Annotated in this window: 43 protein-coding genes, 8 tRNA genes and 1 riboswitch (1 of these 52 running past the window's edge); of the genes, 6 read left to right on the forward strand and 45 right to left on the reverse strand. The window is 45.5% G+C overall.

Translation table 11 applies throughout. The features are described from left to right. Positions 1 to 451: 451 nt before the first annotated feature. The 5 genes from hisA to G589_RS0114285 form a co-directional block, all read right to left on the reverse strand. Positions 452 to 1,225 carry a phosphoribosylformimino-5-aminoimidazole carboxamide ribotide isomerase gene (gene hisA / locus G589_RS0114260; protein WP_026522597.1) on the reverse strand — a complete coding sequence of 258 codons (774 nt, stop codon included), beginning with the start codon at positions 1,223 to 1,225 and terminating at the stop codon, positions 452 to 454. Between the two features lie 12 nt (positions 1,226 to 1,237). Then, complete coding sequence (dapB, locus tag G589_RS0114265) at positions 1,238 to 1,993, reverse strand: 4-hydroxy-tetrahydrodipicolinate reductase (protein ID WP_026522598.1); 756 nt, start codon at positions 1,991 to 1,993, stop codon at positions 1,238 to 1,240. Further along, positions 1,993 to 2,883, reverse strand: coding sequence for a 4-hydroxy-tetrahydrodipicolinate synthase (gene dapA, locus G589_RS0114270; RefSeq protein ID WP_026522599.1), 891 nt, complete (start codon positions 2,881 to 2,883; stop codon positions 1,993 to 1,995). Before dapA ends, dapB begins: the two co-directional genes overlap by 1 nt. 98 nt (positions 2,884 to 2,981) lie before the next feature. Further along, a riboswitch (Lysine riboswitch) is annotated at positions 2,982 to 3,154 on the reverse strand. Between the two features lie 91 nt (positions 3,155 to 3,245). Beyond that, a complete protein-coding gene (locus tag G589_RS0114280) occupies positions 3,246 to 4,517 on the reverse strand; it encodes a metallopeptidase TldD-related protein (protein WP_026522600.1) in 1,272 nt (423 codons plus the stop codon). A 14-nt stretch (positions 4,518 to 4,531) separates the two neighbouring features. Beyond that, entirely contained in the window at positions 4,532 to 5,965 is a 1,434-nt protein-coding gene (locus tag G589_RS0114285; protein WP_026522601.1) for a TldD/PmbA family protein, read from the reverse strand. A gap of 174 nt (positions 5,966 to 6,139) precedes the next feature. Between G589_RS0114285 and typA the strand changes: the two genes are divergently transcribed. Continuing rightward, positions 6,140 to 7,975, forward strand: a complete 1,836-nt coding sequence (gene typA, locus G589_RS0114290) for a translational GTPase TypA (RefSeq protein ID WP_022769623.1) — start codon at positions 6,140 to 6,142, stop codon at positions 7,973 to 7,975. Positions 7,976 to 8,022: 47 nt separating this feature from the next. Here the strand turns inward: typA and G589_RS0114295 are convergent, their stop codons facing one another. Next, entirely contained in the window at positions 8,023 to 8,652 is a 630-nt protein-coding gene (locus tag G589_RS0114295; protein WP_026522602.1) for a YigZ family protein, read from the reverse strand. A 190-nt stretch (positions 8,653 to 8,842) separates the two neighbouring features. Between G589_RS0114295 and G589_RS20090 the strand changes: the two genes are divergently transcribed. Next, on the forward strand, positions 8,843 to 11,569 hold the full coding sequence (locus G589_RS20090) for a transglycosylase domain-containing protein (protein ID WP_035776196.1): 2,727 nt from the start codon (positions 8,843 to 8,845) through the stop codon (positions 11,567 to 11,569). A gap of 186 nt (positions 11,570 to 11,755) precedes the next feature. Here the strand turns inward: G589_RS20090 and G589_RS0114305 are convergent, their stop codons facing one another. Then, on the reverse strand, positions 11,756 to 13,114 hold the full coding sequence (locus tag G589_RS0114305) for an MATE family efflux transporter (protein ID WP_081669064.1): 1,359 nt from the start codon (positions 13,112 to 13,114) through the stop codon (positions 11,756 to 11,758). Positions 13,115 to 13,226: 112 nt separating this feature from the next. Between G589_RS0114305 and G589_RS0114310 the strand changes: the two genes are divergently transcribed. The 3 genes from G589_RS0114310 to G589_RS0114320 all read left to right on the forward strand — a co-directional run bounded on the left by G589_RS0114310 (position 13,227) and on the right by G589_RS0114320 (position 16,397). After that, positions 13,227 to 13,778: an ECF-type riboflavin transporter substrate-binding protein gene (locus G589_RS0114310; protein WP_026522604.1), complete on the forward strand. Its 552-nt coding sequence runs from the start codon at positions 13,227 to 13,229 to the stop codon at positions 13,776 to 13,778. Then, positions 13,775 to 15,481, forward strand: a complete 1,707-nt coding sequence (locus G589_RS0114315) for an ABC transporter ATP-binding protein (RefSeq protein WP_026522605.1) — start codon at positions 13,775 to 13,777, stop codon at positions 15,479 to 15,481. The genes G589_RS0114310 and G589_RS0114315 overlap by 4 nt, the downstream gene beginning before the upstream one ends. 88 nt (positions 15,482 to 15,569) lie before the next feature. After that, positions 15,570 to 16,397 (forward strand): energy-coupling factor transporter transmembrane component T family protein, encoded by an 828-nt coding sequence (locus G589_RS0114320; RefSeq protein ID WP_026522606.1) that lies wholly within the window; start codon positions 15,570 to 15,572, stop codon positions 16,395 to 16,397. 57 nt (positions 16,398 to 16,454) lie between these two features. Here G589_RS0114320 and G589_RS0114325 read toward each other — a convergent pair. The 34 genes from G589_RS0114325 to G589_RS0114495 all read right to left on the reverse strand — a co-directional run bounded on the left by G589_RS0114325 (position 16,455) and on the right by G589_RS0114495 (position 50,938). Then, positions 16,455 to 16,534 (reverse strand) — tRNA-Leu (locus G589_RS0114325). A 56-nt stretch (positions 16,535 to 16,590) separates the two neighbouring features. Continuing rightward, a tRNA-Lys gene (locus G589_RS0114330) sits at positions 16,591 to 16,663 on the reverse strand. 36 nt (positions 16,664 to 16,699) lie between these two features. Continuing rightward, positions 16,700 to 16,771 (reverse strand) — tRNA-Gln (locus G589_RS0114335). 28 nt (positions 16,772 to 16,799) lie between these two features. Continuing rightward, positions 16,800 to 16,873 (reverse strand) — tRNA-His (locus G589_RS0114340). Positions 16,874 to 16,883: 10 nt separating this feature from the next. Further along, a tRNA-Arg gene (locus tag G589_RS0114345) sits at positions 16,884 to 16,957 on the reverse strand. Positions 16,958 to 16,980: 23 nt separating this feature from the next. Beyond that, positions 16,981 to 17,051: transfer RNA gene (locus tag G589_RS0114350), tRNA-Gly, on the reverse strand. A gap of 33 nt (positions 17,052 to 17,084) precedes the next feature. Continuing rightward, positions 17,085 to 17,159, reverse strand: a tRNA-Pro gene (locus G589_RS0114355). An 82-nt stretch (positions 17,160 to 17,241) separates the two neighbouring features. After that, a complete protein-coding gene (locus tag G589_RS0114360) occupies positions 17,242 to 17,724 on the reverse strand; it encodes a metallophosphoesterase (RefSeq protein ID WP_026519789.1) in 483 nt (160 codons plus the stop codon). 16 nt (positions 17,725 to 17,740) lie between these two features. Continuing rightward, positions 17,741 to 18,364, reverse strand: a complete 624-nt coding sequence (gene rdgB, locus G589_RS0114365; RefSeq protein WP_026522607.1) for an RdgB/HAM1 family non-canonical purine NTP pyrophosphatase — start codon at positions 18,362 to 18,364, stop codon at positions 17,741 to 17,743. Continuing rightward, the gene (locus tag G589_RS0114370; protein WP_026522608.1) at positions 18,361 to 19,359 is read right to left on the reverse strand and encodes an N-acetylmuramoyl-L-alanine amidase; all 999 of its coding nucleotides are present in this window, start codon (positions 19,357 to 19,359) and stop codon (positions 18,361 to 18,363) included. Before G589_RS0114370 ends, rdgB begins: the two co-directional genes overlap by 4 nt. Before the next feature lie 2 nt (positions 19,360 to 19,361). Next, the gene (locus G589_RS0114375; RefSeq protein WP_026522609.1) at positions 19,362 to 20,510 is read right to left on the reverse strand and encodes a THUMP domain-containing class I SAM-dependent RNA methyltransferase; all 1,149 of its coding nucleotides are present in this window, start codon (positions 20,508 to 20,510) and stop codon (positions 19,362 to 19,364) included. A gap of 111 nt (positions 20,511 to 20,621) precedes the next feature. Beyond that, complete coding sequence (locus G589_RS21330) at positions 20,622 to 29,063, reverse strand: pectinesterase family protein (RefSeq protein WP_051192406.1); 8,442 nt, start codon at positions 29,061 to 29,063, stop codon at positions 20,622 to 20,624. Between the two features lie 336 nt (positions 29,064 to 29,399). Continuing rightward, positions 29,400 to 29,473 (reverse strand) — tRNA-Arg (locus G589_RS0114390). A 60-nt stretch (positions 29,474 to 29,533) separates the two neighbouring features. Beyond that, positions 29,534 to 30,655, reverse strand: a complete 1,122-nt coding sequence (locus G589_RS0114395) for an HD domain-containing phosphohydrolase (protein WP_026522610.1) — start codon at positions 30,653 to 30,655, stop codon at positions 29,534 to 29,536. Positions 30,656 to 30,665: 10 nt separating this feature from the next. Further along, positions 30,666 to 31,847, reverse strand: a complete 1,182-nt coding sequence (locus tag G589_RS0114400) for an acetyl-CoA C-acetyltransferase (RefSeq protein WP_026522611.1) — start codon at positions 31,845 to 31,847, stop codon at positions 30,666 to 30,668. Between the two features lie 161 nt (positions 31,848 to 32,008). Beyond that, complete coding sequence (locus G589_RS0114405; RefSeq protein WP_035776203.1) at positions 32,009 to 32,755, reverse strand: energy-coupling factor ABC transporter ATP-binding protein; 747 nt, start codon at positions 32,753 to 32,755, stop codon at positions 32,009 to 32,011. A gap of 17 nt (positions 32,756 to 32,772) precedes the next feature. Continuing rightward, positions 32,773 to 33,549 carry a cobalt ECF transporter T component CbiQ gene (gene cbiQ, locus G589_RS0114410; protein WP_026522613.1) on the reverse strand — a complete coding sequence of 259 codons (777 nt, stop codon included), beginning with the start codon at positions 33,547 to 33,549 and terminating at the stop codon, positions 32,773 to 32,775. Between the two features lie 15 nt (positions 33,550 to 33,564). After that, positions 33,565 to 34,581, reverse strand: coding sequence for an energy-coupling factor ABC transporter permease (locus G589_RS0114415; protein ID WP_026522614.1), 1,017 nt, complete (start codon positions 34,579 to 34,581; stop codon positions 33,565 to 33,567). Between the two features lie 121 nt (positions 34,582 to 34,702). Beyond that, positions 34,703 to 35,158 (reverse strand): DUF7021 domain-containing protein, encoded by a 456-nt coding sequence (locus G589_RS0114420; protein ID WP_026522615.1) that lies wholly within the window; start codon positions 35,156 to 35,158, stop codon positions 34,703 to 34,705. A gap of 19 nt (positions 35,159 to 35,177) precedes the next feature. Continuing rightward, on the reverse strand, positions 35,178 to 36,296 hold the full coding sequence (gene mtnA, locus G589_RS0114425) for an S-methyl-5-thioribose-1-phosphate isomerase (protein ID WP_442855621.1): 1,119 nt from the start codon (positions 36,294 to 36,296) through the stop codon (positions 35,178 to 35,180). Between the two features lie 84 nt (positions 36,297 to 36,380). After that, a complete protein-coding gene (locus tag G589_RS0114430) occupies positions 36,381 to 37,430 on the reverse strand; it encodes an electron transfer flavoprotein subunit alpha/FixB family protein (RefSeq protein WP_026522617.1) in 1,050 nt (349 codons plus the stop codon). A 25-nt stretch (positions 37,431 to 37,455) separates the two neighbouring features. After that, complete coding sequence (locus G589_RS0114435) at positions 37,456 to 38,250, reverse strand: electron transfer flavoprotein subunit beta/FixA family protein (RefSeq protein ID WP_022769653.1); 795 nt, start codon at positions 38,248 to 38,250, stop codon at positions 37,456 to 37,458. 30 nt (positions 38,251 to 38,280) lie between these two features. Beyond that, positions 38,281 to 39,441, reverse strand: a complete 1,161-nt coding sequence (locus tag G589_RS0114440) for an acyl-CoA dehydrogenase (protein WP_022769654.1) — start codon at positions 39,439 to 39,441, stop codon at positions 38,281 to 38,283. Positions 39,442 to 39,475: 34 nt separating this feature from the next. Then, entirely contained in the window at positions 39,476 to 40,348 is an 873-nt protein-coding gene (locus G589_RS0114445; protein ID WP_022769656.1) for a 3-hydroxyacyl-CoA dehydrogenase NAD-binding domain-containing protein, read from the reverse strand. A gap of 41 nt (positions 40,349 to 40,389) precedes the next feature. Further along, positions 40,390 to 41,184 carry an enoyl-CoA hydratase-related protein gene (locus tag G589_RS0114450; RefSeq protein ID WP_022769657.1) on the reverse strand — a complete coding sequence of 265 codons (795 nt, stop codon included), beginning with the start codon at positions 41,182 to 41,184 and terminating at the stop codon, positions 40,390 to 40,392. Positions 41,185 to 41,380: 196 nt separating this feature from the next. Further along, positions 41,381 to 42,571: an acetyl-CoA C-acetyltransferase gene (locus G589_RS0114455; RefSeq protein WP_026522618.1), complete on the reverse strand. Its 1,191-nt coding sequence runs from the start codon at positions 42,569 to 42,571 to the stop codon at positions 41,381 to 41,383. Between the two features lie 218 nt (positions 42,572 to 42,789). Then, positions 42,790 to 43,320, reverse strand: a complete 531-nt coding sequence (gene hpf / locus G589_RS0114460) for a ribosome hibernation-promoting factor, HPF/YfiA family (protein WP_022769661.1) — start codon at positions 43,318 to 43,320, stop codon at positions 42,790 to 42,792. 432 nt (positions 43,321 to 43,752) lie between these two features. Further along, entirely contained in the window at positions 43,753 to 45,081 is a 1,329-nt protein-coding gene (locus tag G589_RS0114465) for a C40 family peptidase (RefSeq protein ID WP_026519799.1), read from the reverse strand. A gap of 80 nt (positions 45,082 to 45,161) precedes the next feature. Further along, entirely contained in the window at positions 45,162 to 46,100 is a 939-nt protein-coding gene (gene trxB / locus G589_RS0114470) for a thioredoxin-disulfide reductase (RefSeq protein WP_022769663.1), read from the reverse strand. 103 nt (positions 46,101 to 46,203) lie between these two features. Continuing rightward, the gene (gene ymfI / locus G589_RS0114475) at positions 46,204 to 46,926 is read right to left on the reverse strand and encodes an elongation factor P 5-aminopentanone reductase (protein ID WP_026522619.1); all 723 of its coding nucleotides are present in this window, start codon (positions 46,924 to 46,926) and stop codon (positions 46,204 to 46,206) included. Between the two features lie 71 nt (positions 46,927 to 46,997). Next, positions 46,998 to 47,357: a response regulator gene (locus G589_RS0114480; RefSeq protein WP_026522620.1), complete on the reverse strand. Its 360-nt coding sequence runs from the start codon at positions 47,355 to 47,357 to the stop codon at positions 46,998 to 47,000. Positions 47,358 to 47,375: 18 nt separating this feature from the next. Next, positions 47,376 to 48,263 carry a chemotaxis protein CheX gene (locus G589_RS21335; RefSeq protein WP_026522621.1) on the reverse strand — a complete coding sequence of 296 codons (888 nt, stop codon included), beginning with the start codon at positions 48,261 to 48,263 and terminating at the stop codon, positions 47,376 to 47,378. Positions 48,264 to 48,357: 94 nt separating this feature from the next. Beyond that, positions 48,358 to 49,647: an SseB family protein gene (locus tag G589_RS0114490; protein WP_026522622.1), complete on the reverse strand. Its 1,290-nt coding sequence runs from the start codon at positions 49,645 to 49,647 to the stop codon at positions 48,358 to 48,360. Positions 49,648 to 49,663: 16 nt separating this feature from the next. Then, on the reverse strand, positions 49,664 to 50,938 hold the full coding sequence (locus tag G589_RS0114495; protein ID WP_026522623.1) for a M18 family aminopeptidase: 1,275 nt from the start codon (positions 50,936 to 50,938) through the stop codon (positions 49,664 to 49,666). A gap of 118 nt (positions 50,939 to 51,056) precedes the next feature. Between G589_RS0114495 and G589_RS0114500 the strand changes: the two genes are divergently transcribed. Further along, the gene (locus G589_RS0114500) at positions 51,057 to 52,202 is read left to right on the forward strand and encodes a glycoside hydrolase family 88/105 protein (RefSeq protein ID WP_026522624.1); all 1,146 of its coding nucleotides are present in this window, start codon (positions 51,057 to 51,059) and stop codon (positions 52,200 to 52,202) included. Here the strand turns inward: G589_RS0114500 and G589_RS0114505 are convergent. The 4 genes from G589_RS0114505 to G589_RS0114520 all read right to left on the reverse strand — a co-directional run. Then, positions 52,192 to 54,177 (reverse strand): glycoside hydrolase family 31 protein, encoded by a 1,986-nt coding sequence (locus G589_RS0114505; RefSeq protein ID WP_026522625.1) that lies wholly within the window; start codon positions 54,175 to 54,177, stop codon positions 52,192 to 52,194. The two genes, G589_RS0114500 and G589_RS0114505, sit on opposite strands and share 11 nt — an antisense overlap. Before the next feature lie 6 nt (positions 54,178 to 54,183). Then, positions 54,184 to 56,130: a glycoside hydrolase family 127 protein gene (locus G589_RS0114510; protein ID WP_026522626.1), complete on the reverse strand. Its 1,947-nt coding sequence runs from the start codon at positions 56,128 to 56,130 to the stop codon at positions 54,184 to 54,186. Positions 56,131 to 56,254: 124 nt separating this feature from the next. Then, the gene (locus tag G589_RS0114515; protein WP_026522627.1) at positions 56,255 to 57,550 is read right to left on the reverse strand and encodes an ABC transporter substrate-binding protein; all 1,296 of its coding nucleotides are present in this window, start codon (positions 57,548 to 57,550) and stop codon (positions 56,255 to 56,257) included. A gap of 106 nt (positions 57,551 to 57,656) precedes the next feature. Further along, on the reverse strand, positions 57,657 to 57,671 hold the end of the coding sequence (locus tag G589_RS0114520; protein ID WP_026522628.1) for a cache domain-containing sensor histidine kinase. It continues 1,761 nt past the right edge of the window; the window shows 15 of its 1,776 coding nt (coding positions 1,762-1,776); the start codon falls outside the window, past its right edge; it ends in the stop codon at positions 57,657 to 57,659.

Below are 57,671 nucleotides of genomic sequence, written 5' to 3' on the forward strand. Positions count from 1 at the left end.
TATCTTTCCTATGGATGTGGTCTGAGGAACGGTATATCCCTTCTTGGGATCATACCTCCGCCCATGCTCGTAGTAAACATACTTTGTTCCCTTTATCGGCTTGTGCGATATGCCGTTTCCAACAGCCGGTGTTTCTACCGTTATATTAAGATACATGGCTCCTCCTGACGAGTGTTAATTAACTCATTATTATGATACCATATATCCAGGTTGCATGCAATAAAAACGCCGATTTTAAGCCTTTTCTTTGATAATTATCTCATCATTGTCCAACGAGTGTTAATTATCGTGGAAGTTCACATTAATTCAGAGTAACTAAAGCATTTAATCAGACTACAAGGTGCCTTATTCTAAAATAGATTTATTTTGAATTTGCAATATTGTAACAATGATTAATCATAAGAACCATCTGGTGTAGACCAGATGGTTCTTTTGAGTTTTACAATATTTTTTATTTACAGGCTTCTATTACTTCTTTTATCTTAAGGTTTCCGCCAAAGATATCCAGCGCACTTCCCACGGTGGCGTCGACCTTTCCGTTTCCAAGCCTTTTCAAAAGCTCTATATCACTGCAGCTCTTTATACCACCCGCGTAGGTCACAGGCTTTTTGGCCCATTGTCCAAGGATTGTGGCTACGTTTTCTTCAATGCCTTCCTGTTTACCTTCCACATCTGCTGCATGAATAAGAAATTCATCGCAGTAGTCCGAAAGATCATCCATAGTGGCGACGTCAAGCTTAACATCAGTAAGTTTCTGCCATCTGTCGGTTACTACAAAGTAATCATCTTCCACTTTCTTACAGGAGAGATCCAAAACCAGTCTCTCTTTTCCCACTGCTTTTACCAGCTTTTTGAGATTGGCCTTATTGATACGGCCATTTTTAAATACAAAAGAAGTGACTATAACATGCGAAGCTCCGGCTTCTATAAACTCTGAGGCGTTTTCATCTGTAATGCCTCCGCCAATCTGCAATAGTCCGGGGGTTGCCATAAGCGCCGATATTCCCTGCTTTTTCGTCATCTCATAGAAAGGGCTTCCCTGAGGATTGAGCAGAATGATATGGCCACCGAACAGTCCCAGCTCCTTGTACATTCTGGCGTAGTAATCAGCGCCTCTTGCAGAAACGAAGTTCTCAGAAGCGCTGTCTCCTGCATCCTTAAGGCTTGATCCGACTATCTGTTTAACTTTGCCGTTGTGAATATCAATACAGGGCCTGAATCTCATGTATCACAAACCTCACTGAAGTACATCGCTCATATCGTACATTCCTGCGCTCTTTCCTGCCAGGAACTTGGCTGCCTGAATGGCACCCTTTCCAAAGATTGCTCTTGAATATGCTCTGTGAGAAAGAGTCACAACCTCGTCGTGACCTGCAAAGATAACATCATGGTCACCAACGATGGTTCCGCCACGGACTGCAGAGATTCCTATCTCTTTTACAGGACGTTTTTCTCTTCTTGTGCTTCTATCATTAACATACTCATACTCATTATTTAAAGACTCATTGATTGAATCAGCCAGAGCAATAGCTGTTCCTGAAGGAGCATCAAGCTTCTGGTTGTGGTGCTTCTCTACGATCTCAATATCAAAGCCAGCTGCTGCAAAGAGAGGTGAAACCTCCTTAAGCACTTTGATAAGTGCATTCACACCTACAGACATGTTGGCTGACTTAAGAACTGCAACCTTGGAAGAAGCCTCTTTTACCTTATCAAGCTGCTCAGCCGAAAGGCCGGTTGAACAGAGAACTACAGGAATTCCCTTTGCTGTGCAGTAGTCAAGAAGTCCGTCCACTGCTGAAGCATTGGAGAAATCAACGATTACATCTGCATCTACATTGCACTCTGAAAGGCTCTTAAATACAGGAAAATCATAAGTATTCTCGCCAAAGGCATCTACACCTGCAACTACCTGAATATCCTGATCTTCCTTGCAGAGATCGACGATCACATGACCCATACGGCCGTTACAGCCGTGCATTATCATTTTTACCATCACTTAACCTCCAGACCGAACTTTATCATCTCTTCCTTAAGCTTTTCCTGATTCTGAGGCTCCATCTCTGTGAGAGGAAGGCGAAGCGGTCCTGCGTTAAATCCGATCATCTTAAGTGCTGACTTAACAGGGATAGGATTAACTTCTGAGAAAAGAGCTTTTACCAGAGGATAAGCCTTGAACTGAAGCTCACGAGCTGTGGCAAAATCGCCGTCCAGGCACTTCTGGCAGATCTCGTGTGTCTGTCTTGGTGCAACATTCGAAAGAACTGAGATTACGCCAAGTCCGCCAACTGACATGATTGGAACAATCTGGTCGTCATCACCTGAATAGAGGTCGATTGCGCCCTCTGCAAGCTGCATCATCTTGATGGTCTGGGAAATATTTCCTGTTGCATCCTTGATGCCGACAATGTTCTTGTGCTCTTTTGCAAGCTTAACAGCTGTCTCAGGAAGGATGTTGCATCCTGTTCTGCTGGGTACGTTGTAAAGAATGATCGGAATGTTTATAGCGTCTGCAATGGCTGAGAAGTGAGCAATAAGTCCGCCCTGAGTAGCCTTGTTGTAATATGGAGTTACCTGAAGAACACCGTCTGCTCCGTATTCCTCGGCAAGCTTTGAAAGCTCGATTGCTGTCTCTGTGCAGTTAGAACCTGTTCCGGCGATGACAGGGATTCTCTTTGCCACCTTGTCGATACAGAACTTAACTACTTCCATGTGCTCTTTTTCTGACATGGTTGCTGCCTCGCCTGTTGTTCCGCAGACGATGATGGCATCTGTTCCGTTTGCGATCTGGAATTCGATCAGTCTCTCAAACTCCTCGTAATTAACCTCTCCATTTTCTTTGAATGGAGTCGCGATGGCAACTCCCGCTCCCTTAAATATAGCCATGTTTTCCTCCTTCTTAGCACTGATTAGATAAAGAAAGGCTCATCAGAGATTCTGATGAGCCGCCAAAAGCCTAACAAAAAATAGCCATAATGATTAAGCTTATTGATAGCGCCCCATCTTGCGATGACAGTCATACAGCTCTTAACTGTATGCCCAAGCATTCAGCTTACAGGTCACTGAACCTTTCGGCATATTTACCTTCCACTTCGTTTCATCTGCTCCTGTCGCATCCGCGAAGTTACTCATTAAATACGCAACCTCTATCTAATGTCTTATGTGTTTTTTAAATAGTACAACGCAGGTCAACAACCTGTCAATACATAGGCACTTTTTGCCATAAAGTCAGCATTAAATGATCGGCCTTAAGCTCCTGTAACAGTGACGTTTTCTATCTTTACGGCACTTGGAATAAGAGTTGTGTCATACTGCTTAAGCTCTTTTGAGAGTCTTACATTCTTAATAAGGTCTGAAAGAGTTCCGGAAACAGAGCCTCCGCTTACAGGTGTTACCTTATCTCCCTCATGCCAGTAAGCAAGTCTTATCTCTCCTGCGATGTCTCCTGTTATCGGGTCGACACTGAAGTCTGAGAACTCGACAGGCTCAAGGTAGTTGCCACACCTAAGCTCGTTCTCGGAAAGCGATCCGCCTTCAGCAGTGAAGTTACTTGCTATAAAGGAATCCGGAACGCCGAGGTAATAGCGGAACTGAGCATCTCCCCAGAAGTTCTCCGAAACGTTTTCCTTTAAGATATACATGTCGCGTATCTCTGCACCCTGAGAATCTACCGGTGCATTATAGGAGGAGTTGGGAAGTTCTTTCACTGCCTTGATGGTAAAAGTATCGCCTTCTACATTTTCGCAGATGGCCTTGCCCTTCTCCCAGTCCGAGTATCCGCGGTACTTAAATGCTGCGTGCATCTTCATTGCAAACCACTTGAAGATCTCTACCGCATCAGCTGTTGTAAAAAGAACTGTCGCTTTATCCAGTGCAGGTGTAGGAACCGTTACAAGCCTGTCCTTACCAAAACTTAAGGTCTTCGAGATCTCTTTTACCAGATTATCCTTGTCGCAGGTTCCTGAAGTATACATGCGATAGAGCTCAATCTCGTGCTCATCGTTTCTTGCGTTTACAACGACTTCTACCGTTGAGCTGGGATAGCTGACTGTAACATCAACGCCCTCTGAGTTTACGTATCTTCTTGTGTTGCTCTCTGCAAAGATCTCGTAGGAGTTGATGTCTTCGCCTGAAGTCTCCGGAATCTGCTGCATAGCTTCGATGAAGTCCCTGGCCATCTGTGCCGGGTCAAACTTCTCTCCGCCGCCTTCTACCTTCTTTTTGTTGAGCTCGTAGTATGGGTTCTTTACATATTGGGCTCTCTCGTAGAGATCAGCAATTATCTTTTTTGCTTCCTCTTCTGATGCTGTGGGTGATATCTCCTGAGTTGCGCTTCCGAGGAATTTCCCATCCTCAAGTTTTCTGTAAACTGTAACATCGATATGCTCGACATCACGGACTCTGTTCTGGTCAAGCTCATGCTTTATAAAGTAAAACTCCCAGGCGCTTGTGCATTTATCTGTAACTTCAAAGGCATCAACACCCTGAGCTTTTAAAAGTTCAATTATTTTATCTGTCATCTTCTGTTTCCCCTTTATCCAAGTTTCGCTACGGCTTTAAGATATGGGCCTCCGTCAACGGTCTTGACCCATTCCTTGTGTCCTTTACCGCAGGCGCCGTTTCCATGGGATTCGTAGTCTGTGCTGGCCATGGAAATTGAGCCCAGAAGATCGGGCACATATCCGGTCATGATAACAGGTGAAACAACCTTGCCTGTGAGCTTACCGTCAATGATCTCATATCCTCTTGCCACGATACACTGAATTCCCCAGTGCTTGGGATCCTCCATGCCCGAATCCATTCCTTCAAGAAGATAGCCCTTCTTAACGCTCTTTATCATCTCTTCCTTGGTGGAGGTTCCGGGATCAAACATAGTGTTGGTCATTCTGGTGTAAACCTTGTGCTCGAAGTTCTCTCTCTTGCCGTTTCCTGTAGGCTTTGTTCCGAGCCTAAGTGCTGCGAGAGCATCGCAAACACCGGTCTTAAGGATTCCCTTGTCGATCTCTACAACGTCGCCAGCAGGAGTTCCCTCATCATCAAAGGCATAGCTGGTAACGTCTCTTACGCACTTTGCTCCTTCATGCATGGTAACAATGTCTGAGCCGACTCTCTTGCCTAAATATTCTGCTCCGAGAGCTCTCTTTTTAACAAACATATCCATCTCAACGCCATGGCCAAAAGCCTCATGGGCAATGAGTCCGGAAATCTCGGGTGTTGTGATGATCTCGTACTCGCCGGGGATCACGTGGTCGGCACCGAGAGTATCGTTAAGTCCTCTGAAGCTCTCTTTTACCACCTCTCCCATTCCGTCAAAGATCTCAGGTCCCAGCCTGTCTGAGATTCCACTGAAGGACTGGTCACTCTTGCCATCCCTTGCGCCGATGATGAATGCAGCGCCTTCTGAATAAACATAGCTCTGACGAAGGTCCTTATTGGCTGTAAGGAACATCTTGCAGATGTGAGTTGACTGAGCCACGCAGTTGCAGTCAATGACTTCATCGGAAAGGGCTACGCCCTCGTCGCTGAATTTCTGGAGCTTTTCAACAAGTGCTGAAAGATCTGTCTCCTCAGGAAGTGAGCCTGTCTCCATCTCCACAAAGAGCTCCTGCTTCTCATCATCGAGCTTGGGAGTGTTGTAGATTTCAGACTTAGTTGCCGCAAGGACGGACATCTGGGCATCAAGAACGCCCCTCACTTCAGCCGCCATGTCTTTTGCCCTCTCAGGATCAAATCTGTTAAAAGAGTATTCGCTGTAAAGGCCGTCCTTGTAGACCCTGATGACGTTTCCTCTCTCAGTGGTAAGTGTCGATCCGCTCACGGACTTAACGCGCTGTGAAACCCTGACATTAAAGCCAACGGAATCCGTTGAAAGAACGCTTACATAGTCATAGCTCTTTGCAAGTTCTGCAATAAGGTCTTTTAAACCAGGCGCGATATCATTTAAATATGTTGAAAATTTCGCCTTCATTTTTTCCCCTTTTCTTTCATAAATTGGTCACTTTTTGCGCAACCATGCTTAATTTTATCATAAAAGGCCCTTGTTTTCTGTGAAATTTTTATGTTGAACATGTAATACTTGCGTGCTATAATTCCTTAGTTTGAAATGGATGTGTTTTTTCTATATTAAGGAGACAAAAGATTTATGAAGCAGACTAGAAATGATGTAAGGAACGTAGCGATCATTGCCCATGTAGACCATGGTAAGACAACTCTTGTAGACGGACTTCTTCGTCAGAGCGGAATCTTCCGTGAAGGCCAGGAGGTTGTTGAGCGTGTTATGGATTCCGGCGATATTGAAAAAGAGCGTGGAATCACCATCATGTCTAAGAATACAGCTATCACATACAAAGATATCAAGATCAACATCATCGACACTCCCGGCCATGCTGATTTCGGCGGAGAGGTTGAGCGTGTACTTAAGATGGTTAACGGCGTTATCCTTGTAGTTGACGCTTTCGAGGGTCCTATGCCACAGACCAAATTCGTTCTTGGAAAGGCAATGGAACTGGGACTTCCCGTTATCGTATGTATCAACAAGATCGACAGACCCGAGGCAAGACCTAACGATGTTATCGATGAGGTTCTTGAGCTTCTTATGGACCTTGGCGCTGATGACAAGCAGCTCGACTGCCCATTCGTATTTGCATCAGCCAAGGCAGGTACATCTTCACTTAGCCTTGATGAGGCAGGCACAGATATGAAGCCTCTTCTCGATACTATCATCAACTACATCCCTGCTCCTGTAGGCGATCCTGAGGCCAGCACACAGGTACTTATCAGCACCATCGACTACAACGAGTACGTTGGACGTATCGGTGTAGGTAAGGTAGATAACGGTGTTGTTAAGGTTAACCAGGAAGTCGTTGTTGTAAACCACCACGACCCTGAGCGCCGCGTTAAGACCAAGATTGGTAAGCTCTATGAGTACGACGGACTTGGAAGAGTTGAGGTTCAGGAAGCCAAGATCGGTTCCATCGTTGCCATCTCAGGTATCGAGGACCTTAAGATCGGTGATACACTCTGCTCAGTTGATAATCAGGTTGCAATTCCTTTCCAGAAGATCTCAGAGCCTACAATCTCAATGAACTTCATTGTTAACGACTCTCCTCTTGCAGGACAGGAAGGTAAGTACGTAACCAGCCGTCACCTTCGTGACAGACTCTACAAGGAACTCAACACAGACGTATCCTTAAGAGTTGAAGATACAGATACAACAGAGACCTTCAAGGTTTCAGGAAGAGGTGAGCTTCACCTTTCAGTTCTTATCGAGACCATGCGTCGTGAAGGCTTTGAGTTTGCAGTAAGTAAGGCCGAGGTTATCTACCACACAGACGAGCAAGGCCACAAGCTTGAGCCTATGGAGAAGTGCTACATCGACGTTCCCGACGAGTTCTCAGGAAGCGTTATCCAGAAGCTCGGCGAGAGAAAGGGTGAGCTTGTAAACATGGGTGCCGGAAACGGTGGCTACACAAGGATCGAGTTCAACATTCCTTCCCGCGGACTTATCGGATATCGTGGTGAGTTCATGACAGATACAAAGGGTAACGGAATCATCAATACAATCTTCGACGGATATGCACCTTATAAGGGAGACATGAACTATCGTAAGACAGGATCCCTTATCGCATTCGAGAACGGTGAAGCAACTGCATACGGTCTTTTCAATGCTCAGGACCGTGGACAGCTCTTTATCAAGACAGGTGACAAGGTATACTCAGGAATGGTCATCGGAACCAGCGGAAAGAGCGAGGATGTTGAGGTTAACGTCTGCAAGACCAAGCACCTCACAAACACAAGAACATCTGCATCCGATGAAGCACTTCGTCTCGTTCCACCTCGTGTAATGAGCCTTGAGCAGTGCATCGAGTTCATCGACAACGACGAACTTTTGGAGGTAACACCCACAAGCCTTAGAATCCGTAAGAGAATTCTTGATCCTACACTTCGTAAGAGAGCAGGCTTTAAGAAGAACAACTGATAATAATAAAAGCAAGGACCGTTCAATTTGGTTCTTGCTTTTTTCTTTTATAATATGTAGTAGCCCTTGTCGCCTTCTGTTATGGTTATCTGGCCTTCGCACTTTTGCGTAAGGCCGTTTTTTATGGTCTCAAGGTCCGACTCTTTTACGCAGATATCAAAGCTTACATCTGCTTCATATCTTGAATCGGCGATAGCTATATTGTTCTGTCCAAGATAATACTGGACATTATTTATCATGTTGTAGCCAACGGTCAGTGTGAGCTTTTGGGAAAAGACCTTTTCCCCCACCTCAGCATCTGCAAGTGCCGCCTGTGCTGCCTGAGTGTAGGCCCTGACAAGGCCTCCCGTTCCAAGTAGTACTCCTCCGAAATATCTTGTAACTATTATCAGGGCATTGGTGATCCCTGCTCCGTTTATGACTTCAAGGATAGGCTTTCCTGCTGTTCCCGAAGGTTCGCCGTTATCACTGCACTTTGAGATCTCGCTGTTTTCTCCTATCACATAGGCGTAGCAATTGTGTCTCGCATCCCAATACTTCTTGGATATTTCCGCGATCTTTGCTTCGGCCTCTTCCGTGCTCTCGACGTTGTAAACAGCGCCGATGAAACGCGACTTTTTCTCGACGATCTCGCCGATTCCATCTTTAGTTATGACTTTGTAAGATTCTCTGCTCATAAAGTGAGTATACCATAAGTGTGTGAGTCAGGGGAGTCAGTGGGGACGGTTCTCTTTGACTCATTTCGCTTTGCAAAACGAGTCAAAGAGAACCGTCCCCACTGACTCCCCAAACCCAAATTTTGCTCAAAACGTGGGATGTGGTATAATAGATTGGTTTAATAGTTTTAAAAATATGCGAGGAAAGTATATGAACTATGGTAAAAGAGGTATCGTTCAGCAGGCAAGAGCGCTGAGTTCCGGTACCGACAAATGGGGAAAGAAATTCAGTCTTTTCGGTTTTTATATTATGCTGGCGCTGATCCTTGGAGTAGTAATTATTGGATCAAGTGCGGGAATCGGTGTTTTCAACGGAATCAGGGACAACGCTCCGGATATTTCAAATATTGATGTTACGCCAAGAGGTTTTTCAACCTTCGTCTATGACACCGACGGCAATCAGATTGCAAAGCTCGTATCCACGGATTCAAACCGTATCCCGGTTACAGGGGACATGATACCTGAGCTGCTTTCAAAGGCCTTCGTTGCTATCGAGGATGAGCGATTCTATGAGCACAACGGTATTGATATCCAGGGTATTATTCGTGCTGCTTACGTAGGAATCACAACTCGTGATTTTTCACAGGGTGCTTCTACTATTACCCAGCAGCTCTTAAAGAACAGCGTATTCTCCGGATGGACAGACGAAACATTTTTGCAAAGTGTAAAACGTAAGATTCAGGAACAGTACCTGGCCGTTCAGCTTGAGAAGAGAATGTCCAAGGAAGATATCCTTCTCAACTACATGAACACCATCAACCTTGGCCAGAATACACTGGGTGTACAGGCTGCATCACTTAGATATTTCAACAAGCCTGTTTCAGACCTTAACCTTTCAGAGTGCGCAGTAATTGCTGCCATTACTCAGAATCCGAGCAGGTTTAACCCCATCACCCATCCCGAAAAGAACGCCGAGCGTCGTACCAAGGTCCTTAACAACATGCTCAAGCACAAGTTCATCACTCAGATTGAGTATGACACAGCTTTGGCAGATGATGTTTATTCAAGGATCCAGAACGTCAACCAGGAGACCGGTGGAGATTCCACCATCAACTCCTACTTTGTAGATGCTCTTACCAACGACGTTATCGATGATCTTATTGCAGCAGGTTACAACGAGACTCAGGCCTACACCCTTCTCTACAGTGGCGGTCTTAAGATTTATTCAACACAGGATCCGGACATCCAGAGAATCTGTGATTCCGTATTCCAGGACGAGAGCAATTACCCTGAAGGCACCAAGTACCTTCTTGCTTACGAGCTTTCAGTACAGGCACCTGACGGAACCGTGACCAATCACAGCAGTGAGATGTTCCAGTCATACTTTAAGCAGCAAAAGAGCTCTTTTAACATGATCTACGACTCCCACGAATCTGCAGAAGCAGCGATCGAGGAGTACAAGTCCGTAGTCATGAACGAAGGCGACGAGGTTCTGGGCGAGAAGATCACCCTGACTCCTCAGCCACAGGTTTCAATCACTGTTGAGGAACAGTCCACAGGTTATATCGTAGCCATGGTGGGCGGACGTGGTCAAAAGACTGCCAGCCGTACCCTCAATCGTGCTACCGACTCCTACCGTCAGCCGGGTTCAACCTACAAGGTTCTTTCAACCTATGCTCCCGGTATCGACAGCGCAGGACTTACTCTTGCTACAGTATTTAATGATGCTCCGTTTGCCTACGCCAACGGAACACTTGTAAGAAACTGGTGGGGTTCATCCTACAGAGGTCTTAACACAGTAAGATCAGCCATCAGGGATTCCATGAACGTAATCGCAGTTGAGGCCCTTACGCTCATCACACCTCAGCTCGGTTTTGATTACCTTAAGAACTTCGGATTCACAACCCTTGTAGAAAAAGAAGAGATCAACGGACAGATCTTCTCCGATATCCAGCAGTCAACGGCTCTGGGCGGACTTACCAAGGGCGTTAAGAACTTCGAGCTTAATGCCGCTTATGCATCAATCGCCAACGGCGGAGTATACATTAAGCCCAAGCTCTACACCAAAATTGTTGATCACGACGGAAATGTTATCTTAGATAATACCCTGCCGGAATCAAAGCGTGTTTTAAAAGAGACAACCGCTTTCCTTCTGACAAGTGCAATGCAGGACGTTGTTACCAGTGGTACCGGTGGTTCTGTAAACTTCGGAACCACAGCCATTGCAGGTAAGACAGGTACAACCTCAGATTACAACGACGTTTGGTTTGCAGGTTACACCAACTACTACACAGCAACAACCTGGGCAGGTTATGACAACAACGCCAAGATGACTGTTTCAGCAGAGAAGAACCTTGCAAAGACCATGTGGAGAAAGGTTATGGAACAGGTTCACAAGGACCTTCCTTACTCCTCCTTCTCTACCCCAAGCGGAATCGTATCTGCAACAGTCTGTGCAAGATCAGGAAAACAGCCTATTGCAGGCCTTTGCGACGGAACTCTCATCTCAGAGTATTTTGAGGAAGGCACTGTTCCCACAGAGAGCTGCGATGTACATTACGGCGGAACAATATGTGCTCTCGACGGACTTCCTGCTACCGAGCAGTGTCCATTCAAGGCACAGGGCGTATTCGAACTGACACCTGAAGTTCCACCGGCACTCCAGTCAGGCTTTGTAAACTACACGCCGGGCAATTCGGCATATACAACTACTACCAATGAAAACGGCGAGACCGTCATGGTGCTGAACCAGTGCCGTCACACTCCTGAATACATGCAACAGGAGGGCATCGAAGGTATCATCCAGGGTGAGTGGCAACTTCTCCAGGACGCAGCTGCCGCAGCAGCTGCTGCAGCAGGCGAAGGTGCTCCGCCGGAGCAGCAGGCTCAGGAGACCGTGGTTGACCAGGTTCCTGAGAACGTAGCAGCAGGCAATTAAAATAAAGACCAAGGGAAGCAATTCCCTTGGTCTTTTTGAGTCAGTTGGGAGTCAGTGGGGACGGTTCTCTTGGGGAGTCAGTGGGGACGGTTCTCTTTGACTCATTTTGCATAGCAAAACGAGTCAAAGAGAACCGTCCCCACTGACTCCCCAAGAGAACCGTCCCCACTGACTCCCAACTGACTTTTATATAATCTTATGTTTCCGAATAAAAATATTGTAATACACCAGATACAGCATCGATGTCACAGCCCACGTAATGGGGTAGCTCATCTCCACCATCTCCAGTGTCCTGTTCATCGGGAACGCAAACAGTATCCACAAAACCCTGAGGACACATACACCACTCATGGTAATGATCATCGGGAAAAGAGCATCTCCCATCCCTCTTAGAACTCCCGAGAAAATCTCAACACCGATATATATCACGTAAAACGGAGCCAGGAATTTTATCATCTGGAAGCCGATCCTTACAACCTCTTCATTCTTAACAAATATCCTTAATATAAACTCCCCGAACACACACAGAAAAGTGCTCAGCGGAATCGTCAATATCAGTGCTATAAGAGCGCCTTCTCTTGCAGATCTTCTGACTCTGTCATACCTTCCCACACCGTAGTTTTGTCCGGCAAATGTTGTCACGGCAGTTCCCAGAGAATTCATGGTCATCCAGAAGAGCACGTCGATCTTGCCATACGCTGCCCAGGCGCTGGTTGCGTCTTTTCCGAAGCCGTTTATGGCAGCCTGGATAAGGATGTTTGAAAGGGTGTACATGGTTGACTGAAGTCCCGCAGGAATTCCGATACGCACTATCTTTCCAAGGAGCTGACCGTCAAACCTGATCTTTGTAAGGGTAAGTCTGTAGGAATCCTCGCTCCTTGCAAGCATTGCCATGACCAGAACAGCACTTATGAGCTGACTCAAGATCGTAGCAACAGCCACACCCGTAACGCCGTATACGTCGCCTCTTTTACCAAATCCAAGTCCTATTACAAACAAAAGGTCCAAAATGATATTAAAGAAACTACTGATAACCAGGATAATAAGAGGCCTTTTGGAATCTCCCACCGCCCTCAATATTCCGGCGCCCATGTTGTAAACAAGGTTTGGTATCATTCCAAGGAAATATATCCGCAGATAGATGATAGAAGCCGCTTCCTGCTCGATTGGCGTGTTCATGGTCCTGATTATCCAGGGCGATGCCAAAACGCCGATCAGGGTGATCACAAGCCCTCCTGCCATAGCCAACGCGATGGAAGTATGAACTGCCCTTTCGACCTCTTCTTTTCTGGCAGCGCCGTAGTACTGGGAAATAACTACCGCCGCTCCGGAGGACAGTCCCATAAAAAAGCCGACGAACAGATTGACTATCATGGCTGCCGATCCGCCTACAGCTCCCAGAGCGTCGCTGCTTACTGCCCTTGAGACAATGACCGCATCTATTGTATTGTAAAACTGTTGAAAAAAGGCCCCCAGAAGAAGTGCAAAGAAATACGAGAGCATGTTCTTCCAAATGGGTCCTTCGATAATATTGTTATTCTTCATGATTTTTTCTATTTCTAACTCCTCGCTAACCTATTATACGAAAATACCTATAAAAGTAAATAACATTTTGTTGTATAATAATTTTATATTGTGATACCAAGGAGGAAATTGTATGAGGAAATTTACTGTTAAAACAATTGTCGCAATCGCCATCGGCGCAGCACTCTTCTTTGTTCTCGGAAGATTTGTTGCAATCCCAAGCCCGGTGCCGAACACTAACGTTTCAATCCAATACGGACTTCTGGCATTCATCGCCGCTGTATTCGGACCTCTTGCAGGTGCTCTTGCAGGACTTATCGGCCACTTCTTTATCGACTTCAGCTTTGGCTGGGGCGTATGGTGGAGCTGGGTTATCGCTTCCGCAGTATTTGGCTGCCTCATGGGAATCTTCAGCAGCAAGCTCAAAGTTGACGAAGGCGAGTTCGGTGTAAAGGGAATCATCACCTTCAACATAGCGCAGGCTATTTCTCATGCGCTTGCATGGATCGGCGTTGCTCCATGTCTTGATATTCTCATGTTCCAGGAGCCTGTAAACAAGGTATTCCTTCAGGGTGTTACAGGTGCTATCATCAACATCATCACAACAGCTATCGTAGGCACACTTCTTTGCATCGCTTATTCCAAGACCATTCCGAAGAAGGGTAGCTTAAAGGAAGAAAATTGAGTAAGACTATCATTGAATTTAAAGAACTGGGATTTCAGTATAGAGCGCAGGCAAACCCTACGCTCTATAATATTAATCTGAAGATTGAAAAAGGCGAAAAGGTTCTAATCGCAGGTCCTTCCGGTTGCGGAAAGTCCACCATGGCAAACCTGATAAACGGCCTTATTCCCTTCTCCTACAAAGGCGAGATCACAGGATCTCTTCTTATTGACGGTAAAGAGTCACGGGATATGTCTCTGTTTGATATCTCCCACATCGTGGGCACTGTACTACAGGACAGCGATGCACAATTCGTAGGTATGACCGTTGCCGAGGATCTGGCTTTTGCCCTTGAGAATGACTGTATCGAACAGGGTGCCATGAAGGACAGAGTAAAAGAGATTGCGGATATCCTAAACCTTAAGGCAGTCCTAAGACATGCTCCCTTTGAGCTCTCCGGCGGGCAAAAACAGCGCGTATCCGTGGGCGGTGTAATGGTCAGTGACGTGGATCTGTTTCTCTTTGATGAGCCACTTGCAAACCTTGACCCCAAGACCGGCAAGCAGGCCATTGAGCTTATTGACAATCTGCAAAAGAGAACCGGAGCAGCCGTCATCATCATCGAACACCGTATAGAAGATGTCCTCCACAGGCCCATCGACAGAGTCGTTCTGATGAATGAGGGACGCATCGTCTCCGACACTTCTCCGGATGAACTTCTGTCTTCTAAACGCCTTGCAGACTGTGGAGTCAGGGAGCCTCTGTATCTTACCGCGCTTAAATACGCAGGAATAGAGATATCCCCTGATATTCACCCTTCATCTCTGACAGGACTCACTCTGTCAGACCATCACAAGGAAAAGGTAAGAGATTTCTTCAATCAGAATCAGGCAAAAAGTAAGTCTTCCGCCTCTGACAAACTGCTGGAGGTAGCCGACTTGTCTTTTACCTATGAAAAGACAAATAAGCGGACCCTGAATGATATATCCGTCAGCATAAATAAAGGAGAAATGGTAGCCATCGTAGGCACCAACGGCGCCGGAAAATCCACCTTCTCCAAGGTCATCTGCGGTATGGAAACCCAGGACTGCGGAACCATAATGTTCGACGGTCTGGATTTTGCCACTCTTTCCATAAAAGAGCGCGCCGAGCATGTGGGCTACGTAATGCAAAATCCCAACCAGATGATCTCCAACGTCATGATCTTCGACGAAGTCGCCATGGGCCTTAGGCTCAGAGGCGTTCCTGAGGATGAGGTAAAGACAAGAGTTGAAAAAGCTCTCGACATCTGCGGACTTTATAAGATGCGCAACTGGCCGATTTCAGCCCTTAGCTATGGTCAGAAAAAGAGAGTTACCATATGCTCCATTCTTGTCCTTGAGCCTGACATGATGATCCTGGACGAGCCCACAGCCGGTCAGGATTACAGAAATTACACCAAGATCATGGAATTCTTAAAGGGACTCAACGACAGGGGCATCACCATCGTCATGATCACTCACGACATGCACCTCATGCTGGAATATGCGGACAGGAGTATTGTCTTTTCAGATGGACGTATAATTGCCGATATGAGCTGCGCTGAAGTTCTGACAAACAAGGATATCGTAGACAGGGCAAGTCTTAAAGAGACAAGCCTTTATCACCTTGCAGGAATCTGTGATATCAATGACGGAACCGGCTTTGTCCAGAGTTTTATTCGAGCAGAGCGCTTGATGAGGTAGTCTCGAATCTAGCGCGAGCCGTGGGTGGACACTTGGCGAGGTCTTTTCGAGCCTAGTGTAGCATCCCAGATTATGAGAGGAAGAAAGCATGAATAATCTCTTTAACTATATTGAGAAAGAATCTCCAATACATAGCCTAACAGGCGCAACGAAGCTTGTGTGTCTTCTGCTCTGGAGCCTTGCTGCCATGACAACTTATGACACCAGGCTGCTTTTAGGGCTTGCAGTTATGGGAATAGCTCTTTTCCCCGTGGGTAAGATAGGGATAAAAGACGTATCCTTCATGCTGTGGTTTACTCTTGTATTTCTGGTTCTGAACACTGTTTTGGTATATGTGTTCTCACCTCAGCATGGCACAACTGTTTACGGCACCTGTACTTATTTATTCGGGCTCACCGGACACTTTGCACCGACAGCCGAGCAGCTCTTTTTCCAGTTCAACTATATACTTAAATACTTCGCGACGATTCCCTTTGTGCTTCTATTCGTCTGCACAACAAACCCAAGCGAATTCGCTGCTTCACTGAATAAGATCGGAGTCAGCTACTCCGTCTCCTACTCAGTAGCACTGGCCCTTCGCTACATACCGGACATTCAGAAACAGTATCACGAGATCAGTCAGGCTTCACAGGCAAGGGGCGTTGAACTCAGTAAAAAGGCATCTCTGGTAAAGCGCCTTAAATCAGCTTCCGCCATCCTTATTCCTCTTATTCTGAGCAGCATGGACAGGATCGAGATTATATCGAACGCCATGGAGCTGAGGTGCTTTGGCAAAAATAAGAAAAGAACCTGGTATATGGCCCAGAAATTTAAGCCGCTGGATTATTTCTGCATCATCGTGTGTGCGCTCCTATTTGCGGCTTCTATCGCTCTTACGACCATAAACGGAAGCAGGTTCTATAATCCCTTTATTTGAATCTGAATATGAATATAAAAAAGGCGCTTCATGATAATTCATGAAACGCCTTTTTCGTGCGGATAACAGGACTTGAACCTGCACGGTCGCCCACTGGAACCTAAATCCAGCGCGTCTGCCAATTCCGCCATATCCGCCCATGGCAGTGCCATAAAAAAACAAAATCCCCATTCTGCAAAGAATAGGGATCAAATGAGACACGGGGGATTCGAACCCCCGACAACTTGATTAAAAGTCAAGTGCTCTACCACCTGAGCTAGTATCCCATATAAACAAAAATGCGGCTCAAAAAAGCTAGGAAACTGGGCCAGCCGGATTCGAACCGTCGTATGCAGCAGTCAAAGTGCTGTGCCTTACCGCTTGGCGATGGCCCATTATCAGCAGTAACTACTGTGAACTGAGGGTGGCTAGAGGGACTCGAACCCTCGGTCTCCAGAACCACAATCTGGCGCGTTAACCAACTACGCTATAGCCACCATATAAAAATGTGCCCGAAGGGATTCGAACCCCCGACCCACGGCTTAGAAGGCCGTTGCTCTATCCAGCTGAGCTACGGACACATATGCTGTCACCTTTCGGTGAGAGCGGGTGATGGGAATCGAACCCACGTATCCAGCTTGGAAGGCTGGTGTTCTACCATTGAACTACACCCGCGTGTGTATTCAGTTGACGGCTTGATGACTTAAATCGGGGTGACAGGATTCGAACCTGCGACCCCCTGCTCCCAAAGCAGGTGCTCTAGCCAAGCTGAGCCACACCCCGTTCTGCAAGCTTAACATCTTAAGCCGTAACGCAATAGCTATTATATAACGGTACGGAATTAGTTGTCAACACAATTTTTTAATTAAAGATATTTTATTTCGAAAGCCACGTCCCCACTGTCTTTCAGCGTGATAACAAGGTAGCTTGGACGCCTTCCTTCCTGTCTTGGATAGGATAAACTTCCGGGATTAAAAAGATAAACACCGTCCACATATTTTGCAACGGGTTTATGTGTGTGGCCAAAAAATATCATGTCAGCCCCTCTGGAAATCCCTTCGGATTTAATATTCTCCAGATCCATGGAAACCAGATAGTGATGACCGTGAGTAGCAAAGCAGTGATGCCCGCCAAGGTCGAATTCAATCTCCCTGTTGAGACTGGCAAAAAAGTCATTGTTCCCGGCAACGAAGTATACAGGGCAGTTTGCTGCAAGAGCAAATTTCCCCTCCGAGCCTTCAAAATCACCGCAATGAATAATGCCATCCACCGGTTCTTCTATATCCAGCACATCATAAAAATTGTTGTCATGTCCGTGAGTATCACTCACCACCAAAATTTTCTGCATTAATTACCACCGCAACTTATTTCTCAAGTTCTTTTCTAAGAAGAGCCTCTATCTCCCTGAGCGCCTTGCCCCTGTGGCTTATGGCGTTCTTTTCCTCACCTGATATCTCTGCGCTTGTCTTGCCATATTCCGGCAAAAAGAAAATAGGATCATAGCCAAAGCCGTTCTCTCCGGCGATGCTGTAAGCAATTCTTCCTTCCATCTTGCCAAGGGCGTCGAGTTTTTTGCCCTCGGGAAGCGTTGCTGCTATGGCGCACACGAATCTTGCGCTCCTGTCCTCATCCTTTACTCCTTCGAGCCTTTCAAGGATTATCCTGTTCTTCTCGCTGTACGGAGTATCTTTTCCCAGATATCTTGCAGAGTATATTCCGGGTTCACCGTTTAAATAGTCTATCTCAAGTCCCGAATCATCAGCGAGGACCACAGTCTGCGCTGCCTGCTCAGGCTCTTTTTCCTGAAGGAGCTTATAAATGGCATCTGCCTTGATCCTGGCGTTTTCGGAAAAGGTCTTGCCATCTTCCACAACATCCTCGAAAACTCCCGCCTCCTTCATGGAGAGTACCTCTGCATCTATACCCCCCAAAATTTGACGAATCTCCCTCATTTTGTCCTTATTTCCTGTTGCAAATATAATTCTCATTCCATCACCTCAAAAGCTTCTAAAACGGCGTTATAAACGCCTTCAGCCACCTTATTCATATCAGTCTTGCCGGCAGGATCTTGCGCCTCATCACCAGCGTCACCAATGCTGATCTTAAGCCTTGCCGACGGGATACTTGACGTAGAAAGCAGTTCATCTTCTCCGGCCGGTACAACTCCAAGCGCCGAAACGCCGCTTGCCACTGCGCAGTTTCTCTCTACCATATCCGCAAACTGTGCATTGTTTAATCTTCTTAAGAAAAACCTGTCGTTATAATAACAGGTAAGTCCCACATCATTTCCCGAATCATCAGCAGAAAGTGCAATAAGAAGGTCCGCCTGGCAGTCCTTGACCAGCGCCTTCCTCTGCTCCATACTTACATCCTCATCAGCCTGACTGGTGAAGTAGAACTTTATATCATTATTCTGATCCCGGGACGCAATGTTCTTCAGTAAAAGAGCTGTCTCTAAGAAAACTGCATCCGTATCCACCGCAACTATCCTGTCATACTTCTCGGAAGGCCTATAAAACCTGACCTCAATGGTGCTTGATTCTGTCAAAGTACTCTCATTGGCATACAGATTATCAAGATCAAAATCCAGACACACTCTGCCGGTGTCATTCTGTGCAACGCACACAGCATCCTCAATGATATCAAGGTCTGTCACTATGGCATTGTCCTTATAAAAGCCCTCTTCTCTGCTGTCAATATAGATCCTCAGCTGATGGTCCATATATCTGTCTTCCAGCACGATGTTATCGGAGCTGACGCTCTTTGGAAGCGGAATTATAAGCACATCTCTTTTGTCCTGCGGGACATTTTTATCAACCAAAAGTGTATATGCATTTTCGGAACTGCCCCTCTCAAGCTGTACTCCCGCAGCATCTGTGATCATGATATGCTTGGTCGCCGATCTGTAGAGCATCAGAGAAATGGAGACAATTGCGAAAACAGAAGCCTTGATGGCAACTTTTTTCATTTCCTTGTTAGTCATGTCTATGCATTTCTCCTGGGAGGCTTGGGACCCATATACTGATAAAAGTAGGTCTTTAGCATTCCGTTGTATATCTTTCTGTTCTTATCCGCTTTTCTGCCGATGTACTTCTCAGCAGTTTCAAAACCTGTGATCAGGTACATTGACCAGGAATCAAGAGCTCTGTATCTCTCTCCAATGGTCTTGTACAGCTCGGGAAGAAGCTTGTTGTCACCGATTCTCTCGCCGTAAGGCGGATTGGTGATGATAAAGCCGTATTTCTTCCTGTGGCTAAGATCTGCTATGTCCCTGGCCTGGAAGTGGATCATGTTCTCCACGCCGGCCTTTTTGGCATTTATTCTGGCAATCTCGATCATCTCAGGATCGATATCGTAGCCCTGAATGTCCGTCTCAACATCCGTCAGGATTTCATCCCTGGCTTCGTCTCTTACGTCTATCCAGTTCTGCTTGTCTATAATGTGAGTCCAGCTCTCGGCCGTAAAATTCCTGTTCATGCCCGGGGCGATATTGGCAGCCATCATGGCAGCCTCGATCGGAATGGTTCCGCTTCCGCAGAAAGGATCCACCAGTATCCTGTCTCCCCTCCAGGGCGTTAGCATGATAAGCGCAGCAGCCAGATTCTCAGCGATAGGCGCTTTGGATTCAAGCTTTCTGTAGCCTCGCTTATGAAGGGAATCTCCGGTGGTATCAAGCGCCACGGTAACCTCATCCTTCATAAGGAATACCCTAACCGGGAAATCATCTCCGTTTTCATCAAACCAGTCTGTGTGATAGCTCCCCTTCATCCTCTCCACCATGGCTTTCTTCATGATGGACTGTATATCTGATGGGGAAAAGAGCTTGCTCTTCACACTACTTGCCTTCTTGACCCAGAATCTTCCGTTCTTTGGAATAAACTCTTCCCAGGGAAGTGCCTTGGTGCCCTGGAACAGCTCCTCAAAGCTCTCAGCGTGAAAGCTTCCAACCTTGATAAGTATCCTCTCTGCTGTCCTGAGACCGATGTTGGCACGACAAACAGCGTCCGGATCCCCTGCAAAGGTAACTCGGCCGTCTGCAACCTCTGTGATATCGTATCCCAGATCAATTATTTCTTTTTTTAGTACTGCCTCCAGGCCAAAATGGCATGGGGCTATCAGTTCAAATTTCATCATAATAACTGATTATAGCATACCTTTTGTGTATAGCGAAACAGCCCCGGAGAGGTTATTCCGAGGCTGTTTCTGAAAGTATTATGAAAGGTGTGCAGTAAATGCAAAACCGCATTACTTAATGATATGAAGTATTGCAAGAAGCCTTGCTAAAAATCCTGTCTTAATAGCGATAGCAACTGCTGCAATTACAAGAACTGCTGCTCCTGCGATAGGAAGTACAGGTGATACAGGTTTACCCTGTGAATCAGGTGTATCTGTTGTAGGAGTCTGATCGTCAGTAATTGTCTGCTGATTGTCAGTACCGCCTGTGGTGTTATCTACAGTCTGGTTATCTCCGCTGCCTGTATTTCCGGCATTTCCGGTGTTGTCGCCGGTTGTTGTCTCTGTAGATGTTCCTGTTCCAGTTCCGGTTTCTGTTGAATCGCCGGTTGTTGTTCCTGTACCTGTTCCTGTTGAACCACCGGTTGTTGTTCCTGCGCCTGTTCCTGTTGATCCACCGGTTGTTGTTCCTGTGCCGGTTCCTGTTGATCCACCGGTTGTGGAACCTGTTGTTGATCCGGATGTTGAGCCACTTCCTGTAGTGCTGCCTGATCCGCTTGTGCTGCTTGAGCTTCCTGTGCTACTTGAATCACTGCTGCCGGACTCACTTGAAGAGCTTCCTGAACTACTTGAAGATCCGCTTCCTGAGCTTGATCCGCTGCCTGAACCAGAAGAGCTTCCTGAACCTGAGCTTGAGCTTCCCGGCTCTTCGTCTTCCTGATTCTCTTTATCCTTCTCAGCAGCCTCAGATGAGCCGTTGATATCTCTCTCATACTGAATTGCTTCGTAGTCACCGCCGAGGTCAGCCACAATGTCTTTTGCATCAAGGCCTGCACTTGCAAGGGCTGCAATACCTGTCTCGGAGAGCTTCATGAAGTCACCAAGATCAATTGAACCGTCTGCATTTCTAAGTCTCTCAGCTACTGCGATAGGATTCTGTGCATCAGCCTTAGGTGCTGAAAGTGATACGAACCAGTCATCTGTTACAGTAAGGCCGTCCTTATTTGAGGACTTTCCGTCCTGCCAGAAGAAGTTCAGTGTTCCATAGATGTTGTTTGTATCCTGTGTTCCCTTAGGCTTGATGTTCTCGCTTGTTCCGGTGTTCTCTGTCCTGTAAGACATTACTCCGTCTACATAGTAGTTGGTATTAGCTGTGTCGTTTGTATAAAGAGCTACGTTGTTTGATCCGTTGTTGAAGGATGTTGAGTTGTAAACCTGAATATCAGGACCTGAGTTGGAATCAATACCCTTGGCCTTGTTGCACCATGCAACAGAGTTAATGAGCTTGTGGTTGCCGGCCATGCTTGAACCACCCATCTTGAATCCGTTACCGTTTCCTTCGTTTGTTCCGTCAACGCCATAGCCGTTATCAAATGCTACGCAGTTCTGGATAGTAACCTGACCGATTGAGCCTGTCTCTACCTTGGCAAAGAGATCCCAACCGTCATCAGCGTTGTTGTAAGCAATACATCCGTCAAATACAATACCCTCGCCACATGTAAGCTTGGCAGCAAATCCGTCCGCATCCTCGTAGCCTGCATCTGCATTGCTGTATGATGTGCAGTTGAGGATCAGGTCGTATGAAGGCCAGAGGTCCCTGCTGTCTGATGAGAGATATCTGCTTACCTGAATACCTGTGTTTCCGTTCTCGTATGTACGGATATTGTTAAGAGTAATATGACTTCCGGATACCTGAATACCCTTTTGTCCATTGGCTGACTTGGTGCAATCAATTCCACTTATGTACCAGTAATTACCTGCAAGAATGAATCCCGCACATTTTGTTCCAAAGTCGAAGATTGCTCTTCCGCCATCAGTAACCATATTGATTGGCTTATCAGGTGTTCCGTCAATTCCTCTGTCAATTGTAACTGTCTTTGTCAGATTATAAGTTCCGCTTGCAAGGACAATTGTCTGACCGGGCTGTACATACTTAACAGCTGTATAGATATCTACAGGGTCAGCCTGTGTTCCTCTTGCATCTGACTTACCGTTTTGTGATACATAAACCTTTTCATCGCTATTGATGGTTGCATATCTTACAGTGTGTGTGAACTCAGCCATCTCGTAAGATGAAAGCTTCTTGTACTCATCATTTTCAGGGTTAAAGAACTCGTCAGGAATGAACTTTATTGTAAATTTGTTATCGCCTTTAACAAGCTTTGTTGTAACACTTACAACTTCGCTCTCCTTAACTTCCTTAGCACTTACAAGCTCTTTTCCCGAAGCATCGGTAATTGTAAGTACGCCGTCAGCATTTCCTGTGTACTGGAGCTCATATTTAGCTGTGTTGGAATATGTAGCTGAGATTATCTTGTAGCTCGGTACTACATATTCAATTTCTCTCTCCTCTGCAGGAGCATCGTCTGCAGGATCTGTAAGCACAAGTTCAATATCACTGAAGGTTGCCTTCGCTGCTCTTGATGCGAACACACCAATATATACATTGTTTTCATCAAGATTTGAAAGAGCTTCTGTATCGTAGAACTTCTTTGTAGAAATAACATTGTCATTGCCATCAAGGTAGCTTACAAAGTATCCAGTATTGTTCTTCTGAATACGAAGTCTTACTGTTGTAAGAGGATTCTCAACTGTTCCGGGAACTGCTGCAGTAGCATTTCCAAATAGGTTATATGTTCCTGCTCCGTTTGCTCCGCAAGAGCTCTCGAGAGGATACATCTTGGATGAGAACTCTCCGGTAACAGTTGCTGTATCGTTCGCCTCTAAGCGAGCGAGGTTTTCTTTTGATACACCAGCTTTCTGCTGAGCGCCAAGTCCATCTTTCATCGTGATCTTAGCTTTTGTGTCATCCTCAGTAGCTTCGCCCTTTTCAGTGTCATAGAAATACTCGACCTTTGTTCCGGATGCCATGTAGGAGTTGTTCCAGAACACGCTGCTGTCTCCGTTTACACCGACTCTGTCAGCAGCCATGATACCGAATCCTTCCTGTCCGTTTGTAAATGTCCAGGAATCAATGGTTGCTGTAGCAGTAAAGGTAAAGTTCATATCAGAAGGAACTGATGTGTAGTAGTAGCAAAGTCCGTCTGTACTTGCAGGAACCAGCTTACCCTTATTTCCTGTATTCCAAACAGTTATTGTTCCATCTTCATTTTCTGTGTATCCACAATTGCTTCCTGAAGAAACACCCTGTCCGAATGCTGAGAATACCCACTCACGCTCAGATTCTGCAGTAACAACTTTCTCAACTGTTGTTGTCTTTGATGTATCTGTTACTGTCTTTCCGTCTTCTTCTCTGTCTCTTGTTGCAGTAAGTGAAATCTCGTAAGTATCTCCAACATCAAGTCCTACAAAAGTATATGAATATTCAGTCTTAACGTTATCCACAACCTCGCTTGGCTTGTATGTATCTCTTGAAGATTTGCCGTCTGCGTTTGTCTTATTTGTCGCAACGATTGTATAACTTGTTGCCTCTGCTACAGAGTAGAACTTAACCTGCAGCGTGCCTTCTCCTTTATTGACAACGCTCTTAAATGCCGGAGCTGTCAGAGGATAAACAAAGCTGATCTTTTCATCATTGCTTGTCTTTTTGGTCTCCTCATCATCTCTTAAAAGAGCTGCAACAAAATGGTAATCTCCTGATTTTGTAGGAGCAAACGTAAATTCAAACTCATCCTTTTCAGCTGAAGATCTCTGTGTTGTAACTATCTGATCATCTGAATCAAGGCAGTCGAGTTCAAGCTTATCTCCGCCGTCTGTACCAATAACCGCCTTAACGGTAATAACAATCTTGCCATCGTCTTCTGCATCAAGAGCAACACTCTCAATAACAGGAGCTGCAACGCTGCTCCAGTCAGCTCTTACAACTTCTGTAGGAGCTCCGTCCGTAACCTTAACCTTGAAAATGTAGTTATTGTTTGTAGCACCGCCAAGGTAATAAGTTCCGGCGTCAGAGAGCTTAAATGTTGAATAATAAGGAGAGTTCTTGGTATATGTACCCTCTGTTATGGCAACTGTTTCTCCTGCTGAATTAAGGATTGCCATCTGGCGGTTATCATCTCCGCCTTCTGCCCACCATACTTCTACTGTAGCTTCTGAAGATGTAGTGAACTTTACAGCATTCTTATCTGTGGCAGCTTTACCGCCAAGATTAAATCTCACACCTGAAGTATAGCCATCTTCCCAGGTCTTTGAGCTTGTATCGATCTTGGACTTGGCACTGTATATAACAGTAAAGTAATCGTCCGTTCCACCATTTACTTCCTCACCATCTGCCTTTGCACCTGCTGCAAATGTTTCAAATGATGATGCCTCAATTACATATTCTACGGGCTCTGCGGCTTTATCTTCTTCTACTTCAATCTTGAATATGTAGTTGTTTCCGACAACACCACCAAGGAAGTATGTTCCGGCTGCATCAACCTTAAGTGTTGAAATGTATGGTGCATTCTTAACTGCTGCTTCTTCAGTAGTCGCAACCGCCTCTCCGGATCCGTTAAGTATTGTCATCTGGCGACCGGCATCTCCGCATGCCCACCAAACCTTAACAGTTGCGGAATTGGATGTTGTAAACTTAACTGCATTCTTCTCGGTAGATGCTACTGCGCCAAAGTTAACCCTCTGAGCGGATGTATAATCGTCTTCCCATGTCTTGGAACTTGAATCAACCTTACTCTTTGCACTGTAGATAAGAGTGAAATAACCCTCGGTTCCGGCATTTTCAGTCTCTCCGTCTGCCTTAGCACCTGCTGCAAAAGCAGTAAGAGCAGATGACTCAAACACGAACTTTGAAGTTGTGGAAGTAGCAGGCTCATCCTCTGCTACAGGAACCTCTCCTGTTGATCCGTCCGGGAAGGTGATCGTCATGTCTTTTCCCTCAAATGGATTGAAGTCTCCAAGGAAAGCTTCTGTGCTGATCACAGTGCCATCTGCGCAAACAGCCGTCTCTGGCTGCTGTGCCCATGTAAGGCGCTGGCCTTTGTTGTTCTCGCCTGATACTTCATAGGTGCCATACTCAACATTTCTCGCTGACTCTCCGGTAAGGGATGCATTCCATCCTGCCGGCTGGATCAGTGAAACTGTAGAGTCTGCATCGTATGTATATGTCTTGCCATCTGAACCAAGTTTCCAGTTTGTAGCCTCAACAACAGTATCAAAGAATACTACTTCTGATGTGTTTGCTGCCCAAGGTCTTCCGAAGAATCCGGGCTTTGAAGTATACTTGGATGCTGTGTTAACTCCCGGTTCTGTGCTCTTAACTGTGCAGTTGTACATCAGGTATCCACGAGTTGATGCTGAACCCTGCTGTGCTGCAGTTATATAAGAAACATCGTTCTTGTCTTCGCTAGTGTTCATGACAAGGTCGCACTTAGCAAATACCGCTGTCATACCACCAAAGATAAAGTCTGTTCCGCCATATACATCGCAGTCATAGAAACCTGCTGTTGTGCCTACTGCGCCATAAAGTGTATCCTGGCGTCCGATAAATGCACAGTTATCAAAGAAAGCTTCTTTTGCAGAACTTGTCATAGCAAGAGCTGCAGCTCTCTCAACATACTTCTTGTCCTGAACGGTCACGTCGCCTGCTGCCATAGATGAACGAGCGACAGATCCTTCTTTTGCACCACTCTGAGGAACGATAACATCCTCAGCTGCCTTTTCAGACATATACTGGTTAAAAGAGTTCTCGAAGATAATGCCATCTGCCTCAAATCCTTCTGCGCTTACAACAACTGAAGCATTCCAATAGCTTCCTGCTGTTGTGCCTGATCCGGGATTTTCGAATGAAGCATATCCGTTAGCCTTATTAACTGCGAGCAGCTCCTCGTCATACTTGCAGTCACTACCCATGCTGTAATATGTGTATCCGTGTCCGTAGTACCATGTAATACGAACTGCATTAGTATCAATGCCAACACCCTTATCTGTAACAGCAATGCTGGGTGCAGAGCTTGCATTCTTAAGAGTTACATTAGGAACATCAACTACCAGCATCTCCTCGTAGTTGCCGGGCTCAATGCTGATGGTAACTCTCTTGCCATCTCTGTCCATGAGCCTTACAGCTTCAAGTGCCTCGCCGATTGTTGCAAAGTCAGCATCATCTGATGAACCAACCTTGAGTTCTGACTTATACTCTGTCTGATAAACAGTAGCAATCTTGGTTATATAAGAAGTTCCGAGAACTGTTATGTCAAAAGAGCCTTCACCGCCCTTATAGTCATACTCAAATGTATCATTTTGACTTGTGGATCCGGTTTTAACATTAACAGAGCTCTCGTTCTCATTTTCAAAGTAATAAGAATACTGATAATTGCCGGTTACCTGAATCTTGCAATCTCCCTTTACAGGAACAGTAATCGTGCCTGCACCTGAATAGAGGTAAGTCGCATTGTGAGATTTTCCGTTTGTCCAGGAAAGGCCGTTGTAGGTGCCTGATGTAGCGTTTGCAAACTTAGCTGCAAAGACTGCATCACTGAAATTCCACTCAGTAATGTCTGAATCAAATGAAATCTCTTTTACCACATCAGAGCCGTTAACTACAAGGTCACTTGTAAGCTTCTGGACAAATGCTCCAGCGTTTGTCACTTCAACAATGTACTGACCGTCTCTGAGAGCGATGTCATCTGTTCCTACAAACTCATATACATAGCCGTCGGGCTCAAAACCTTTTTCTGTATCAAGTCTTGTGAACTTGAAGGTTGCCTCTGTAAGGTCTGAAAGTGATGCTCCCTTAGGAGAAATTGTAACCTTGTAAACAGGCTTAGCCTCAAACTCAATATTCAGATTGCTTGTATCCTTGGAAACATTAAGTTCCTTGGTAACAAGGTTATAGTCATCTACAGCTGCATATTTCTCTGTAGTTGTATCTTCCCTGTCTGCTACAACCACATCATAAGTTACGCCGCTCTGGAGTTTAAGATCGTAGTAGATGTTTGAACCCTCACCCTGCAGAGCAATCTTAGGTACATATACAGAATCTTCATCCTGTGGCTTAAAAGTAAACTCTGCTGCTGCAACGAAATTCTCAGCATCATCAGCCGCAATACCTGTAAGTTTACCTGAAACATTTACAAGCTCTACGCCTACAAGATCAAGATCAATGGTCTCATCTCCACTGATTGATACAGTCTTGGGAGAAACGATCGCGTAATCATCTGCTCCCTCGAGAGAGAGTTCATATTCAAAGCCTTCAGCAAGTGTTGCAGCAAATGCTCCATTAGAAACTTCTGCCTTAACAACATTTCCGTTAGCCTTGTTTGTAAATACTACTTCTAAAGTATCTTTTCCGTTATATCCGTTTACAGTACCTGTAAGTGTGCTGTACTGCGCATGCTCACGGATAACCCTTGCCAGTACGAGCTTTTCTGTTGCGGAAAAGAGCTTGTACTTGCCGTCACTTGATGGATAAAATGTCATCTTTGAAACAGTGCTGCTGCCAAGTGTATGAACATAGGAAGCATCATCAGAAGCATCATCAACATTTCTGAAATGCACTTCAGAATCTGTACCGTTACTTGCCACAAAAGCTGTGATTGTATCATCAGCCTCGCATTCAAGAGCTACATACACACTATCTGTGGCACCCTTATTTGAATAAATGTAACCGTTATATGCATTGCCATCGGAGTCCTTAAGGCTCTTATCATCGTATCTTGTCAGCTCGGTGTTAGCTGTCCTGAGTCTGTGTGTTGAAGAATAACCTCCGTCGTTAAACTCAAAATCACCGTCATCTATAGAAAATGAAGCAATGTTTACTCCTGTAGAACCTGCTGCAACATCTCCATAAAAGCCATTTATGGTATCAGCATCAAGTCTGTTGTTATAATCACTGCCTAGATCTTCTGCGCCGAAATCCCATACATCAGCCTTGTCCGCATCGAAGTTCCTGTCCTTTTTAGTTGTATCTTCAGGTACTTCGTCACCTGTATTCTCAGTTACAACAGCATCGAAGCTCAGAACAACAGGATCCTGATCATCTGCAACATTCATCTGCTCAAAGTTAAGAGTAAGAAGCTTGTAATTATCCACTCCTGTAAGTTCAAGTGCATATGTCACAAATTTCTTAACCTTAACAGAATAGCTTCCGTCATCGTTAAGTGAAACTGTCTTTGTTTCAGAGCCATCCTCAGGTATACAGCTTATCACTGCATCCTTCTTAAAGTTCTCAAGGTCCTCATCGTTGATTCCCTGAAGCTCAAATTTAACTTCCACAAGTTCCTCAGTTTCATCAACTGCTACAGATCCCTCATTAGCAGAATCCGTCAGGACTTCGCTCTTAGAAACTTCGACATCTGTCTTCTTTACTTCGACTTCTGAAGTCTCAGTTGTCGCAGAATCTGAAGAAGCTGCCTGGGCTTCAGCATCTTTTGTCACAGGCTCAGAGTCGACTTCCTCTTTAATCTCGCTGAAAGTCTGCGCCTGCAAAAGAACTTCTTCTTCCGCCAGTGTCATTCCTCCGGGCAGAGCCGTCGAAACATTGGAAAACGTAAGTGCAGCAGTAAGTACTGCAGCAAAAAACTTCGCTCCGATTCCGCCCTTTCTTCTCTTTTTTGACATATTGTTCCTCCCGTTTGTTCCCCATAAAACTTTGTTTATAGTTTTTTAATAATGTAAACGCTTACATTATTTTCAGAACGTGACCTTATCTTATCATAGTCACTTTGACTAAAACAAGGGGAAAACGAAAGATTTTTTCACCATATTGCCTAATTAATAAACAAATTTTCAGGATAATAATTGTGCATTTTTTAGTGTTAGCGTTTTCATGTGGGTGTCAAAAAGTTAAAACTATTTTAGATTGTTTTAATAAATTCCAGTTTCCACGGCTTTTTCGGGGAATAAAAACGGACAACAAAAAAGCGATCACATCAAATGATGTAATCGCTTTATGAGTGTGCGTGACAGGATTCGAACCCACGACCTTCTGGTCCGTAGCCAGACGCTCTATCCAGCTGAGCTACACGCACATGAGCCATATCGGCAACAAATAATATTATATTCATGCCGACAGGCTTTGTCAAGAAAATTTACATATTCTTATCTGCTGCCTCTGCAGCCTTGGTCTCAAGGACCAGTTTTTCCATATCCGGCCTTGCAAATTCAAAGCAGGCCAGGAGCTTTTCATTGAATACTCCGCACTCTCCGTCTTTGATCATCTCATAGGCTTTATCCATTGGGAAAGCTGCCTTATAAACACGATCACTGACCAGCGCATCATATACATCCGCCAGAGCTGTAAGCTGAGCTCCAATGGAGTTTTCCTCACCCTTAAGTCCGTCAGGATAACCTCTTCCATCGTATCTCTCATGGTGGTGTCTGCAGATATCCAGACTCATTTCATAGTACTCTTTGTCCTGAACGTCTTTTAAGAGCTCAATGATCTCACTTCCACGGGTGGTATGAGATTTCATCAGATCAAATTCCTCATTGGTGAGCTTGCCGGGCTTAAGAAGGATTGAGTCCGGAACGGATATCTTACCGATATCATGCATTGCCGAAGCTTGAGTAATAACATCTACAAGGTGAGGTGTCAGTCCCAATTCCGGATAGTTATTCATTGCTGTGAGGGCAAGGATTCTGACAAATCCCTTTATCCTCTTTAAATGATAACTGGACTCCATGCTTCTGAATTCCACAATGGTCGCAATGGTGTCTATGACTTTTTCATTGCTGTTCTTAAGCTTCTCTTCCTGCTTCTTTAAGTAGATGAACTGCTTCTTTAAGACTCTGGTCTGGTCATCAATCTGACTCTCTAAGTTATTCTTGTGGTCATAGAGCTCAATATTTCTTGAGACACGCCTGTCAACGATGATAGGATCAAAGGGTTTGTGAATAACATCCGCTGCACCCTTCTGGTAGCTTGCACGTTCTGCCTCTGTAGAGGTGTCGGCTGTGATCATCAGAACAGGAATAACATCATTTAAGTTATCCCTTTTGCCCATCTCCTCAAGGACCTGATAACCGTCCATCTCAGGCATGACAATGTCAAGGAGAACTGCTGCGAGCTTTCCTTCATTCTCCTCCATTATCTTAAGAGCCTCGAGGCCGTCGCCGGCCTCAAGGATATTATATTTGTCTTTAAAGATCTCTCCAAGAATTCCTCTGTTGATCTCGTTATCATCAACTACAAGAATTGAACGATCTGCCATAGGGCCTCCATCAACGTTCTACTATAGCTGCGCATCCCATTCCGCCGCCGACACAAAGAGTAGCAAGTCCCTTGTGAACATCGCGTCTTTGCATCTCATAAAGAAGTGTTACCAGGATTCTGTTTCCGGAGCATCCAACGGGATGGCCAAGAGCAATAGCTCCTCCGTTTACGTTAAGGACATCTTTTGAGAATCCAAGGTCATGCTGTACAGCTACTGACTGAGCTGCAAAAGCTTCGTTTGCTTCTATAAGATCGAAATCACCGATTGAATATCCGGCTTTCTTCATAACTTTCTGTGTTGCTGCCACAGGTCCGATACCCATGATTCTTGGCTCAACGCCTGCAAGCTCTCCGGCGATCCAGGTACCAAGAGGCTTAACCCCCAGCTCTTTTGCCTTCTCCTCACTCATAACGATGATTGCTGAAGCAGCGTCGTTGATGCCCGATGAATTGGCTGCTGTAACAACTCCGCCGTCCTTCTTGAAAGCAGGTTTAAGATGGGAAATACCCTCTACTGTAACGCCCTTTCTTGGTCCCTCATCTGTATCGAAGATGATGGTCTCTTTCTTTTTCTTGATCTCTACAGGAACGATCTCTTCCTTGAATTTGCCCTCTGCAATGGCCTTCTCAGCCTTGTTCTGTGACCATGCTGCAAACTCATCGAGCTGCTCCCTTGTAAGATGCCAGTCTTCTGCGATGTTCTCAGCTGTAATACCCATGTGATATCCACCAAAAGCATCTGTCAGCGCATCCTTGATCATCGCATCCTGAAGTTCTCCTGAACCCATACGATATCCGTAACGTCCCTGCTGCATAAGGTAAGGAGCCATTGACATGTTCTCCATACCACCGGCTACGATAATGTCTGCATCGCCCATTCCGATGAGCTTAGCTGCGAGATTTACGCAGTGCAGGCCTGATCCACAGAGTACGTTTATTGTTGTTGCAGGAACTTCAACAGGAATTCCTGCATTTACAGCTGCCTGTCTGGCTGGGTTCTGTCCGAGTCCCGCCTGGATAACGCAACCCATATATACTTCATCAACCTGTTCCGGCTTTACACCGGCTCTTTTAAGCGCTTCCTTGATTACAATTGTTCCAAGTACCGGAGCTGGTGTTGTTGAAAGTGCTCCACCCATTGTTCCGATCGCTGTTCTGCATGCTCCCGCTAAAACTACCTTTCTTGCCATTACAATTTTCCTCCATGATATTTGTACATTTGTTTTAATTGGTGCATCTAGTGCCACTCATACATATACATTTTAACACCTGAAAGTATGCCCCTCAACGTATTTTAGATAATTTTCAGAAAAGAAAAAGGCGCCGGCTTACGTGCCTGCGCCTAATATCTCTATCTGTTTGTCAAACTCAGTGGAAGCTCCAATCCGTGCTCTTCCAATAGCTTTTTGTCTGTCAGAATATCTTCTACGCTGCCGTCCGCGACAATGCGTCCTTCATCCAGTAAAAGAGCTCTCGAACAGGTATCCATTATGAAATCAAGGTCATGAGATGTGATTATCTTAAGTGCCCCTATCTCGTTTAATATCCCTATAAGATTTCGCCTGTTCCTGGGATCCAATGCAATCGACGGTTCATCCATTATGATGATATCCGGCTCCATGGAAAGGATTGTAGCTATGGCAGCAAGCTTTTTCTCACCGCCGGATAGCTTATAATTGTGCTTATTCCTGAGATGAGAGATGTGGACCTTATCAAGCGCCTCATCCACGCGCCTCTTCACCTCTTCGTCAGGAAGGTTATAGTTCTGAGGTCCGAAGGCAACATCCTCTCCCACAGTTGAGAGAAAGAGCTGACTGTCGGAGTCCTGAAAAACATATCCGACATGTTCTCTGATATGGCTCAAATTCTTTTTGTTTACGGGATGTCCCGCCACTTCAAGCTCGCCCTCATAGTTAAGGTACAGCCCCACAAGCAGCTTCATCAGAGTGGATTTCCCGATTCCGTTAGCCCCGACGATTCCTATGCTCTCGCCATCGTGAGCTGTGAGATTAAGGCCATCCAAAACCTTATTCCCATCCTCATAGGTGAAGCTTAAATCTTTTATTTTCAGCAATTCTCCGTGAATTCCGGTATGCATCTCTTTTTCCTTCCAGATCAAACAATAAATCTTATTACAATAAACGCAGCTATCCAAGCCAGGGTGTAGATGTGATCAAAGGCTTTGGGAGATCTCTTTTGCACATTAAAATCACCCTTGAAGCCCCTGAGCACCATGCTCTCATAAACATTTCCCGCTCTGTCCATGCTGCGAAGAAGCCACTGTCCCACCAGTGTTCCCCAGGCTCTGTAGTTAATGCCTCTCTGCCTCGGTGCCCTGAGCATATACGCCGTTGTTATCCGGTCCGCCTCATTGCCCATAAGGCCGAAATATCTGTAGATAAGCAGAATAACAATGACTATTATCTTCGGAATATGCAAAAGGCGCAGCGCATAGCAGATCTGCTCAATCGACGTTGTCGCAATGAGGATATATGCGGAGAGTATGCTGTAGAATCCCTTTAGCATCAGCGTCACCATGGAAATCATTCCGCCGGTAACTTTAAATCCGGGAAAAAGAGGTATCTGCGCCACAACCTGTTTGTCGAAGAAGGGGTTAAATATTCCCACAAACAACACAAGCGGAAGGATTAGTCTCATCCTGTAGATGCCATCCTTAAGAGATAACTCTCCGGCGATAAACCCAAATGCCGGGAACACTGCCATCATTATCATTCCTGATAAATCATACTTGTTAAAGGATGCCACAAACAGAATGTATGTAACGCAAACAAGCAGCTTTCCCAATGGATGAATCCTGTTCATCCAATGAGAACGCTGCTGCAGATTCTGAAGTTTATTCATTTCATGTAGCTGTTTTTCAATAGACTCCATAAAACCTCTGCCATATCAAGCACTGGCAGAATCAGGCTCCTCTTTCTTCTTAAAGAATCTAAATGCGTAGCTTGCACCAACCATAACGCCAACTACAACAAGTGATCCCACAATACCTGAGAAACTTGTACCGGCTGCTGATTCGCTGTCCTTAAATGCATAATCAGGCAAAAGAGATGTGGCATCCTGAATTCCTGCTGCCGTGTCATAAACACCGCCGTCTGCCTCAAGCTCTGTTGTTCCTGCAACCTGCTCCATTGACCACTCAAGGCCGTCAGGGAATGCAGATGCGAATAAAGATACGATTCCGCCTGCAAGGGCTGCCAAAATTGCTATTACGATAATTGTATTCTTAAAGCTGAGCTTTCCTTCCTTAACTTCTGTGCTCTCACCAACACCCCATAAAAGCTCAGGTCTTGCTTCATGTACAAATATAAGTACTGCTGCTGTTATAAGGCCTTCAACAAAGCCGATTGCAAGATGTATAGGCTGCATTGTTGCAAGGAATACAGAGAACGGAAGCTCTGTAACTCCCGAAGCAAGAGTCTCCAGTGTAACAGAGAATGCACCAAGCTGCAAGGTAAGAACGCAACCAAGGATAGATGCCAGCGCAATCTTAGCTCTGCTTGCTCCTTTCTTCATTATTGGCTTCCATATCAGGAGAGCCCCTATAAAGCACCCGTAAAAGGCCATATTCCATATATTACAGCCCAGGGCAAGCAGTCCTCCGTCAGCAAATAGCAGGCACTGAACCAAAAGTACTCCTATCATGGTAAGGAAACCTGCGTAAGGTCCCAAAAGTGCTGAAAGCATCATACCGCCGCACAGATGTCCGGATGAACCTGTACCCGGAATAGTGAAGTTGAGCATCTGAGTTGCGAATACAAATGCTCCCATAACTCCCATTACCGGAATCTTTTTAGGATCGCTTTCTTCTCTTACTTTTTTAACTGATACTGTTGCTGCAGATGCTGATAAAACATACATTGTTCCCGCAACTGCCGGTGCCACTAAGGCGTCTGCCATATGCATAAATCTTTTCCCCCTCTGTACTTCGTAATATCCGTGTGCCAATGGATTCCTTGGCACAAGTATAAGTATATTGGGCTGTATATAAGCGTACAAGCCCCCCGGGGGGATGAAATTTTATTTATTAATCCGGGATATCTGTAATAATAACAGGCTCGTCAAATTCTGCCAGCAACTTATCCAGATATTCATCCTTAATGTCTTTTTCCAAAAGCTCTAGAATATAGATTCCTCCGAGCCTGTGAGGATTGTTGATATATTCAGGTCCTTCTGTGGTCGCCTTTGCTGCAAGCCCTTTTATCTTATAGGCTTTCTCTTTTTCAAAAAGGCCAAACACTGTCTTTCTGTCATAATCTTTTTCAGCTACAACATAGCTAAGAGTAGCTCTGGTATCGCTGCGCTTACCCGTAGTCAGATCGATATATCCCAAAATAGGAACACCTACAGAATAGTCCTCGCCTTTTCCGACGCGCGAAGCGCTGGAACTTCCACCACCTACCATTACAAGAAATTCATGTGGCTGATCCTCAAACATCTTGCGTTTATCTTCCGGTATATTGGAAACACCTATAAGTCCCATGTTCTAATCCTCCCAGCAATTATTTTTTGATTTCGGAAAAGAGCTTTCGTATAGCCTCATCGTATGGAGCATGAAGTATACCGTACTCAGTTACGATACCTGCAATAAGCTCGTTGTCTGTTACATCAAATGCAGGATTGTAAACGTTAATGCCTTCAGGTGCCATGCGCTCTTTGTACCACATCTCGGTGACTTCTTCAGGCTTTCTCTGCTCGATGTTGATATCTGCTCCGGTAGGAGTGTTGATATCGATGGTCGATGTAGGTGCGCAGATATAGAAAGGAACACCGTATCTCTTTGCAGCAAGAGCAACCATGCTGGTTCCGATCTTATTGGCTGCATCGCCGTTGGCAGCAACCCTGTCACAGCCTGTGAATATCACGTTTACAGCACCGCTCTTCATAAGTGATGCAGACATGTTGTCGCATAAAAGAGTCGTATCAATCCCTGCAGAATGCAGCTCAAAGGCAGTAAGTCTTGCTCCCTGTAAAAGAGGCCTTGTCTCATCGCAGTAAACCTTGATGTTGTAGCCTTTTTCATGTGCAAGATACATAGGCGCAGTAGCTGTTCCGTACTTGCAGGCGCAGAGCTGTCCGGCATTGCAGTGTGTGAGAATACCGTCTCCATCTTTTACAAGAGTTACGCCGTACTCACCGATCGTGCGGCAAACATCAATATCCTCCTGCTTGATTCTCTGGCACTCATCACGCATCTCGTCTATCAGCTTAGGACGAACGGTATCTGAAAATGAGCCACTGACTCCGTCCCTAGGGCTCATTTTGGCGTAGACTTTTTCAACGTGGGCTTTCATGCGCTTAAGTGCCCAGGACAGATTGACTGCTGTGGGACGAGATGAATTCAGGTAATCGCTCTTTTCATCAAGTTCCTTCATGAACTCATCATAGCTTGCAGCCTTAGAATGCTTCATCAAAAGATAAAGTCCCATACCGGCACTTACTCCGATAGCCGGTGCGCCTCTTACCTGCAACAGGTAGATCGCATCCCAGATCTCTTTTGCCGTATGAAGTCTTATGATCTCAATCTTGCCGGGAAGCAGCGTCTGGTCAATGATCTCCAGTGCGTCATCCTCATCGATAAGTGATACTGTTTCGTAATCAAGTATGCTTTTCATAGTAATCTCCGTTTTAACAAATATAATAAGAGGCACCGGAAAATCCGATGCCTCTTAATTATATCACATGTCAAAATGAAGTTCTGCCTATCAGCCCTTTGCTGCAAGCTCTTCCTTAAGTCTCTTTGTAAGAGCAGGAACTACCTTGTTGAGGTCGCCTACGATACCGTAGTCAGCAACGTCAAAGATAGGTGCGTTCTCATCTTTGTTGATAGCAATGATGATATCTGACTCTTCCATACCTGCTACGTGCTGGATGGCTCCGGAGATACCGATTGCGAAGTAAAGCTGAGGACGAACTGTCTTACCTGTCTGTCCAACCTGAAGATCCTTGGGCTTCCAGCCTGAATCTACAACTGCACGAGAGCAGGAAACTGTTCCGTGAACAACCTCTGCGAGCTCTTCAAGAATCTTGAAGTTCTCAGGTGATCCAACACCACGGCCGCCTGATACAAGGATCTTAGCTGCCTGGATATCAGCAACTGCTGATGTCTCTTTAACGATCTTAACGATCTCTGTGTAGCAGTCGTTCTTATCAAATCCGGGATTGTAATCAACGATCTCTGCCTTAGCACCCTTGATAGGATCGATCTTCTGCATAACGCCGGGACGTACAGTAGCCATCTGAGGTCTGAAGTCAGGGCAAGCGATGGTAGCGATTGTGTTTCCACCGAATGCAGGACGGGTCATAAGGAGCTGTTTGTGCTTCTGCTCTCTGCCTTCTACAGGCTCAAGAGGGAAGTCTCCGATATCAAGCTGTGTACAGTCAGCTGTAAGTCCTGTGTGTACTCTTGAAGATACTCTTGGGCCAAGGTCACGACCGATGGCTGTAGCACCAACAAGGAGGATCTCAGGCTTGAACTCCTTGATAACAGATGCAAGAGCGTGTGTGTAAGGCTCTGTTCTGTAATCCTTAAGTTCAGGATCGTCTACTACGATAACTCTGTCAGCACCGTACTCTGCAAGCTTGTCAGTAAGTCCCTTAACATCGCTTCCAAGAAGTACTGCTGTAACTTTTTTCTCATCAAGGTCTTCTGCAAGACTCTTTGCTTTGCCCAGAAGCTCAAGTGCGATGCCTGAAAGCTCGCCGTCTACCTGCTGAGCAAAGATAAATACACCTTTATATTCTTCTAAAGACATGACTCTTCTCCTTTTCAATCAAAAATTATAAGATTACGTGTTTCTCCTTAAGCTTGCCTACGATGTAGTCAACTGCTTCCTCAGCTGAATCAGGAGCAACCTTCTCGCCCTGACCCTTCTTAACCTTATCGGAAGCCTTTGCAATCTGTGTAGGTGAACCCTTAAGTCCAAGGTTAGAATCGTCTACATCCTTAAGATCAGCTCTGCCCCATACGGTAACTTCCTGATCAAATGCATCGAATATTCCACCCGGTGTCATGTATCTTGGCTCGTTGAGCTCTGAAAGAGCTGTTACAAGGCAAGGCATGTTTGCCTTAACGATGTGGTATCTGTCTTCGAACTGTCTCTTAACTTCAACAGTCTTTGCAGCCTCGTCAACCTTGATCTCCTCAGCATAAGAAATTACAGGAATTCCAAGATGCTCAGAAATCTGAGGTCCAACCTGAGCTGTATCTCCATCGATAGCCTGACGGCCTGTGATGATGAGATCATACTCAAGGTTTCTGAGTGCGCCTGCGATAGTTGAAGATGTTGCCCATGTATCAGCGCCGCCGAGTACTCTGTCAGTTACAAGAACTGCCTTATCTGCGCCCATAGCAAGAGCTTCTCTAAGTACAGCGTCAGCCTTTGGAAGTCCCATTGTAAGAACTGTAACCTCTGCGCCATACTGATCTTTTAATCTAAGTGCTGCCTCAAGTCCTGCTTTGTCATCAGGATTCATGATTGCAAGCATTGCACCTCTATCCAATGTTCCATCGGGTTTGAACTTAACGCCGCCCTTTGTATCAGGGACCTGCTTAATGCAAACTACAACTTTCATTTTATAATCTCCTTTTCGTTATCATCTGGCTTACTTTAAAAGAGCTCCTGAAATAACCATTCTCTGAACCTCAGATGTACCCTCGTAGATCTCTGTGATCTTAGCATCACGCATCATTCTCTCTACTTCGTACTCTCTGATGTAGCCGTATCCACCGTGAAGCTGTACAGCCTTTGTGGTTACATCCATTGCTACCTCTGCTGCGAAAAGCTTAGCCTTAGCAGCTTCTACTGAGTAAACATCCTTATTCTTCTTTGCATCAGCAGCCTGATAAACAAGGAGTCTTGCTGCTTCACACTGTGTAGCCATGTTAGCAAGCTGGAACTGTGTGTTCTGGAACTGGCCAATAGCACGACCAAACTGCTTTCTTTCCTTTACATACTCAACTGTTCTGTCGAGTGCGCCTTCTGCAATACCAAGAGCCTGAGCAGCGATACCGATACGTCCGCCATCAAGTGTGTGCATTGCGATAGGGAAGCCCTTTCCGCGAGCACCAAGAAGGTTCTCTGCAGGAATGTGGCAATCCTGGAAAATAAGCTCGTAAGTAGAAGATCCGCGGATACCCATCTTGTTCTCCTTTGTTCCAAAGGTGAATCCGGGTGTTCCCTTCTCAACGATGAATGCTGAGAACTTCTTCTGCTTTCTGCCTCTCTTATCCTCAACGATATCTGTGTAAGCGATGATGATGTAGATATCAGCAACCTCACCGTTTGTGATGAAGCACTTAGATCCGTTAAGAACCCACTCTTTTCCGTCTTCTGTAAGAACAGCCTTAGTCTGAACGCCCTGAGCGTCTGTTCCTGCCATAGGCTCTGTAAGACCGAATGCGCCGAGCTTCTCGCCCTTTGCAAGAGGAACGAGGTATTTCTGCTTCTGCTCCTCTGTTCCGTATGTCATGATAGGATCGCAGCAAAGTGATGTGTGAGCAGATACGATAACTGCTGTAGTTCCGCAAACCTTTGCAAGCTCCTCTACGCACATGATATATGTGAGAGGATCACATCCCTGTCCGCCGTACTGCTTAGGAATCGGGATACCCATGAATCCGTACTTCTGCATCTTCTTAACGGTCTCCATAGGGAAAACTTCTGTCTCATCAACCTCTATTGCGTTTGGCTTTACTTCTTTTTCTGCAAACTCTTTAAAAAGAGCTCTCGCCATTTCATGTTGCTGATCAAGCTGAAAATCCATGATTTAAACCTCCAAATTTATTATTTATGAGTTATTACTTGTCAGTAGGAACCTTGTTTCCATCTGCATAGTTGTAGAAGCCGATTCCTGTCTTAACGCCGAGCTTCTTACCACGAACCATCTTACGAAGAAGAGGGCAAGCACGATACTTGGAATCACCTGTCTCTGAGTAGAGAACATCCATGATAGCAAGAACGATATCAAGACCGATGTAATCGCCCAGCTCAAGGGGTCCCATAGGATGGTTACATCCAAGCTTCATAGCTGTGTCGATACCTGCGATATCTGAAACGCCTTCTGAATAAACGAAGATACCCTCGTTGATCATAGGAACAAGGATTCTGTTTACAACAAAGCCTGCTGCTTCGTTAACCTGTACAGGAGTCTTTCCAAGATCCTCTGAAATCTTCTTGATCTTATCAACCATGTCATCAGGAGTGTTAGCACCCTGGATAACCTCAACCAGCTTCATAACAGGAGCAGGATTGAAGAAGTGCATTCCGATGATAGGCTTTGCAAGGCCTGATCCAATCTCTGTGATTGAAAGTGAAGATGTGTTTGAAGCAAAGATGCAATCAGGATTCTTAACGATGTTGTCCTGAAGCTCCTTGAAAAGATTCTTCTTAATATCCATAACCTCAAGAGCTGCCTCAACTACGAGATCAGCATCTGCACAGATGTCGTTAAGACCTGTCTGGATCTTAGCTGTGATAGCATCTGCCTCTTCCTGAGTCTTCTTTCCCTTAGCAACCTGCTTATCAAGACCCTTCTTGATCTTAGCAAATCCGCCCTCAGCAAACTCAGTCTTGATGTCGCAAAGATAAACCTTCTCTACGCTCTGAGCCTGAGCAAATGTCTGAGCAATACCTGAGCCCATTGTACCTGCGCCAATTACTGCAACTTTCATTTCTAATTCCTCCTAATTTGTTTTTTCTATTTTGATTGAAGTTATTTATTCTGGAAATCTACAACCTTAACTTTAGCAGGGTCGTCTTTCTTACGAAGGAAGTTAGCCATTCCCTCTCTCTGATCGTATGACTCGAAGCATGAACCAAAGAGCTTCTCCTCGATTACAAGAGCATCGTCGATGTTAACCTGAAGTCCATCGTTGATTGCCTTCTTGCATGCTCTTACAGCGATAGGAGCGTTAGCAGCGATCTTGCTTGCCATCTTCTCAGCCTCTGCAAGGAGCTCTTCCTGAGGATATACAGCGTTTACAAGACCGATTCTGTAAGCCTCGTCAGCCTTGATGTTCTTAGCTGTGTAGATAAGCTGCTTAGCCATTCCTGCGCCGATAAGACGAGCAAGTCTCTGTGTTCCGCCAAATCCGGGTGTAATTCCGAGACCAACCTCAGGCTGACCAAACATAGCATTCTCTGAGCAGATACGGATATCGCAGCTCATTGAGATCTCACATCCACCGCCAAGTGCAAAACCGTTGATAGCAGCAATTACAGGAACAGGGAACTGCTCGATCTTGCGGAAGATGTCGTTACCCTTCTTACCAAAAGCTTCTCCCTCTGCCTTTGAAAGAGTGCTCATCTCTCCGATATCAGCACCTGCAACAAATGACTTCTCGCCGGCACCTGTAAGAACTACAGCTCTTACCACCTCAAGATCAAGGCCGTCAAAAGCTGCCTCGAGGTCATCAAGAACCTGTGAGTTCAGGGCGTTGAGCGCCTCAGGTCTGTTGATTGTAATTACAGCAATTTTGTCTTTTACTTCGCAATTTACAAAACCCATTCTATTTGCCTCCTTAGTTATATAAGTTCATCCGTGATAACCGCATGGCTCCTCTGCGTTCTCGCCATGCTACAGACATTCGGAAATCGATCCGCAAAAAGACGCGTATCTTTTTTCCTCATGTCTGTTCAGGTCTTAAATTGAAGTAGCCTGCTTTGTGCAAGCACAGCAGACTACTCCAACTTAATCCCTTTTATCACTCATATTTCTCAACAATAGTAGCGCATCCCATTCCGCCGCCGATGCAAAGTGTAGCAAGACCCTTCTTAGCCTCAGGTCTCTTAGCCATTGCATAGAGAAGTGTTACAAGGATACGGCAGCCTGATGCTCCAACAGGGTGTCCGAGAGCAATAGCTCCACCGTTTACGTTAACCTTGCTCATATCAAATCCAAGGTCCTTGGCAACTGCAACTGACTGAGCTGCAAATGCCTCGTTAGCCTCGATAAGATCGATATCATCAAGTGTAAGCTCTGTCTTCTTAAGAGCCTTTCTTGTAGCTGCAACAGGTCCGATACCCATGATCTCAGGCTCAACACCTGCAAGAGCTCCGCCTACCCATGTAGCCATAGGCTTGATTCCGAGTTCCTTAGCCTTCTCTTCGCTCATAACAACAACTGCAGCAGCACCATCGTTGATACCTGATGCGTTACCTGCTGTTACAAGTCCGCCTTCCTTACCTGAGCAGCATTTAAGCTTAGCAAGAGTCTCAACAGTTGTTCCGGCACGAGGTCCCTCGTCTACCTTGAACTCAACCATTTCCTTCTTAACCTTAACGGGAACAGGAACGATCTCATCGTCGAATGCGCCTGTAGCCTGAGCCTTCTCGCACTTCTGCTGAGAATTAGCTGAGAACTCATCGAGCTCTTCTCTTGTAAGGTTCCATCTGTCGCAGATATTCTCTGCTGTGATCATCATGTGATAGTGATTGAAAGCATCTGTAAGAGCATCGTTTACCATGGTATCAACAAGTGTTCCGTTGTTCATACGATATCCGAAACGTGCATTTGGAAGTGCGTAAGGAGCCATTGACATGTTCTCCATACCACCTGCTACTACGATATCAGCCTCGCCTGCCTTGATCAGGTCAGCTGCCATATTTACACAGTTAAGACCAGAGCCGCATACTACGTTAAGTGTTACTGCAGGAGTCTCAATAGGAAGACCAGCCTTGATTGATGCCTGTCTTGCTACGTTCTGTCCAAGACCTGCCTGGATAACGCATCCCATAAGTACTTCATCAACCATCTCAGGCTTAACACCTGCGCGATTAAGTGCCTCCTTGATTACGATTGAACCAAGTTCTGCTGCTGGAGTATTGCTGAGGGCTCCACCCATTTTGCCGATGGCAGTTCTGACTGCACCAGCTATAACTACTTTCTGTGCCATAACGTATTACCTCCATTTTGGGGACTCTCTGATCCCAGTTTTTATTAAGTTTCTTCTGCAAAAACCTGCGTTAAAATCGATTGACAAATTTTTATCAGAACAGATTCATTGTAACATAGCACTTAGTCAAATGCAACAAAAATAGCTCCCGGGTGGGAGCTATTTTATTAAAAATCTATGAATTGATATTTAATTAACGGAATCCTATGTGCAATATATCAAGCTTCAGGCTCTATAAGTCCGTAGGTATTTCCTTTTCTCTTATACACTACGTTAACCTGATCTGTCTCGGCATTTACAAATACAAAGAAATTGTGTCCGAGAAGTTCCATCTGTACACAGGCATCCTCAGCATACATAGGCTTGGGATCGAACTTCTTCATACGCTCAATGCGGATATCCTCGTCATCCATGTAGTCTGACTCGATATACTCTTTCTTGAAGTTGCTGGCCTCAGCCTGCTGCTTGTCAACCAGTTTGCTCTTATACTTTTTGAGCTGTCTTTCGATTACCTCCTCTACAAGATCGATGGATACATACATGTCATTGCTGACCTGCTCTGCACGGATGATCTTGCCCTTAACAGGGATCGTTACTTCGATCTTATGTCTCTCTTTGTCCACATTAAGTGTGACATTCGCATTAGTATCGGGAGTGAAATACTTCTCAAGTTTTCCAATCTTTTCCTCAACTGCTGCCTTTAATCCGGGTGTTACATCAATGTTCTTTCCAACGATAGTAAATTTCATGCAATCATCCCCTTTACTTCGCCCAAACGGGACATATTTGTGTTAAAAACATTATAACATTGATACACATACATAAGCAAATTAAAGAAGTCTCATTTGTATAAATTGCACAAAAAATATCTACTGCTTTCTATTGTGCAAAATTAGCTTTTAGATAACGATTTCTGTGGACAATGTGGATAACTTCGTGTATAAGTCGAAAAAACGCGCTTTTTTATCCCGGGATTGTGGATAACTTTTAAAAATTTTATAAAGAAAAAGTTATCTTTCCATGTTGACATTTATATTTATGTGCAACATGGAGAAATGCAAACTCGGAACCGCTTCGCTTATTCCTCGTTTCATGGCGTTCGCCATATATAAATATAAAAAAAACAACAGCTACGAGTAAACTCAAGCTGTTGTTTTTCTATATTTATGCATTTCTCTCTTTTAGAATATTCTTCGTACAGCAAGTATTGTTCTGTAATCTGCATTAGAGATCTTAATACCTGTCTTGGCTGTAGAAGCATGTACGATCTGGCCGTTACCGATATAGATAGCAACGTGACCTGAGTAACATACGATATCACCTGGCTGTGCATTTGCAAGTCCATCAACCGCTGCACCAACGCTTCTGTCGGCACCGGAAGAATGAGGAAGACTTACACCGAAGTTCTGGTATACGCTCATTACAAATCCTGAGCAGTCAGCACCGTTTGTAAGTGATGTTCCACCGTATACATAAGGGTTACCTACGAACTGCTGTGCAAACTGAGCAACTGCAGAACCGATGGAACTTGTAGCTGTTGTATATGATCCGGCGGAATTATAACTCTTAGATCCGCTTGACTCGCTTGAACTCTTTGTGTTCGCCTTAGCTGCCTTGGTAGCTGCTTCTCTTGCTGCTCTCTCCTTGGCAAGACGAGCTTCCTCTTCTGCCTTGGACTCAGCCTTAACGAACTCTGTGGAAAGTGTTACGTAATCCATTGATACGTAACCGTCACCTTCCTCGATACTAACCTTAACCCATCCGTCGAGCTCTTCCTCAACTACGAGCTGATCCTCGATAGGAACAAGACCAAGCACCTCGGCATCAAGGCTTGCTCCGCCTCTAACCTTAAGTGTTGTGGTTGTTACAGTAGCGATTCTGGTTCCGACTTCCTTGGCAAGATCTACAGCATCATCACCGGTTACACAGTACTCTGCCTTAACGTAACCTTCAACTGATCCTGACTTGATCTTGTACCAGCCGTTGTCCTCCTCGATGAAGGTACCAACAGACTTGTCATAGAGCTTACCGATGATCTCGCCGTCCTCTTCTGAAGGAAGATCACGAACATTGACATAATCGTGAACCTTGGCGATAACAAGAGTCTTGAAGAGCTCGTCCTCGGAATTCTCATCTGTGGTCTCTTCTTCTGTTCCTGCACTCTTGACAACTGCGCCGGTAGCGCTCTGAATATCTGAAAGAATCCTGTCTGATAATGTTGATGCAAGAGGTGTTACATTGGTTACAGTATCACTTGAATTGATTGCTTCTGTTGTGGCAGCTGACTTGCTGGTACTTGATGCAGCCTCTGCCTCTGCCTTCTCTGTCTCTACTGTTTCCTGAAGATTTGAAAGTGATACCTGATTGCTTCCAAGAGCATATGTAATACCTGCCTGTGGCAGTACACTTGTTACTTTATTAGATGAAGCGTATGCAGTGATGTTTAAGTTTGTAAATGTCATTGCAGCTACCATAGATAAAGCAGTAAGCTGCACAAATGGCTTTCTCAAAACTAACCTCCAAAATTGTTACGAATTTGTTACATCTTTTAAAAATATACGCCACATCTCCTGATTTGTCAAGAAAACTATCACTTTTCCTTACCTACCATGAAGTCCTGAACGGAAGTTACAGCATTTGCGCCGTCTGCAACAGCAGTGACGATCTGTCTTAAGCGTTTCTTCCTTGAATCACCCGCAACAAATATGCCGGGTGCGGAAGTTGCACCGTCTTCACCTGCAATTACATATCCTTGTTCGTCGCACTCTACAACGTTTAAGAAAAGATCTGTGGACGGATGTATTCCTATTGCGACAAATATTCCATCAATTGTAATATCTGACTGTGAGTGATCCTTAACATTCTCAATATTAAGTCCTGTTACTGTATCCTGACCCTTGATCTCTTTTACAACGCTGTCCCAGATAACCTCAACGTTAGGAAGTGCAAAGAGCTCATCCTGAAGGATCTTGGTTGCTCTGAGCTCATTTCTTCTATGAATAAGGTAAACCTTCTTGCAGAATCTTGAGAGGAAGATAGCATCCTCAACAGCAACATCACCGCCGCCGTTAACTGCAGTGATCTTATCCTTATAAAATGCGCCGTCACAGGTTGCGCAGTAGGAAACGCCCTTACCGATGAACTCCTCTTCGCCGGGGATTCCGAGCTTTGAGTGGTGTGCTCCGGTTGCAAGGATGATGGTGTGTGTCTCGAACTCTCCGTTATCTGTTACTACCTTATATACAGGAGCCTTTGTATCTGATCCCTTATCAACTGTTTCAATAGCTGTTACAGAAGCATCTGCAAACTCAGCACCGAGCTTATCTGCATGCTCTCTGAACTTCATAGCAAGGTCAAAGCCGTTTACTCCGGGGATTCCAAGATAATTGTCAACCTCGTAGGTGTCGATTATCTGTCCGCCGCTGACAGGGTTCTTCTCAATGATAAGCATGTTAAGTCCTGCTCTCTTGGCATATACTGCTGCTGAAAGTCCTGCAGGGCCTGAACCGATAATTATAAGATCATACATAGTGTATTACCTCCTTTTGGGAAACTTGTTATATAGTTAATAGTTGTATTTCGATTGTGTGCAATTGAATTGTATCACATAATATTATTTTGTAAAGTATTTTTTATAACCATCCACCGTCAATTGTAATAACCTGCCCCGTCATGTAGCTTGGAGCCTGGCTTACCATGAGAACAAGCTGTGCAACTTCTTTTGCTTCTCCCATTCTTCCCTCAGGAATTTCTTCACATAACGCATCAAGATCTTCCTCTGTAAGGTGGTTTCTGTTCATGTCCGTATCGATCACTCCGCAGGCTACTGCGTTCACCGAAACTCCGCTGGGCGCAAGCTCTTTTGCAAGAGCCTTGGTAAATGCATTTACTCCGCCCTTACTTGCAGAATACGCAACTTCACAGGACGCTCCTGCCTCTCCCCAGACCGATGAAATATTAATTATCCTTCCGCTTCCGGCGCGAACCATTCCCGGCGCGAAGAGCTTTGTCGTGTAAAAGAGACTGTCCAGATTTGTACCTGTAACCTTTTTCCAGTCCTCTATGTCCATATCTGTTAAAAGACCTATATGCGCCACTCCTGCGTTGTTAACAATAACGTCAACATCCCCTGCCTCGTTATAAAGCTCTTTTACCGCGTCATAATCAGACACGTCGCAGGTAACAGCCTTGCACATGATTCCATATGTGTCCGTAAGCTCCACAGCGAGAGCCTTTAAATCTTCTATATTATTCTTACAGCACAGCACCAGGTTATCTTTGTTTTTGGCAAAAGAGATTGCGATCTCCCTTCCGATTCCTCTGGATGCCCCGGTTATCAAAACCTTTCTGCTCATATTGCCTTCTTTCATATTAAAAAATTAGCCGAGAGCATAGCCCTCGGCTTATATTCTCATGTTCTGCCTTATCACTTCTCGCAGTGCGCCAAAGCTTCTATTACGGTTTCCTCAACAAAAGGCTTAGAAACGAACTCTGTTGCGCCAAGCTTAACAGCTTCCATCATCTTGTCCTTCTGGCCTGCGGCTGTTATCATGACAACCTTGGAATCGGGAAAATCCTTCTTGATCTGCCTAAGCGCCTCGATGCCGTCCATCTCCGGCATAGTGATATCCATAGTTACGATATCGGGCTGGAGCCTGGCATAGGTTTCGACACCTTCCTTGCCGTTTATAGCTTCACCTACAATATTATATCCGGCTCTCTCCAAAATGTCTTTAAGTATCCTTCTGGAAGTTCTTGAATCATCTACTATAAGTACGTTCTTCATCTACGTGCCTCCTGTATTTCATCCAACCAAAATATCTTTAGACACTGCAATAATGTATTTAATTTCTCCTCCCGCAATATAGACAGGCATCACGATCATCTCATCGCTGGTGGCCTGTGCAAAGTTCACAGAGAAATTAGGTGGTTCAAGTTCTATCTTGGAGTCGTTCCTGCTCTGCTCCGATGCATAAAGACCGTTGATACAGTTAATAAGCTCACACACTGCATCAAGGGCATCTTCCTTGGTCTCGATAAATTCTTCCTTGGTGTACGCGATAGCCATCTTCCTGACATCTTCATACTTACCGGAAATTGCAACTGCTGCCTGCTGGTCGCCATGGAACTTCTGGTAGCCCAAAACCTCATCGTTTATGACTCTGGCAGTATAGGCTTTACCTACATATAAATGGCTGTCCACCAGTCTGTACATGTTTTTCAGGCCCATTGCGAACATTCCGTTATATACAGGATCATCATTGTCCAGGAATATGGAAACTGCTTTCTCAACCTCTCCGCTCTTTAGAACTGCCATATCAGTCTCAGTAAAGCCGTTGGCTCTCTGATAGTCTGCCTCGACCTTCTCAAGCTGTTCCATGGTCAGGATGCCCATATCCACTACAGACTGAAGGAAGGTCAGATATGTATTGCCCTGGAGTCCCAAAAGCCTCTGAACCTGAGTATCCGTAAGATATCCCTTCTCGACAGCAATTTCACCAAAGCGCTTGTCCATGGTTTCCTGAAGCATGTTGACCTGCTCAGCCTGAGCTATTGTCATCATCCTCTCAGCCACCGCGATAACACCGAGCTTGGCTCTGTCAGATTCCTGTTTTTTGTAAACCTGCATAAGCTGGCTCTTGGTGATCATTCCCTGTTCTACAAGGCTTGCTCCGATTAAACGATCTAGCATTTATGCCGCTCCTTCTTGAAATGTAAATTTCAAATCAACAGATGACGGAACTATACTACAATTTTAATCTAATATACGCACACAAACAAGCATATTATTGATTGTCTTCCTTGCGCATTTCGGCCATTGCCTGACTTACTGCAGCTGAAACAGCATCCGTTGCAGATGCAGCTGCCGCCTGACCTGTCTGGTTCTTGGCTCTCATCATTTCAGCCTGTTTACCTGCTACCTCAAGGGCCATGATCCTGTCCTTGGTAAGAACTACGCTCTGGCCAAGAGGATTGATAACAAGACCCTCTCTGTCTTGGACAAAGCGGATAACATCCTGGTATCTGAACACGCCGGCATTCCAGTCCTTGGTAACACCCTGTTTTGCAAACTCAAAAGGATCTGTATATACAGGAAGGAACTGCTTATCATCCTTGGTCTTGACCACCATGAACTTGAGCTTGGTGTCCTTGCCGATCTTGATCCTGCCATTCTCATCAACTTCCGTAGGTCCCTCATGCTGTGTGGGAACCAGGAGCTGTGCGCCTCTGATAAGAGAGAGCATTCTCATCTCCTTGGCCTTTAAGATGTCGTCTCTCTTTTCATACTTAACGGGCCATCTTACTTCCTCAAGGAAATCGATCATGGCAAAGTTGAGGGCTGAGTTTACAGGCTCAGGCCTTCTCTCTGCTCCGCTCCACTCGCCGGGGGCAGCCACGATCTCATTTCTCTTAAATCTTGCTCTGTAACCGCCGTTATCCACCAGCAGATTCTCAATTCCAATATAGTAGAGATAATCAAAGAAACCGAACTTACCGCCGCCCTTGTAGTTGGGATCCTCTATCTGGCACTTTCTTGCTGCAACCTTTCTGAACTGTTTGTTAAAGATCTCAGCTGCCTTCTCTGCAAGCTCCTGCTCAAAATAAACATTTGCAAATCCCTGTTCAATGAAAGGATAGCCGGTTGACTGATCGTAGAGAACGAAGAGATACTCAGCATCTCTTACCCTCCTGAGCACTTCGTTATAGATAAGCCTGTGATTTTTCTCAAATCCCGGAAGAGCAGCCTTCTTATTAAATACTTCAAGTGCAGTCAAAAGAAATAACAGCTCCTGTCCGGATAATCCCTTAACATACTCGGGGTCTATCTCTTCTTCGTAGATCATGGCTCCGATCTCATCTTTTTTCTCAGAAGGAACGGTCTCCTCTGCCTTTTCACCCTCAGACTCCTTGGTGTTGATAGGATTGATGCGACCGATAACAGGCCACTCCAGACCCTCATGAGCCTTGATGGCTTCCTCTTTGGCATTTGCCTTTTTTAGGCTCTGTGCCTGCTCTGCTTCCTGCTCAGAAGCCTCCCCGTTTTTCTTGTTTCCGAAAATACTAAAAATTCCCATTTAAAACTCCCTTAAATTACTTGTTGTAAAAGACCTTTGAAACTGCCGCAAGGTACTCAGGATCCCTGCTGCCTGCAGATTCATAAGGTGAATGCATAGCCAGCTGTGCAAGACCGATATCCACGGTATTTACTGAAACCTGCGCTGTTGAAATGTTGCCCAGTGTAGAGCCTCCCGGCATATCAGACCTGTTTGTGAAAGTCTGGTAAGGCACATCCGCCTCTTTGCACAAAAGTTTGAACTCTGCTGCAGAAACCGCATCGGTAGTGTACTTCTGATTTGCGTTGTACTTGATAACAATACCCTCGTTCATGACAGGCCTGTTAACCGGATCTGCCTTGTCCATATAGTTAGGATGAACTGCATGGGCGTTATCTGCTGATATCATGAAGCTGTTTGCAACAGCCATGTGATACTGCTCTCTTGTCTTGCCAAGTCCGTCGCAGATCCTCTCAAGAGTATCCTTAAGGAAGGTTGAATCCGCTCCCTGCTTGGTTCCGCTGCCAACCTCTTCGTTGTCGAATACGCAGTGCATAGCCACATAGTCTTTTGCCTTGGAATTAACAAAGCCTTCATAGCTGCAGAATACGCACTCCTGATCATCGAGCCTTGAGCCCCCGATGAACTCCTCATTGGCTCCCCAGAAGGTAGGCTTTACTCTATTGTACAAAAACAGATCGTGTCCCAGTATATCCTCTTTCTTCTTAACCCCTGCTTCCATGGCGATCAGGGCAAAAAAGCTCTCGGCTGCCTTGTCGTCACCGAAGATAGGCAGCATGTCGTTCTGGGCATTGTACTTCATTCCGTCGTTGGCTTCTCTGTTCATGTGGATAGCAAGCGCAGGAAGCATCAGAAGGTCTCTGTCTATATTGACGAGCCTTGTCTCTGCCTTACCCTTGTTATTAACTACCACTCTTCCTGCAACGGAAAGTGGTCTGTCAAACCACTCAGCACACAGCATTCCGCCGTATTTTTCAACGTTGAGCTTAATGTATGCTCCTGCCTTCATCTCAGGATTCTCCTTGATCTTGAAGGAAGGTGAGTCAGAATGGCTTGCGATCATGTGGAAGCCTTTAAAGCTCTTTTTCGGAATTCTGAAGGAGATTATTGCTGAATCTCCGCGGCGGACAAAATAGTCACCTGCTGAGAGTTTCCATGAATCACCCTCAAGAAGCTCTGTAAATCCTCTTTTTAAAAGATCTCTGCTGATATTATCCACAACATGATAAGCTGTCGGTGCGCTGTAGATAAAATCCAGCATTCTCTTTGTCAGATCATTTTTCTTATTCATAAGCACCTCTATACCGAATAAAATCGTAGAAAATAGTATATCATATTTTTCCTTAATGTGATAAAATGTAAGCACTTACATTTTTGATGGCAAAAGACAAATTTATTGGGAGAAAACTATGACAAGGGAAGAAGCTTTTAAGATGCTGGATGAGTACGTGGACTACCTCCTTGAGAAGTCCGACGCCGAGCATCCCTTTTGGAACATTGAAAAGATCGTCAGTGGCAAGCCAAACAAGTGGAACTACATCGACGGCTGCATGATCACTGCTGTACTGTCCCTCTACGAAATGACAGGTGACAAGAAGTATCTTGATTTTGCTGACAACTTCATCGGCTGGTTTGTCCAGGAGGACGGCACAGTTAAGACCTACTCCACCGAGGAGTACAATCTGGACAACATCAATCCTTTCAAGAATCTCTTTAAGCTCTACGATCTTACGGGAAAAGAGAAATACAGAAAGGCCATGGATATAGCAAGAAGTCAGCTTGATACCATGCCAAGGACCAAGGCAGGTAACTTCTGGCACAAGAATATCTACCCTTATCAGGTGTGGCTCGATGGCATGTACATGGCTCAGCCCTTCTATATGGAATATGAGAGACGCTACAACAAGATGCAGGGCTGTCTTGATTCCTTCAAGCAGTTTAAGAATGTAGAAGCTCTTATGAAAGATCCAAAGACTGGTCTTTACTATCATGGATACGACGAGAGCCGTGAGATGTACTGGGCTGACAAAGAGACCGGCCTTAGCCCCAACTTCTGGCTAAGAGCTCTTGGATGGTTCACCGTTGCCCTTGTTGATACCGCTGATGCAATGGATGAGTCCATGTACTACGAGAAGCGCTATCTTCAGTCCATGTTAAAAGACCTTGCTGATTCCCTCATCCCTTTCCAGGACGAGAGCGGAATGTTCTATCAGGTTGTTGATAAAAAGGATGACGCTCGAAACTACCTCGAGACCTCCGGAACAGCACTTATAGCTTATGGTCTCCTTAAGGGTATTCGTTTAGGATATCTTCCAAAGAGATTTGAAGAGATTGCCATGAAGGCATTTGACGGCATTACAAACACCTACCTCTCAAGAAATGAGGACGGAACTCCAAAGCTTGGAGGCATCTGCCTGGTGGCAGGCCTTGGCGGTCCTCAGCACAGAGACGGATCTCTTGAGTACTACTTCTCAGAGCCCGTTGTGGAGAACGAAGCCAAGGGCGTTGCACCTCTTATTCTGCTTTACACAGAGATTTTAAGAATTAACAAATAAGAACTTTTTCATAGACAGGCATGTCTTCTAAAGGAGCATCTGCAGTGATAAACTGACCGCCATCGATGGCCGTGTCAGTGCCAATGCGTTTCCAGCTGCAGCCCTTTGGAAGATATACCTGTCTTTTTCTTGCTCCGGATTCAAATACGGGTGCTACCAGATATTTATCTCCAAACATGTACTCATCTTCTACATTCCAGGCAATTTCATCCTCAGGGAATTCATAGAAGAGAGTTCTCATGATCGGGCTACCCTTTTCATGGGACTCCTGCATGATTTCTCTGATGTATTCCCTCATGGACTCACGCAGCGCAATATACTTTTTGCAGATCTCAAAGACTTCCTCTCCATAGCTCCAGATTTCGTTGGGAGCTCCGGATCTGCATGCTGCTCCGCCCGTCTGCCCAAACTGAGGCTGGCGGGGTTCTCTGTCACCATGAAGTCTCATAACGGGAAGAAATGCTCCCCACTCAAACCATCTGGTAAAGAGCTCTCTGAACTCAGGATCATCGGGGTTACCTCCGTGGAACCCTCCGATGTCCGTTGTCCACCATGGTATTCCTGCAATTCCCATGTTAAGACCTGCTGAGAGCTGGTTTCTCATGGTATCAAAGCTTGAAGCGATATCTCCTGACCATACTAAAGCGCCGTATTTCTGACTTCCTGCCCATGCGCAGCGAAGAAGGTTTACGATATTCTCCTGTCCCTGCGCCTCCATGCCCTCGTAGAAGGTTCTTGCGTATTCCACAGGGTAGACATTTCCTACTTCCAGGTCCGTTCCCAAAAAGTATCTGTAATTATCGAAGTCATAAACCGTGTATTCAGGCTCGGCTTCATCAAGCCAGAAGGTCTTTATTCCAAGGTCGTAATAGTTCTTTTTGACCTTATCCCAAAGATATTTCCTGGCTCCCGGATTTGTTGCATCGTAATGGATGGTGGCACCCATGAAATTGAGACCTGTCCTGAAGCCTCTCTCGGTACGGATCAGATAACCCTTCTCCAGCATTTCATCGAAGTTCTCGCTCTCCCTGTCCACTGTAGGCCATATGGAGACCATGAGCTCTGTGCCCATGTCCTTTAGCTCTTTTACCATGGCCTCAGGCTCCGGCCAGTAGGTCTTGTCAAACTTCCACTCACCCTGCTTTGGCCAGTGGAAGAAATCACACACGATCATATCAAGAGGAATTCCAAGCTCGTGATACCTTCTTGCCACACCAAGAAGCTCTTCCTGAGTCTGGTACCTTAACTTGCACTGCCAAAAGCCAAGTCCGTACTCCGGCATAACAGGTACAGTTCCCGTAACCTTCGCATAGGCATTTACGATCTCGGCAGGGGTATCTCCAACTACAAACCAGTAATCTATATACTTGGTGGCATACGCCTCAAAGCTCATGATATTCTTGCCAAAGACAGCCCGTCCCACAGCAGGGTTATTCCACAAAATTCCGTAGCCCAGTGATGAAAGCGCAAAGGGAACACTTGCCTGAGAATTCCTGTGAGCAAGTTCAAGATCACACCCCTTAAGCTCCATTTCTCTTTGCTGATACTGCCCCATTCCGTAGATCTTTTCACCCGGGTCAAGGGATTCAAAGCGCATTGTCACATGGTAGTCCCCCGCCACATTGGGCTGAAACTCTCTGCCCTCAACCTCAATGGAGCTGCACTTCGGATCCGTTATATCTCTTCTGTTTCTCCAGTATTCCTCGAACACCCTGGTGCCATCTTCCTTGCAGATGACTATTTTGCCGCCGTTTGTAATTGTGAGATAAAGCGCTCCGTTTTTCAGCGACGCTCCATTCTCAAGCAGCTTTATCTCTCCGCATTCCTTTTGCGGTATTGAAAGAGCCCAGTCGCTGTCAGGCATCTCTTTATACTTGGTTGCGCGGACTCTGACAGCATTCTTCCCCCAGCTCTCGATCCACAGCTCCTCTGCGTCATAGTGATATATAATTCTGTTGCCGTCTACCCTCAGCATATTCTCTTACTCCTTCTCGTATAGCCAAACACGCATTTCATTGCGACCCCTGTTTGCCCATGCGTAATATGGAATCATCTTTATCTTTGCAGGCTCAGACGCTTCAGCTTTGGTTGTTCTATAAAGTCCGCCTTCTCCTGCAGCTACAGTTCTAAGGCCGTCAGCTTCTATAACCTCTACCCCCTCAAGAAGCTCATCCTGCCAGCTGCACTTAAGCGCAGCAGATTTTGGAAGCATAAGAAGATGCAGGTTATCTCCGTTGTCCACACCCTCTGCGCAGAACACCTGAGGTCCTCTTGCGATGCTGACCTTATCAATATCCTCTGAAACAAGAGGGTTTGCATACCATCTCTTCGGAGTCATGTCGAGCTCAAGTGTTACGCGCGTTTCTCCGCTTCCTGCCTCGATGTACCAGTAGCCGTTATCGGAAGTTATATCAGCCTTTGCTCCGTTAACTTCGCCGCTGTTTTCCTTCGACCATCCCGGAATCCTTATGCCGACTCTCATGGCATTATTTCCTGTATTATTTATGGCAAAAGAGATTTTTCCGTCCCTCGGATAATCGGCATCAATATCAATTGTCAGCTTCCCGCCTTCATATTCCTTCTCCATTCCTGATCTGATGAAGAGATTTATCAGGACTGAGTCTCCCCTGTCTGAATAGATGTAGTCTTCAACCGATGCGATAAGCCTTGCAAGGTTTGGCGGACAGCATGCACAGCCAAGCCAGTCGGGACGCACCACTTTCACGTGGCTCTTTGTCGGGTCTTTTTCCGACTTCTCAGGAACAACCTCCAGAGGATTAACATAGAAGAAATGCTTTCCATCCAAGGCCATTCCTGCAAGAGCTGTGTTATAAAGAGCTCTTTCCATCACATCACCGAACTCACCGTCTGCACTAAGTCTTAGCATCTGTCTTGCAAAGAAGATGAGCCCTATTGATGCGCAGGTCTCGCAGTACATGGTATCGTTGGGAAGGTCATAGTCCAGGGTAAAAGACTCTCCGTTTACCGTAGAGCCGATTCCACCGGTGATAAACATTCTTTTATCTACTATATTTCTCCAGATCTTTCTGCAGACTGCTTCAAGATCTTTATTCCCTGTTGATGCAGCAACATCTGCAAGAGCCGTGCACATATATACAAGTCTTACAGCATGTCCCTCCGCACTGTCCTGCTCAAGGATAGGGGCATGGATCTGGAAGTATGTCAGAGGCGCATTATAAAGACCTCCGATTGCAGGCTTACCTGTATCCTCTCTGAATTGTCTTTTGAAAAAGTCGGGGTCCTGTCCCCTTTGAAGCAGGAAGTACTCTGAGAGCTTTAAATATCTCTTTTCCCCGGTCAGATGATATAGCCTCATGAGTCCGATCTCAACTTCCTCATGTCCGTCACATCCATGGATCTTGCCATCTTCCGGTCCGAAGGATGCGTCTATGTGATCGGCGAGCTTAATTGCAATATCCAGTGCTTTCTTACTTCCCGTTGCCTGATGATAGGCTACTGCTGCCTCGATAAAATGTCCTGCGCAGTAGAGCTCATGGCTCTCTCCAAGGCGCTTGTACTTGTGGTCAGGCTCCATGATGGTAAAGTAGGTGTTCAGATACCCGCTCTTTTCCTGGGCATCTGCAATAAGGTCCACCACTTCATCGGTTATCTTTTTAAGATCATCATCCCAGTGATTCTTAAGTGTGTAGGCTGCTGCCTCGAGCCATTTATATACGTCGCTGTCCTGGAATACCCAGCCGTAGTGCTCTCCCTTGGCTCTGCCGGCAGCTATCTTAAAGTTCTCGATGGCATGACTCTTCTCACTCGGGATCGATGCATCGTTTCTTTCCTTCTCAATCTTGATATCAATATCGTCGTTTAATACCTTCCACTGATACGGTATCATTCCGGTCCTTACAAGCTCTTTATACCTGTTCCAGAATGTATCGTTTACAACGGTCTTCATTCCTTCTTCCCCCTTAATATGAAGCGTTTTGTTTAATTGTACTATATTAAGTACGGGCAGAGATAGCTCTCTGCCCGCATAAAATATAGCATTTTCATCCATTTAAATTACGGTTTGGATAGGTTTAGTTGCCCAGAATTCCATCAATGGTTGTCTGTGCTTCTGCTGCTGCAGCATCAGGTGCGCTCTCGCCTGTGATGACTTTGTTGAATGCAAGTGATATAGCATCTGAAATGTCAGGCCACTCAGGAAGAGGTCCTCTTGCATTAGCGTACTTCATCTCATCTACAAATACCTGATAAACTGCATCGCCCTTGAACTGTGTCTCTGCAATCTTGGAGTCTGATGAAATGTATCCCATGTGATCCATCATGTAAAGACATGTATCTCCGCTGGTTGCATACTGAAGGAATGCGATAGCTGCTTCTTCGTTGCCGCCTGCTATAACTGCGTAGTTCTCACCGCCAAGTCCTGATGCCTGCTGCTTATCCTGAGGGATAGGTGCAACGTTCCAGTTAAGATCAGGCACTTCCTGACGCATTGTAGGGATCTGCCATGTTCCGTTGATCATCATAGCAAGGTTTCCTGAAATAAACTGGTTCATGGTATCGCCCTGTGTCCAGTTGATAGCTTCCTTAGGGAATGCTCCGGATTCAACAAGACTCTTTTCAAACTCAAGAGCCTTGATTCCGCCCTCGGAATTGATCTCGTAAGATGTCTGGCCTGTTGACCATACCCAAGGCAGGAAGTTGAAGGTTCCCTCTTCGTTCTGAAGTGCGCAGTGTGCAAATCCGTATACGTTACCCTTTGTTGTCTTCTTAGCTACGTCAAGGAGCTCATCCCAGGTCTTGGGTACTTCGCAGCCTGCGTCCTTAAGCATATCTTCGTTGTAGAAAAGAACAAGGTCGTTACTTCCGAATGGAACACCGTAGAGTTTTCCGTCAAGTGTGCAGGAATTAACAGGTCCCGGATAGTAGCTGCTTACATCAAATCTGTCTGTTATGTCTGCAAAAATTCCCATTGCAGCGTAGGATGCGTGATCCGGATTATCAAGGATTACGATATCAGGAAGTTCTCCTGCTGAAGCTCCGATGGAGAGCTGTTTCTTGAAATCTGCAAAAGGTACATATTTAGCCTGAACCTTGATGTTTGACTGCTGGTTGTTGAACTCCTGAATGATGTGATCAAGAGCTTCCTGGTGTCCTGCTGTCTCCCAGTAGTACCATATTGTTACATCGCCCGAAGCTTCATCGGATGCAGGTACAGGATCAGCTTCTTTTGCTGTTGTTTCTGTCTTGGTCTCTGTTTCTCTGGATGCTCCCTGAACCCCCGACTGCTCTGTCTGTGCTGCTCCGCAGCCTGCCATCATGGAAATAACCATTACGGCGCTAAGTACTGTAGCCAATAACTTCTTTTTCATGTGTCCCTCCTTATTGTTCGGTACATTATAAGTTTTGCTTACAATGGAATTATCTCCCATAAATAAGGAGTAAAAAACTCAACAAAACTTAAAAAGGATGAATTTTCTAATCTGTTTTTTT

This window comes from Butyrivibrio sp. VCB2001, from assembly GCF_000423965.1.
In the GTDB taxonomy this organism is placed as follows: domain Bacteria; phylum Bacillota; class Clostridia; order Lachnospirales; family Lachnospiraceae; genus Butyrivibrio.

What these genes read in the sequence shown, in the direction of transcription:
- hisA (WP_026522597.1), bottom strand. Translation starts at nt 1,225, where the DNA reads ATGAGATTCAGGCCCTGTATTGATATTCACAACGGCAAAGTTAAACAG.
- dapB (WP_026522598.1), bottom strand. Translation starts at nt 1,993, where the DNA reads ATGGTAAAAATGATAATGCACGGCTGTAACGGCCGTATGGGTCATGTG.
- dapA (WP_026522599.1), bottom strand. Translation starts at nt 2,883, where the DNA reads ATGGCTATATTTAAGGGAGCGGGAGTTGCCATCGCGACTCCATTCAAA.
- G589_RS0114280 (WP_026522600.1), bottom strand. Translation starts at nt 4,517, where the DNA reads ATGACAGATAAAATAATTGAACTTTTAAAAGCTCAGGGTGTTGATGCC.
- G589_RS0114285 (WP_026522601.1), bottom strand. Translation starts at nt 5,965, where the DNA reads ATGAAGGCGAAATTTTCAACATATTTAAATGATATCGCGCCTGGTTTA.
- typA (WP_022769623.1), top strand. Translation starts at nt 6,140, where the DNA reads ATGAAGCAGACTAGAAATGATGTAAGGAACGTAGCGATCATTGCCCAT.
- G589_RS0114295 (WP_026522602.1), bottom strand. Translation starts at nt 8,652, where the DNA reads ATGAGCAGAGAATCTTACAAAGTCATAACTAAAGATGGAATCGGCGAG.
- G589_RS20090 (WP_035776196.1), top strand. Translation starts at nt 8,843, where the DNA reads ATGAACTATGGTAAAAGAGGTATCGTTCAGCAGGCAAGAGCGCTGAGT.
- G589_RS0114305 (WP_081669064.1), bottom strand. Translation starts at nt 13,114, where the DNA reads ATGAAGAATAACAATATTATCGAAGGACCCATTTGGAAGAACATGCTC.
- G589_RS0114310 (WP_026522604.1), top strand. Translation starts at nt 13,227, where the DNA reads ATGAGGAAATTTACTGTTAAAACAATTGTCGCAATCGCCATCGGCGCA.
- G589_RS0114320 (WP_026522606.1), top strand. Translation starts at nt 15,570, where the DNA reads ATGAATAATCTCTTTAACTATATTGAGAAAGAATCTCCAATACATAGC.
- G589_RS0114360 (WP_026519789.1), bottom strand. Translation starts at nt 17,724, where the DNA reads ATGCAGAAAATTTTGGTGGTGAGTGATACTCACGGACATGACAACAAT.
- rdgB (WP_026522607.1), bottom strand. Translation starts at nt 18,364, where the DNA reads ATGAGAATTATATTTGCAACAGGAAATAAGGACAAAATGAGGGAGATT.
- G589_RS0114370 (WP_026522608.1), bottom strand. Translation starts at nt 19,359, where the DNA reads ATGACTAACAAGGAAATGAAAAAAGTTGCCATCAAGGCTTCTGTTTTC.
- G589_RS0114375 (WP_026522609.1), bottom strand. Translation starts at nt 20,510, where the DNA reads ATGATGAAATTTGAACTGATAGCCCCATGCCATTTTGGCCTGGAGGCA.
- G589_RS21330 (WP_051192406.1), bottom strand. Translation starts at nt 29,063, where the DNA reads ATGTCAAAAAAGAGAAGAAAGGGCGGAATCGGAGCGAAGTTTTTTGCT.
- G589_RS0114395 (WP_026522610.1), bottom strand. Translation starts at nt 30,655, where the DNA reads ATGGCAGATCGTTCAATTCTTGTAGTTGATGATAACGAGATCAACAGA.
- G589_RS0114400 (WP_026522611.1), bottom strand. Translation starts at nt 31,847, where the DNA reads ATGGCAAGAAAGGTAGTTTTAGCGGGAGCATGCAGAACAGCGATCGGA.
- G589_RS0114405 (WP_035776203.1), bottom strand. Translation starts at nt 32,755, where the DNA reads ATGCATACCGGAATTCACGGAGAATTGCTGAAAATAAAAGATTTAAGC.
- cbiQ (WP_026522613.1), bottom strand. Translation starts at nt 33,549, where the DNA reads ATGGAGTCTATTGAAAAACAGCTACATGAAATGAATAAACTTCAGAAT.
- G589_RS0114415 (WP_026522614.1), bottom strand. Translation starts at nt 34,581, where the DNA reads ATGCATATGGCAGACGCCTTAGTGGCACCGGCAGTTGCGGGAACAATG.
- G589_RS0114420 (WP_026522615.1), bottom strand. Translation starts at nt 35,158, where the DNA reads ATGGGACTTATAGGTGTTTCCAATATACCGGAAGATAAACGCAAGATG.
- G589_RS0114430 (WP_026522617.1), bottom strand. Translation starts at nt 37,430, where the DNA reads ATGTCTTTAGAAGAATATAAAGGTGTATTTATCTTTGCTCAGCAGGTA.
- G589_RS0114435 (WP_022769653.1), bottom strand. Translation starts at nt 38,250, where the DNA reads ATGAAAGTTGTAGTTTGCATTAAGCAGGTCCCTGATACAAAGGGCGGC.
- G589_RS0114440 (WP_022769654.1), bottom strand. Translation starts at nt 39,441, where the DNA reads ATGGATTTTCAGCTTGATCAGCAACATGAAATGGCGAGAGCTCTTTTT.
- G589_RS0114445 (WP_022769656.1), bottom strand. Translation starts at nt 40,348, where the DNA reads ATGAAAGTTGCAGTAATTGGCGCAGGTACAATGGGCTCAGGTATTGCT.
- G589_RS0114450 (WP_022769657.1), bottom strand. Translation starts at nt 41,184, where the DNA reads ATGGGTTTTGTAAATTGCGAAGTAAAAGACAAAATTGCTGTAATTACA.
- G589_RS0114455 (WP_026522618.1), bottom strand. Translation starts at nt 42,571, where the DNA reads ATGGCACAGAAAGTAGTTATAGCTGGTGCAGTCAGAACTGCCATCGGC.
- hpf (WP_022769661.1), bottom strand. Translation starts at nt 43,320, where the DNA reads ATGAAATTTACTATCGTTGGAAAGAACATTGATGTAACACCCGGATTA.
- trxB (WP_022769663.1), bottom strand. Translation starts at nt 46,100, where the DNA reads ATGTATGATCTTATAATTATCGGTTCAGGCCCTGCAGGACTTTCAGCA.
- ymfI (WP_026522619.1), bottom strand. Translation starts at nt 46,926, where the DNA reads ATGAGCAGAAAGGTTTTGATAACCGGGGCATCCAGAGGAATCGGAAGG.
- G589_RS0114480 (WP_026522620.1), bottom strand. Translation starts at nt 47,357, where the DNA reads ATGAAGAACGTACTTATAGTAGATGATTCAAGAACTTCCAGAAGGATA.
- G589_RS21335 (WP_026522621.1), bottom strand. Translation starts at nt 48,263, where the DNA reads ATGCTAGATCGTTTAATCGGAGCAAGCCTTGTAGAACAGGGAATGATC.
- G589_RS0114490 (WP_026522622.1), bottom strand. Translation starts at nt 49,647, where the DNA reads ATGGGAATTTTTAGTATTTTCGGAAACAAGAAAAACGGGGAGGCTTCT.
- G589_RS0114495 (WP_026522623.1), bottom strand. Translation starts at nt 50,938, where the DNA reads ATGAATAAGAAAAATGATCTGACAAAGAGAATGCTGGATTTTATCTAC.
- G589_RS0114500 (WP_026522624.1), top strand. Translation starts at nt 51,057, where the DNA reads ATGACAAGGGAAGAAGCTTTTAAGATGCTGGATGAGTACGTGGACTAC.
- G589_RS0114505 (WP_026522625.1), bottom strand. Translation starts at nt 54,177, where the DNA reads ATGCTGAGGGTAGACGGCAACAGAATTATATATCACTATGACGCAGAG.
- G589_RS0114510 (WP_026522626.1), bottom strand. Translation starts at nt 56,130, where the DNA reads ATGAAGACCGTTGTAAACGATACATTCTGGAACAGGTATAAAGAGCTT.
- G589_RS0114515 (WP_026522627.1), bottom strand. Translation starts at nt 57,550, where the DNA reads ATGAAAAAGAAGTTATTGGCTACAGTACTTAGCGCCGTAATGGTTATT.